This is a genomic window from Bradyrhizobium sp. 159, from assembly GCF_023073795.1.
In the GTDB taxonomy this organism is placed as follows: domain Bacteria; phylum Pseudomonadota; class Alphaproteobacteria; order Rhizobiales; family Xanthobacteraceae; genus Bradyrhizobium.
In genome coordinates, this window is record NZ_JADPKE010000032.1 from 55,687 (window position 1) to 113,357 (window position 57,671).

Consider the following 57,671-nt stretch of genomic DNA (forward strand, 5'->3'; position numbering starts at 1 on the left):
ACCGTCCTCACTCCGTGCTGGGACGCCCTTTCTTCCCCATCCCAAGACGGGCGCCGGCCTGTATCCGACATCAGTGGCTAATTGGTAGGCCGCAGCCTTCTTCGCGAAGGAAGCGATATGAAGTTCGTCTTCATCGCGACCTGATTGCAGAACTGCGAGTCCGATCGGGCGTGGGAAGAGCAAGTCGTATTCTTTTGACTAGACTGCGGACCTGGTTCTCGATATCTCGACGAATGGCCACGAGCCGAGATCTCGCGATGAGTATCGCGCGGATCCTCTGACTTTCCTCGCTATTGACTTTGACTTCTCGATACCAGCCAACCCGCACCAGTTCGGCCAGACCTCGAGCATCATTCTGATCGCTCTAGTTCATGCGTACAGACAAAGCCGCGGTGGCATGCCGCGCGTCGATCTGCTGACCACCTGAAGATCAACCCAACAAATTTCATGCCACAGCCAAGTTGATATCGCGCCGGTGTTGGCCTTTCCCTCGAACAAGACCTGATCCACTTCGTCGACCACACATACTGACGTTTCTGTTTACGAGGCATCCAGCCCAACATATTGCTTCATAGCCCCCTCCGATTCGCGGGATTGCGAGAAGGCTTGAGGATAACGGACCTTTCGAGCCCCGGGCGCCGACCGCAATTACGTATCGTTCGCAAATTTTGCAGGCCGAATGACATCCTAGCGTTGTCTCAATCGACCAGCTCAGGCTGTTTGAGGCCGAGCGCTCTTGCTACTCCGGCCCCGTAGGCTGGATCGGCGCGCGTGCAGTTGTTGACGTGCCGCTGCTTGATGTGCGCGCTTGCATCGCCCATCGCCCGCGCCGTATTTTCGAACAACAGAATCTGTTGCTGCGGGGTCATCTTCCGGAACAGATTTCCGGGCTGCTTCCAATGGTCGTCGTCGAAGCGGTGGTCCCAATGCGCAGCGTCGCCTTCGATCGGCATAGGCGGCTCGGCGAAATTGGGCTGGTTATCCCACATACCTGCGCTGTTGGGATGGAAGGTAAGGGTCCCCCCTAGATTGCCGTCGGCACGCATCTTGCCGTCGCGATGGTAGCTTTGGAACGGACATTTGGGCGCATTGACCGGGATGTGGTTGAAGTTGATGCCGAGCCGATAACGCTGGGTGTCGCCATAGGAGAACAGGCGGCCCTGAAGCATCTTGTCGGGAGAAAAGCCGATGCCGGGCACGATGTTGGCGGGCGAGAAGGCGGCCTGCTCCACTTCCGCGAAGTAGTTGTCCGGGTAGCGGTTGAGCTCCATCACCCCAACCTCGATCAGTGGATACTCCGCTTTCGGCCAGACCTTGGTCAGATCGAACGGGTTATGGCGATGCGTCTTCGCCTCTGCCTCGGTCATCACCTGAATGAAAAGCGTCCAGCGCGGGAAATCGCCGGCCTCGATCGCGTTCAGCAGGTCGCGGCCGTGGCTTTCACGATCGCCAGCGATCAGGGCCGCAGCCTCAGCGTCGGTTAGATTTGCAATTCCCTGCTGGGTGCGGAAGTGGAACTTGACCCAGATGCGCCCATTGGCAGCATTGATCATCGAGAACGTATGGCTGCCAAAAAGGTGCATGTTGCGAAAACTCTTCGGGATGCCGCGGTCGGACATGACGACGGTGACCTGATGTAGCGCCTCGGGGAGCAGCGTCCAGAAATCCCAATTGTTGTCCGCGCTGCGCAGCCCGGTGCGTGGATCGCGCTTGATCGCATGGTTGAGGTCCGGGAACCGCAGCGGGTCGCGGAAGAAGAAGACTGGTGTATTGTTGCCGACGATGTCCCAATTGCCCTCCTCGGTATAGAACTTGAGCGCGGTGCCGCGGATGTCGCGTTCGGCATCGGCCGCGCCGCGCTCGCCGGCGACGGTGGAGAACCGCGCGAACATGGGTGTCTGCTTGCCGACCTTCGAGAAAATCTTGGCTTTGGTGTAGCAGGTGATGTCGTGCGTCACCGTGAATGTGCCGTGAGCTCCCCAGCCTTTGGCGTGCATGCGCCGCTCGGGGATCACCTCGCGGTCGAAGTGGGCGAGCTTCTCGATCAGCCAGATATCCTGCAGCAAAGCTGGGCCGCGCGGTCCAGCGGTCATGATATTGGTGTTATCGGCGACCGGCGCGCCGGTGGCATTGGTAAATGGTTCTGTTTTAGACATGTTGGGATCCTGAGTGTTGAGCATCTGCTGGACCAATGAAGTACGAGATTTCGAGCGCGCCACTGGCCGGTCGAGCTGCCGATGAGAGGACGGGCGACGCTTACCCGCGCCAGGCGGAGTTGCGGATCACGCTGCAGAAATTGCCGCGGGTAAAATGCGGATCCTTGTCTGCGAGCACGTCAGCCTTCACATTGCCGAAGGTCGTCTCCGGCTTGTTCTTGATGCCGTCGTAAAAGGCCTGGATGATGTCTTCCTTGAAGTGCGCACTGCGCGGGTGCGCATTTACAACCACTTCGCGCTCAGTGGCGCTGTACTCGCCATAGCCTAATCCGAGCACGTCCATCTCGACGCCGGCCGTGACAAGGGCGACGACGGGGTGCATGTGCTGCGGAATGCCAGGCGTCGTGTGCAGGGCGATCGCAGTCCAGACCGTGTCGATATCGTGTTGCGCGATTCCGTAGCTCCGCAGGAAGTCGCGGGCGGCATTCGCGCCGTCAACCTCGAAACGTTCGTCGGCGCTGCTGTGCCGGTGCGTCAAGCCCATGTCGTGGAACATCGCGCCCGCATAAAGCAGTTCGGGATCGAAGCTCAATCCACGGCGCTTGCCTGCCAGAGCGCCCCAGTAGTAGACGCGGCTCGAATGGTGAAACAGCAGCGGCGTCTCGGTATCACGCACGAGTTGCGTTATCTCACGAGCGAGCTTGCTGTCGGGTAAGCCAATTCCCGCCGGACTGGTATGCATAGGAAGGTTGATTGTCATTCTATGTCTCCTGCTCGTTGATCGGAGAGAGGATTGCTCATCACTTGATCCGATAAATCGCCTGAGCTTGTCCGAAAGCGAGACTAGGAGAGGTGAGACATCTCGCTCAATCGTACGGGGGTAAGTGTCCGATATTGAAAAAGGATCGGGAGAGTAATACGGAGGTTTCGGTACTGGCGCATTGCGACTGATGTAATTGCGCACTAGCGAAGGGCCGCGCACCTCAATGGTTTGCCGCGCGGCCAGGATTGCCTACGCAGGATTGGGGCGCCTGGTCCGATCTTGTGCCGATTTGACCAGTGTTTTGAGCGGCCTCGGCTCCGCGGAACGGCGCGCAGAGCCCACCGGGATCAATCGAATTGCCGAATTTGTTCAAAATGCTCTAAACTTGCCGGCCGGAACCTCGGGATGCTCTGCGATAGGGCGCCAGTTCAAAGTATCCGTAAATCCAGCCGCGGATCGTCGGCGGGACGAGCCAGCAGAATGACAAGACTTGGTCTCACGGTACGGCCGTCAACGTCTTCTACAATCTCTCGCTATGCGATGGTCGTCCTGACGGTCGCGGTCGCGATCATTGCTGCTGAGCTGATCACACGCTTACTGAGCGCCGAGGCCATCGCATCTTCGATGCTTTGCGCAGTTATTTTCGCTGCGTGGGTTGGCGGGCTTGGCCCGGGATTATTGGCGGTCACGCTCGCTCTCTTGGCATTTCATTATTACCTCGTGCCCCCGAGCGGTTCATTTACCTGGAAACATGGCCTTTTCGCTGTAGGTATTTCGGAGATACCGCGTCTGATCCTGTTTTCTGTTACATCTCTCGTGGTTGCATTCCTGATCTCGGCGCAGAGGAAGGCAACAGAAGAACTTCGGCGTTCGGCAAATGACCTGCAAGTAGCGATGGGAGATCAGAAGCGAACTGAGGCCGCGCTCCTCCAGAGCGAAATGTACTTAACCGAAGCGCAGAGATTGAGCGGTACCGGGAGCTTTGGATGGAGCGTCGCCAGCGGAGATATTTTCTGGTCAGAGCAAACGTTCCGAATCTTCGGTTACGACTGGACCACCAAGCCGACCTTGGAGCTTGTTGTGCAGCGCACCCACCCCGAAGATCGCGCCGCCATGCAAAACACTATCAATCGCGCAACCCGCGAGGGAAGGGAATTTGACGATGAATATCGACTGCTGATGCCGGATGGAACAGTTAAACATGTTCACGTCTTGGCGCGCGCCGTAAGAAATGCTCAAGGGGGCATCGAGTTTGTGGGCGCGGTAACGGATGTCACGGTAGCAAAGGAGACAGAGCGAAAACTGCGACGCAGCGAGGCTTATTTGGCCGAAGCCCAGCGCTTGAGTCACACAGGCAGTTGGGCCTGGGATGCGCGGCAGCGAGAGTTTGTGTTTCGGTCCCCGGAAGCGCACCGCATGTTGGGACTCGATCCGAGTGAGGACGCTGTGCCACAGCAACCCTTGTGGGATCGCGTCCACCGCGAAGACAGAGACCGCGTTATCGAAATGGTGCAGCAGGCTCTCGGAGAGAAGACGGACTTCGAAGGCGACTATCGCATCGTTCTTCCGGACGGTGCGACAAGATATGTGCATTCCGTGGGACATACCGTTGTCGGTCACGACGGTGAAGTGACCGAGCTCATTGGTACGCATATCGATGTCACCGAGCAGCACCTCGCCAAGGAGGCGCTGCAAAAAGCCTTTGACGAAATCAAGAGATCCGAGGATCGGCTTCGACTGGTGATCGACACGATCCCGACCTTGGTTTGGCGGGCCGGACCGGACGGAGTCCCCGATTTCCTCAATCAACCGGCGCTCGATTATACCGGCCTCTCACCGGATCAAGCCGAAATCGGCTGGCCTCGCGCTTTCCATCCTGACGACAAGAAAGGCATGTTGGTGAAGTGGAGCGCAATACGGGCTTCCGGTATGCCCGGTGAGCTTGAAGCTCGCCTACGGCGTTTCGACGGTGAATACCGCTGGTTTTTGTTCCGGGGCGTGCCGCTGCGCGATGACCATGGCAACATTGTCAAGTGGTATGGGTCGTCTACCGACATTGAGGACCGCAAGCGGGCCGAGGAAAGATTGCGGCGAAGCGAAGCCAAGTTAATCGAAGCACAGCGAGTGAGCCAAACCGGCAGCTTCGTCTGGAATCTCTTCACTGGCGAACGCGTCGGCTCCAAGGAATTCTTCCGGATCCTCGGATACGATGAGCCGCGTTCTGTCACTTTTGAAATGGTTCTTGACCGCGCTCATCCGGAGGATCGTGCTCGCGTGGAGAAGGCGATCGAACGCGCAGCCCGCAACGGAGAGGATCTCGACTACGAGCATCGATTGCTGATGCCGGATGGTTCTGTCAAACATGTCCATGTTGTCGCCCACTCTGTCAGAGACCAAGCGGGCCAATTGGAGTTCATTGGGGCGGTGGTGGATGTCACCGCGACCAAACAGGCCGAGGACAAGCTGCATAAGGCACAGGTGCAGCTCGCGCATGTTATGCGCGTGACTACGCTGGGTGAACTAACAGCCTCGATCGCGCACGAGGTGAACCAACCGCTCGCCGCCATCATTACTAACGCTGAGGCCTGTTTGCGCTGGCTCGATCGCGAAGCTCCCGACCTGCCCGCTGCGCGCCGTTCGGTGGAAAGGGTCGTCAATGCTGGCAACCGGGCAAGTGAGGTAATCCGGCGTGTCCGGTCGCTCGCGAAAAACTCCGACATTGAGAAAGTGTCGCTCGACCTAAATGACGTCGTCAAGGAGGTTATCGTGCTAGTACAGCGCGAGTTGAGCAGTCACCTAGTCTCGTTGCGAACCGAGTTGGCGCCTGCTCTCCCTATGATACTCGGTGATCGGGTTCAGTTGCAGCAGGTGATCATCAACCTGGTGATGAACGGTATCGAAGCGATGCTGCCGATCACGGATCGGCCGCGCGAACTGGTAATCCGATCTGGCCGAGACGAGGCACACCGCGTATTCCTGAGTGTGACGGATTGCGGCGTCGGTATATCCGCCGAGAATGCAAATCGGCTATTCGACGCCTTCTTCACCACCAAGTCCAGCGGCATGGGAATGGGGCTCTCGATCTGTCGTTCGATCGTGGAGGCCCACGAGGGGCGCCTATCGGCGTCGCCCAATGAGGGGCGGGGGGCGACGTTTCAATTCGTCTTGCCCTCTGAAATTCAGAGGGAGGCGTCGTGACCGAGCGCCCCAAAACACCGCGTGAGCCTATCAGCGCGAGAGAGCCGCTCGTCTTTATTGTCGAAGACGACGAATTGATGCGTGAAGCGCTCAGCAATCTCTTTGCATCGATCGGACTGGAGGTTGAGGTGTTCGGCTCGGCATCCGAAATGCTGCAAAGCAAGCTTCCAGATGTTGCCAGCTGCCTGGTCCTGGACATCAGATTGCCGGGAATGAGCGGCCTAGACTTCCAAAGTGAACTAGCCAAGGCGAACATTCATATTCCCGTTATCTTCATGACCGGCCATGGCGATATTCCGATGAGCGTCAGGGCCATGAAGGGCGGGGCGGTTGATTTCCTGACCAAACCGTTTCGCGATCAAGACATGCTTGACGCCGTGATGGTGGCGATTGAACGGGATCGCAAGCGGCGCGAGGCCGACAAGATCGTCGCGAATCTGCAAGCCCTTTTTGAGAAATTAACTCCTCGTGAGCGTGAGATTCTGGCCTTGGTATCGTCTGGCCTCATGAACAAGCAGATAGCTGCTGAACTTGGAGTTGCCGAGATTACCGTCAAGATTCACCGCGGCCACATCATGAAGAAGATGGATGCGAAATCGTTGGCCGATCTGTTGCGAAAAGCAGAAACGCTCGGAATTCGTCCCGCCAAGCCCTAGCGCTTTGTCCCGCAAGTATCGAGCGAAGCAAGCCTCCGGCTTCAGGGTTTCAGAAGGACAAATGCGCCTGATTGCACACCCAGTGCGCGCACGGACAAACCTAAGTATGATATCGGAATCCGGATTGACGGCTCATTTTTCTGAACTGGAGCGGTGCTAAGGAGAGCGTCTTGCTCCCGCGCCTGGAAGGTCATCTTGTAAATGCCTCCGATGATTTCAGTTATTGACGACGATGAACTCGTCCGTGAAGCAGCCGACAATCTTCTCAGCTCAGAAGGATATCTAGTCCGCACATTTGCGTCGGCCGAAGAGTTCCTGCAGTCACCCCAGTTGCTCGGCTGCGGATGTGTCGTTGCGGATGTGCAAATGCCCGGTATGAGCGGGGTGGACCTCCTCACCCATATGCGCGCGCAAGGACACAATACGCCGTTCATTTTCATTACGGCCTTCCCCGAAGACAGCGTGCGGAACAGGGCGCGGAAGGCCGGAGGCATTGGCTTCCTGGCCAAGCCCTTTGCGGCAGCCGACTTGATCAGATACGTCGAGATCGCCATCCGTCGCGGGGATACCAGCTAAGATCGCAAGAGCCGGTTCATGACCCTTACTCCGCCTGCGCTACCTCGTCACAGTCCTCAGATGCACGAGGGACGCATAAACCAAAGGTATGGGGTTTCTCAAACCAAGACGACAGTCGGAACAACATCCGTACGATCGTGCCGCTCGTGCTGTCCGGGTTAAGCTGGCACCCGTAGCTGGAATCAAGGATGCCAGGCGGTGCGGGCAGGCGAGCGAAATGCGAAGGATGCATCATGTCGACGAAGTCGTGCGAGCTTTTTTCGACGCTTCGCGACCATTCACCAGGTCCGGCGGAAGAGTGGAGCAATTCTGCGATCTTTCGGCGAGACAACGTGATGCACTGGCCTGAGTTCATCCGATCTAGCAGGCTGCGGTGGACCGTATTGGTGACCTGCATCTTTGCGGCATTTACCGTTGCTCTGCTTGGTTTCGTCTACTTGAAGACGAAACGTGACATGACGTTGCGATCCGACCGCGCGATCGCTTCGGAGATGGAAACTCTTGTTGCCTTGCCGTCCGGTCAGAGGCTCGACACGATCAACGAGGGCCTGCGCTACGATCCCGGGCGTCGTCGGATGGTGGGATTGTTTAATGCGCAGGGCGACAGGATCGCAGGCGATATGGAAAGGCAGCCAACGGATCTCCAGATCGATGGCACGGCACAAAACGCGGTGGCCGACAGATTAGACGGAGTTGGCCGGGAGCAACAGTCCGTGCGGCTGATTGCGCGAACTTTGCCCGATGGCAATGTATTACTGGTCGGACGCGATGCGGATGAAATCGAGGAGATTGCACGGGTAGTTGGGGGAGCGCTCGCGCTGGGACTATTTCCCGCTGTGTTCCTTTGCATTGCAGTCGGCGTCGCGCTGAGCGCGCGCGCCCGAAACCGTATCGTGGAGGTCAACGAGCGCGTGCAGCGCATCGTCGCCGGCAACCTCCGTGAACGGCTCCCGCTTGGGAACAGCGACGATCCCTTCTCGCAGCTTGCGATGATCGTCAATGGCATGCTCGACGAGATGGAGGCTCTCATCGGGTCACTTGCGGGCGTCGGTCGGGACATCGCACACGACTTGCGTACACCCCTTACCCGCGCGCGTCTGATGCTCGAGCGCGGTCGCCGCAACGCGACGACACTGAAGCAATTGCAGTCAGTTGCGGACAAGACGACCGATGCGCTCGATCAATCGCTATCGATCATCACCGCCATCCTGCGTCTTGCGGAAATCGAAATAGATCAGAGATCGGCCGGCTTCGGGCACGTCGCACTTGCAGATATCATACGGGAAGTAGGCGACATGTATGAGCCGATAGCGGAAGACAAGGGAATCAGCCTGATAATTCAATCGCCAGACGAACTGAAAGTTCATGGTGACCGCGATCTCTTGATCGAGGCGGTCGCCAATCTGGTCGACAACGCCGTCAAGTATACGCCCGCGGGCGGGCGGGTCGAGATCGGTTTGGCACGCAGTCAAGACGAAACCATCGTCCGCGTCAAGGATACCGGGGCAGGCATAAGCGAACACGAGCGCGATGCCGTCTTGAGGCGTTTCTATCGGTCGGACAGGATAAGGCACACGCCGGGCCTGGGTCTTGGCCTGAGCCTGGTCGCGGCAATCGTGAAGCTGCACGGATTCCGATTTACCGTTCATCCAGGGTCTGGGTGCATCGTCGAAATAACTTGCCCTTATGCCACGACGGTAAAGTAATTTCGCTCGGATCGAGCTTAGTAGCTTGCCGTTGTCTCTTCGGGCAGTGCGCTATCTCCGAATCAATAAAGGCAGTTCCAATAACAACGACGTCAATTAAGTCGTTGCGCATCGTTCTCACAACTAATCGGCATTGAAGTTGGTCCCACTCGAGCCCGCCGCCGCGTTTCGCGCGGCGCACCGAGTTTGAAGATGCGTAGTCGCCAGCTGTTGCCTGACGTCTGTTTGACCCCAACCGACCGATGAAAGAGGCGGATCGCAGCAGCCGAACCGCGCAGAGTCGCCGGAACCCGCGCCTTAAGAGGCCCTTTGGCTCATGTTTTAGGTTCAGTGATGCGCCATCTTTGGCTTAGGCAGCTCGGGCGAGTAGCTTGTGCGGATCGATGACGAATTTGCTTGCGACGCCGGCGTCGAATGATTTGTAACCTTCCGGGGCCTGCTCAAGATCAATCACCTTAACGTTGACGATCTTGGCGATCGGCAGCCTGTCCCAAAGTATCGCCTGCATGAGCTGGCGATTGTATTTCAGCACCGGCGTCTGGCCGGTGTGGAGTGCATGCGACTTTGCCCAGCCGAGACCAAGGCGGAGGCTCAGGTTGCCCTGTTTCGCCGCCCCCTCCTTCGAGCCAGGATCGTCGGTCACATAGAGGCCGGGAATACCGATCGCGCCGGCTGCGCGGGTGATCTCCATCAGGCTGTTTAATACGACGGCAGGCGCTTCAACGACCTTGCCGTCGGTTCCCTGCGCCTTTGCTTCGAAGCCAACGCAGTCGATCGCGCAGTCAACTTCCGGAACACCGAGGACGTCGGCGACTAGTTCGCCCAATCGATCGTGCCTAGTGAGATCGATTGGCTCGAAGCCGACGCTCTTGGCGTGGGTGAGTCGTTCCCTGTTCATATCTCCGATCAAGACAACTGCGGCGCCAAGGATGCGCGCGGACGCTGCGGCAGCGAGGCCGACCGGCCCCGCGCCGGCGACGTAGACGGTCGATCCGACTCCGACCTTGGCGGTGACGGCTCCGTGAAATCCCGTCGGCAGAATATCGGACAGGCAGGTCAGATCACGGATCTTTTCCATCGCGTGCGCTTTGTCCGGAAACTTCAATAGGTGAAATCGGCGTAGGGCACCATCACGTAGTCGGCCTGCCCGCCTATCCATCCGCCCATATCGACATAGCCATAGGCGCCGCCGGCGCGGTCGGAATTGACGTGAAGGCAGACGCCGGTGTCGCCTTCTCGACAGGTCCGACAGCGGCCACAGGCGACGTTGAAGGGCACCGAGACTAGGTCGCCGACCTTGAGATACTCGACGTCACGGCCTTTCTCAATGACCTCGCCGGTGATCTCGTGTCCAAGCACCATGCCAGCCGGCGCCGTCGTGCGGCCCCGGACCATGTGCTGGTCGGAGCCGCAGATATTTGTCGTTACGACCTTGAGGATGACGCCGTGGTCGATCGTCTTTCCCGCCGGATTGCGGAAGGTCGGAAAGTCGATCTTCTGAACTTCGACGTTGCCGGGTTTGAGGTAGACAACGCCGCGGTTGGAGTGAGAGGTCATCGGCGAGCTCCTTACCAGTAGGTTCCGTTTTCTGGTCGCTTCAGAAATCCCGTCGTCGGGAATCGAGATCGGGCAATCGCCGATTGTGTGAAGTCGATGTGGGTTTGCAGCTCCGCCGACACCATTAAATTTATCTTTAGAAAAGCGGTGCGTGCGTTCGAGCGGCTTGCGGTCGCTTGGCGGCTGTTTTTGGGTTGACGGACTGAGCGCAAACGTATCCTAACCAATGCTAAAGCAGCCCACCTGCCGGGAGGCTCACGTGAAGGCTCTCGCAAGGAGGCACGAGACGAGCAATCTTGATCAGATCGGGAAGGGAGTAGTCGCGTAACTTCTGGAGAGTTCTCCGCACGCGAGATCGACTTCGGCTTCGCGGCGGACGAGCCGGTTTCGTTGACCGAAGATCTGCTCGTCGTCCCCTCTCTCGTCCGCAACTTCGTCGAAAAGGCCGTGAAGTATACGCCGAACGGCGGTCGGATGGACCTGCGCCTCTATCGCGAAGCGCGATGCGGCCGTTCTGATGACCAGAGTCAAGGAACCGCCGGAACAACCGGCGAATATTCGAGCCGCCTTGTCGGGAACGCCGGCCGACCACCGTGGGCAGGTACGGCGGCTTGATCGAATTCGGATGCATCACTGAGGCCGACAGATTGAGTCTTAGTGCCATTGTACGATTGCTGGCGTCCGATTGATGGGCTGCGCATCGACGCCATTCTTGCGCCGCCGTTCTTCAAAAAGGGATCACGAAAGGCTAACTCGGTCCTAAGGCAATTATACTAAGCTGTTCGAGCCGGGTAAGGGGCCGACAAAACGAAGCGCCTCAAACTAAGGAGACGATCATGAACAATCCCATCCAATCGCATAAGTTTTCGTCTGATCGGTTCGAGGGCACAGCCGTAGTAGGCCAGGGCGGCGATCGAATCGGATCGATCGAAAGTGCTGCCATCGACCGGACAAGTGGCTCGCTCTCGCATGTGGTGATTGCCGTCACATGGTTCGGATTCGTCGCGACACGGTACATGCTTCCTTGGCATCGCCTCGACTACGACCACCAGATTGCAGCCTATCGGGTGGGTCTGACGCCTGGGCAGTTGCAAGCTGCTTCGCTTCCCCAGAATCCCTTCGGTTGCGGGCTTTGACCAACATCGATAATCGGCGTGCCGACCGTGCATGCTGATCGTTCTCCCGCTTCCGACGAAGCCAACGGTACCTCGCGAAAGCGACCGCTACGGTCAGGCCGCTGGGTCGTTTCGGTTTCGATGCGACGCATGATCTGCTCGCGTTGGTGGTCGACTTGGCGATCGCCAGGCCGGGGCCATTACTACGATATGAGTATCGAGTACGATGACGACGAGCAGTGTCCATTCCATCGCTTCGATGCCCGTCGATCGCCCTGGCGACCTCGGGATTGTCGGAGGCCGGTGTCGGTGGCTCAGGCAAATCGAGGAGCGACACCGGCCAGCCGCGAAGGAGGCGAGCAGCCAGCCGGTCAGGGTGATCTTCAGCACCAATGCGTGAAGCAGCCAATGGATTGCTTGAACACGCGCTGCCGTGGCAGTAGTGAACTCTCCGGCGATACCGGATGGGTCCGTTGCTATGCAAACCGCAGCACGATGGGAACTCGTCCCGATCAAGATGCCGAGCCCGAGCCGGGGGGCACGCTGACCACGATCTGGAAGGCCTGCAGGACTGGCGTATTCATGTAGCGGGCGCGGATTTGGCCGATCGCCCACAGTTCAAGAATACCACAGGGCAGGCGATCACGTTCGCGATCCAGAATGCGCCGGGCCACGCATCCGGAATGAGATGGGGCATGGTGTGGCCGAGTAGGTCAAGCCGCAAAGCCGAGGCGAACCGCTCCCGCTCGGCGAGCCGTCATTGGAGAGGCGCTCAGCGGAGAGGGCTCAGCGCCGCCGCCGGAGTGTTCGCGATCTTGGCGTCGATCTCCTTGCTCAGGTCGGCAACACTTATTGTACCTACAAGCAGTCAGCAGCTGCCCCATCAAGACTCAATTAGTTCATAAACCCATCCGTCAGCATAAAGCGAACGAGCGCGTCCTCTTCTGCGTCGGACAGGCCCAGATGACCAACTTTGCTCGTGTTCATGTTGGCAGTCGACTCCGGCGCCGGCCAACATGTCGTACCTTCACCCGGATCATGGGGCTGGCAGCGCGGCAACACATCGCGCGTGTTGTAGAAATGCACGATCTGTTTCAGGCTGGTAAAATATCCATTATGCCCGTAGGCCTTCACGAAGGCCGGATCAGGCCGCTTGTCCACGTTGCGCAGTGTCGGCACCTGTATTCGCGCCCGGTTGTCCGGCGCCAGCGTGAGCCATCGCGCGTCGACCGCCGAGGGCTGGCTGAGCAGATGTCCGTTGCTGAGAAAAGTACCGACACCACCATCGACGAAGGACGATCCCAGCGGATTGGCCACATAGCCCAACGGGTCGGGCCGATCTTCGCCATAGTAGGGAAGCCTCGGGTTGGCGGGAGTGCCGATATTGCTGGCGGTGAAATCCGTGAATAGCGGATCCTCTCCGGGCCCGCCGTCGCGGTGACATTCATTGCATCGCCCCTTGCCGCGGAACAGACCATAGCCCTGCTGCTCCTGCGGCGTAAACTGCGCCTTGTTGGCGCGCACTGCGTCGAACTTCGAAGTGAACGACGTTACCTCGGCCGAGGCTTCATAGCCGGCGATCGACTGCGCCATCTGATCGAAGGTCGCACCGACGCGGCCGCGATCGATCGTGCTCAGATGGACCGGCAACGGAGCGGCCGCGGCCGCCGGTCCAGGCCTATTGCAGACCTGCTCGATGTCACCCGGCCATGTAATTGCAAAATTCTGCGGCCCCCATACGCCCTCAAACAGCGCGCGATAGGGCCGCTGCGAGATGCGATAGACCGCACAGGCGATATCGGGCAGTCCCATTTCCACCGGATTGGTCGGCGGCCCTTGCGCCTGCTCGGCGGCCGGATTGCCGAGCCGCCGTCCCGTCGCGCGCATGTCCCAGAAATTGCCGCCGACGAGGTCGCCCTGCGCGGGATTGTAATGCAGCACTGGCGAGAGCGGCGCGTAGGCATGCGACTGAGGCTTGCGATCGCTGTATCGCGTGCGCACCGAGCCCGGATAAGCACCCGTGGTCCGATTTAGCTCCGACACCGGACCGGTAAAGCCGGTCTCGGGCATGTGGCAGAAGGCGCAAGCCTCGTTGTGGTTTACCGACAATTCTTTGTCATACAGCATCAGCTTGCCGAGCAACTCGATCTGCTGGATCTGATTGTCCGGCGGCGCCGCAAGCCGTTCGATCGCTTGCGCCTCGGTACGGTCAATCTCGGCCTCGACCTTCGCAATTTCCTGCAGCGCCTGAGGCGACAGATTTGAGCTTCTCTCCTCCTCGCCCTGAGCGTCAACGCCCATAGTGATTGCGAGTGCCGCCGCCGCAATTGACACAATCGTGCGCTGTATCTCCATCTCGGATCTTCCTCAAGTCCACGCCGAATAGCCTGTGCGCCGACATTTTAGGAGTTTGCAACACTACGTGCCAATGACACGCATATCGCCACGGGCATCAGCATACCGGCCGTCACTTCATGCCGCCGCTCGAACAAAGCGCGCTGCTCTGATCTCCTCGAGGAGGTCGTCGACACCTGCCAGCGCAAAGCGCAACGTAGCTTCGTCGACCAGGCGCCCGTCGCTGACCTTCTCATGCACGCCTCCGATCACGATCTGGGGCCGAAGCACAGGACGCGCCGGGATCGATGCGAGCGTTTCGTTCATTTGCTGCTGCGCACGCACGCCACCAGTGAAGGCGGGCGAGGCCGTCATCGTCAGTACCGGCTTGCCCCTCAGCACCGAACGACCATAGGGCCGTGAGGCCCAGTCGAGTCCGTTCTTCAAGACGCCGGACATGCCGTGATTATACTCGGGCGAGACAATGAGCACGCCATCCGCGGTGTCGATGGCCGAGCGCAGGGCGCGCACCGATTCCGGCGCGTGCTCGCCATCTTCATCCTCGTTGTAGAGCGGGAGCCCGTGCAAGGAGAAAACGTCGAGCAGAGCCTTGGGCGCAAGCGCGTCCTCGAGACTTCGAAGCACGGCGGTGCTATTGGAAGCCCGGCGCAGGCTGCCGGAGAGGCCGAGAAGGCGGAGTTGGGTCATCGGACGCAGTTCCAGATGGTTGGATTTCGCGCCACGACGAACATCACCCAATCTCAGTCAGCTCAAGTAAATTCAAGTTTAATATTCGAGTTATGGGCTCTCAGCTGCGTCGCGCGAAATCGACGATTTTCCCAATTTACGATTGCCCAATCTTAACGGTCTTTGTGGCGCGCAGCTCTTGAGATGTCGAAAGTGCCAAATAGCTTCCAAGGGGCGGGCGCAGTCGGATTGGACTGAAATGCAATTGCGAAATAACGGCAGCCGGTATGGGGCATTGGCCCTTGCGGCACATTGGACGACGGCCTTGCTCGTGCTTGCCTCGTGGCTTCTGGAAACCTGCGGCGATTTGTTGCCGCGAGGTAGGCCTAGAGAAGTTGGCCTCATAGTTCACATGTGCATGGGTCTGACCGTTCTCATGATTTTGTTTCCGCGTCTGGCGTGGCGGCTAATCGACCAACAATCTATTCCTGAGCGGACGGATCTCGGGGTATGGGGTGAGCGGGCATCTGCAATCGTGCATTACGCGCTCTATGCCTTGCTTTTAGCGGTGCCCATCTTCGGAATTCTGACGCAATTTATGCGCGGGCACCCACTGCCGATCTTTGGCGTGTTCGAAATTGCTTCCCCTTTATCGGCCGATCGAAGCCTTGCCCGATCCCTGAAAGACGTCCACGGATGGCTCGCAGACGGCGTTCTGATTTTGGCAGCACTGCATGCGGCCGCTGCGATTCTACATCATTGGGTTCTTCGAGATAATACGCTGCGTCGAATGCTTCCTATTCTGCGCTAAACATTATTCCTCGGCTGACAGCGGCTTTTGGCTCCAACAGGGACATTGGCCCTTTCCATGCGACGCAGTTGCTGAACGAGCTTGCACTTTCCCCTTCGCAACAAAGTTATAATAGTGGCGGCTTGGTCGTCCCTTATCTGAGAAATGTTAGCATAACAACGGAAGCGACCGTGAACCCATCGCGCTCTGCGTTCGCCGTCGATCACCGTGAATGGATCATCTCTTCGCACTGGGGCATGTTTGCGGCGCGACGAAAATCCTCGAACTCGCGCAGCGAGGCATGAGCCCAGGTTGGTTTCCCGCGGAAAAGCGCGCTGAATTTGCGGTCAGACACTTTCTCCAGCCGCGATAACGGTTCCGACGGGAAGCCGACCGCAAAGCCCGCTTGCAAACGGCCGAAAGTGATCTCGCCTTCCGATCCATCGTCGGCATGGACGGCGAAAGCCAACAAGGTGTGCAGGGCAGGCCCGGCACCGGCTGCATGCAACGTTGAAAGGAACCGATACCACGTCGCCCATCTCGAGATATTCGACGTCACGGCCTTTCTCGATCACCTCGCTGGTGATCTCGTGTCCGAGCACCATGCGGGCCTGCGCTGTCGTGCGGCCGCGGACCATATGCTGATCGGAGCCGCAGATATTCGTCGTTACGACCTTGAGAATGACGTCGTGATCGATCGTCTTTCCTGCTGGATTGCGGAAGGTCGGAAAGTCGATGTTCTGGACTTCGCGCGGCCGGGCTTGAGGTAAACCACGCCGCGATTGGAGTTGGAAGGCCTGTGCAATCTCCATTAGGTCGCACGCTGCGCGTCATGTCGACGCGATCGGTCTCTTTGCTGGGAGCAAGCGCTATCGGATTGCGCAGATAGTCCCAAGTATGGACGATCTTGAAGACAACTTAGGCCGTCTTGCTGCGATTGCCCCAACTTGCGCTAATTCTGTGCGGCATCGCGCTTCGGTCTTGCGTTAATTCTCCATCTCATCACGCCAAGGTCTCGAGCCTTGTCTTGTGGCAATTCGCGCTCGGCGACATTTCCGCGCTTCGTTCGAAAATTGTGGGCGAAACACGCGAAACTCAATCGATCGTGACGATCGAGTCTCAACTCGGCGTGAGCGGGGTCGACTCCACATCTTGTTCATCGTCGCGACCGGCCTACTAATAACGTCTGGGGTTGGACGGGTACCAAAGCGAGTGAGATCGAATAATGGCCAGCTCCACCGAATCGACTTTGAATCAACCCGCTGCCCCTCCATCTCTCCGGATCGCCGAGCACCCGCTGGGATGGCCGCAACCGAACTTGGAATCTCGTCCGCTCGTCAACATCTCCCCGCCTGAGATCGCCAAGCGCCATTCCACGACCTGGTCGGGCTTTCGCGGGGAGACGGTCGAGATCGTGCGGCACACGCCGTTTGAGTATGGATTCCGGGCTCCGTGGCACCTGCTCATTGCGGCAGAGGTCGCCGAGCTCTATGGGGCGTCCTTTGTTGAAGGCCTGCCGCGGTCGACCTTGCGCGATTTCACGCACAAGCTGACTTTCGTTCCCGCCGGGCACGCTTCTATATCGATCCGCGCGGGCCTCTCGCCGATCCCGCGCTGCGGTTTGAGGAGATCGAATTCAAGCCGCGCCTGTTCTTTTACGATCGCGGTCTCTGGCAAACCGCTCTTAAGCTCAAGTCGGTAATCGAGAACGCGAACACGGTGCATCGGCAATACGCCGAAGCGCTCGGCATTGTGCTGACGCATGAGCTGGTTCGCATCAACGGTGACACGGAACTCCAAGAGCAGGTCAGTCGTGGCGGCCTTCCTTCCTGGCAACAGAAGCGGGTGGTCGCCTATGTCGAGGAGCATGTCGCCGACGATATTCCGCTCGCGACGCTTGCGGAGCTGGCGCGGCTCAGTCCATATCATTTCTCCCGCTCGTTCAAACGTTCTTTCGGCCTGCCGCCGCACCGATATCATGCGAGTCGCCGAATCGAACGGGCCAAGCAGCTATTGGCGAATCGCGAACTGTCGGTCACGGCAATTGCACTTGAGGTCGGCTTCAGCGATACCAGCACATTTACCAGCGCATTTCACAGGCTGGCCGGCGAAACTCCGAGCTATTACCGTCGCCGTCTCGATTAAAGCGGTCGGACGGCGCCGCATGGCTCGGCCGAGGAGCGGCTATTCTGGAGCCTCCAGGACGGACTGCACGTGGTGTCGAGCATCGGTCAGTCGGCGCGGGTGCTATTGCGAACTCGGCCTGACGGAAGCCGGTTTGCCGTGACACAGCTGACGGACGTCAGAGATGACATAGCGAGCAGCATGGCGATCCGCTCGCTGCTCCCGATCGCCGCGCTGTTGCCCAGATCGAGGCGATAAAACTAGCGCGCTCGTTGTACACTTCGCGGCCCCATCTTGTTGGGCGTACTGTTCGATATCTGTTGTTGATGAGATGGGAAAGAGAGTCTGTCGCATTCCGATCGACGACATCTCAGCCTGCCCTTGCGGCGCCGAGGCCGGCCGAGGCACGCACGTGTGATGACCTTGGGAAAGACCCTCTGAAGCAGTTCACAAGCGGCAGGTACTGCCAAGCCTATTTTCCGCGCTTCAACCGGAGGTAAGCGCCATGAAGTTGAATTGGACGACCTCTCGAATGCTCGCACTGGCAACCGTTGTTCTGGCGGCGGCTGGTACCACTATGGCAATCGGCAATTCTCGCCAAGTGTTTGAACCAATGCTGGGATCCAATTGGCAATGTAGCCGAACCATGCTGCTCGTGACGACTTGTTCTCACTTGAGCGCGAGATCGGAATAACGGGTGACTTGATGACAGCCTAGGCTGCGTAATCACCGGATGGTTTTTGAGATGCGGCGTCGCCTGATGGCGGTGCTGCGGAACCCCCTCAGAATGAGATATCGGCCTTGCCGCGACAGCGAGCGCGGCGGACCGTCTCGACTTCGACGTGATTAGCTCAATGGTAAATCTGGTCAGCCGCATCGAAACCAACGCCAAGTCGCTCGATCTGGCGCTGATCTTCAGCGCCGATTTCGCAAGCGCGTATGGCGGCCGTTTGACTACGAACCAGGACACGTCCACGCGTCCATTGCGTCGGAAGCATGTTGCACAGCACCAACATTCTCGGAAAATGTTAACTGCGTTTGAGACGGACGGGACTGTCCTTTTCGAACGGTCGCGTTGCGACTCCCGCTCGAAGTACAGCGCGCAGACCGTCGTAGATTGGGATACTCAAGGGCGCAAATCAGACAAATCGCGACCGGATTGCTGCGAATCTGACGCATCGGCTGGTCGAACCACGTGATGTGCGCCGTGCCGTGCGTGGCGAAGACCGCCAGAAACATGTCAAAACCCTCGGCACGATTCCCAAGAAGGGGGCGCACTCGCTCATTCGGCGGGCGCCGGATGGGTATCGCGCGACATCGTTTGATGCCGTCGCGCACCGAATAGCCAATTCTGCAGCCGATCGAGGTAGAGGTAAACGACAGGCGTCGTGTAGAGCGTGAGGATCTGCGACAGAGCAAGGCCGCCGACGATCGCGTAGCCCAAGGGTTGACGGATCTCTGATCCCACGCCGGTGCCGACCATCATCGGCACGGCGCCAAGGAGCGCTGCCATCGTCGTCATGAGGATGGGACGAAAACGCTTGATGCACGCCTGGTAGATCGATTGCTCCGGTGTAAGGCCGTCGGTCTGTTCGGCCTGAATGGCGAAGTCGACCAGCATGATGCCGTTCTTCTTGACGATGCCGATGAGCAGAATGATTCCAACCACTGCGATCACGCTCAAGTCGTAGTGAGCGGCCATCAGCAGCAGCAGCGCACCGACGCCTGCCGAAGGCAGTGTGGAAATGATAGTGATCGGATGAATGATGCTTTCATAGAGCACGCCGAGGATGAGGTAGATCACGAACAGCGACGCTGCGATCAGGATCGGCGTGCTGTTCAGGGAGGCACCGAAAGCCTGAGCATTGCCCTGGAAGCTGGTTTGCAGCGACAGCGGCGGATGCAGCTCCTTCTCGATGGATTGAATGCCGCTCACCGCGTCACCGATTGCGGCTCCGGGCGCCAGATTGAACGAGATCGTCACGGAGGGGAATTGCCCCTGATGGTTCACAACGAGCGGCGAGACCTTCACCACCGAATCGACCAGCGTCGATAGCGGCACCTGCTGGCCGCTAGATGATTTGACGTAGATGTTGTTGAGCGCCTCGGGCCCATATTGGTATTTCGGGTTGACCTCCATGATCACGTGATACTGTTGCAGGGGGGTGTACATCGTCGAGACGATCCGCTGTCCGAATGCGTCGTCGAGCGTGTTGTCGATCGTGTACGGCAGGATGCCATAGGATGAGGCGACTTCGCGCTTGATCGTGATGTCGAGCAGCGGCCCGGCATTGAGCTGGTCGGTGGTCACGTCAGCGACCGTGGGCAGCGTCTTGATCTTGTCGAGAAACAGACCGGCCCAGTGGCTCAGTTCGCCTGGATCGGCGTCGTTCATGGTGTATTGGAACTGGGTCTTGTTCAGCCGCGCGCCGACGGTGATGTCCTGTGCGGGCTGCATGTAAAGAGTGATGCCCTGGATCTTGGCCAGATTTGTGCGAAGTCGTGCGATCACTCTCTCGATTGGATCGCGCTGGTCGGCCGGCTTGAGCTGGATGAACATGCGGCCATCATTGACCGTGTAGGTGCCGCCGCCGGCGCCGACTGCCGAGCCCACCGATGCCACGGCGGGGTCTCGCACGACGGCGTCGAGCATGGCTTGCTGGCGTTCGGCCATTGCCTGGAACGAGATGTCCTGGGCGGCTTCCGATTGACCCAGGATCAGGCCGGTGTCCTGCTGAGGAAAGAATCCCTTGGGAATGATGACATAGAGATATCCGGTCACCACGATCGTGCCGATCATAACCATCAAGGTGATGAAGCGATGCCGCAGCACGACCTTCAGACCCGCTTCATAGGCCTTGAGCAGTAGGTCGAAGCCGCGCTCGGACCAGCGATAGAGGCGGCCGTGCTCCCGGCTCTCGGGTTTGAGCAGGTAGGCGCACATCATCGGCGTCAGGGTGCGGGAGATCACGAGGGAAAGTACCAGTGCGACACTCACCGTGACTGCAAACTCGCGGAACAACAGCCCGACATAGCCGCTCATCAGGAACAGCGGAATGAAGACGGCGATCAGCGAGAACGTGATCGCCATGACGGTGAAGCCGATCTCGCCGGATCCCCTCATCGCGGCGTCGTACGGGGACAAGCCTTCCTCGATGTGCCGCGTGATGTTCTCGATCTCGACGACGGCGTCGTCGACCACGAATCCGACCGCGATCGAAAGCGCCATCAGCGACAGATTGTCGAGGCTATAGCCCATTTCGTAGAGGACCGCGAAAGTGCCGATCAGCGAGAGCGGCACGGTGACGGCTGGAATTATGGTTGCCCAGAAGCTGCGAAGAAAGATGAAGATCACCATCACGACGAGGGCGATGGTCAGGAGCAATGTGAACTGCACGTCCGCAACCGAAGCCCGGATCGTCTGGGTGCGGTCCGAAATGACGTTGATCCTCATATCGGCAGGGATCGACGCCTGGAGCGTCGGCATCATCGCCTTGATGCGCTGCACCGTTTCGATGACGTTGGCCCCGGGCTGACGCTGCACGGCAAGAATGATGGCACGGTTGTTGTTGTACCAGCCCGCGATCAGATCGTTTTCGCCCGCGCTGACCGCGCGGCCGATGTCGCGAACGCGGACCGGCGATCCGTTGCGGTAGGCGATCACCAGATCCGCGTATTGCTCAGGGTGAAACAGCTGGTCATTGGTATTGAGAGTATAGGTCTGACGCGGGCTGTTCAGGGTTCCTTTGGCCAGATCCACATTCGCCTGGCCAAGGACGGTTCGTACATCCTCCAGATTGATTCCGCGCGCGGCCAGCGCCTGTGGATCGACCTGTACACGAACCGAGGCCTTCTGTTGGCCGCCGATTCCGACGAGACCCACGCCTTGAATCTGTGAGATCTTCTGCAGCAGGATGTTCTCGGCATATGCGTCGACTGTGGTGAGCGGCAGGCTGCCCGAGGTGAGGCCAAGCACGAGGATGGGCGTGTCGGCCGGGTTGACTTTCCGGATCGTCGGCGGATAGGGCATGCCAGTAGGCAGATACGGGCTTGCCGCGTTGATGGCCGAAAGCGTATCGCTGACGGCGCCGTCAATCTGGCGGTTCAGGTCGAATTGCAGCGTGACCTGGGTGTAGCCGAGCGCGCTTGCCGACGTCATTTGCGTGAGACCGGGTATCTCCCCGAACTGGAGCTCGAGCGGGGAGGCGACCGATGAGGCCATCGTCTGCGGGTCCGCGCCGGGCATCTGGGCGGTGATCGTCAGTGTCGGATAGTTGACGTTCGGCAGGGCGGCCACCGGCAGCAGCGGATACGCGACAAGGCCGGCAGCCAACAATCCGATCATCAGCAGCGCGGTCGCGATCGGTCGCCGAATGAAGGGCGCGGAGATATTCATGGGATGGGTGCCTGTAACGCGTCTTGAGCGGCGGCTTCCTCGGCGGCCTTGCCGTGCAATGGGACGACGAGCGTTCCCGGCCGCAGCTTGTATTGTCCGTCGACTACGACCTGCTCATCGGCCTTCAGACCGGAATCAATCAGCGCCTGACCTTCGCTGACCTCGGCAACCTTGATCCGGCGGAGAGAGACCGTGTCGTCCGAATTGACAACGTAGGCATATGGTCCGTTTGGCCCCCGCTGGACGACAGATGCGGGAACCGTCAGACCATTGTGCCGCGTATCGAGAAGCAATCGTGCATTTACGAGTTCGCCGGGCCAGAGGCTCCTGTCCTTGTTGGCGAAGTTTGCCTTGAGCTGGATCGAGCCGGTGGTCTGCAGGATCTCGTTATTGACCAGCCCAAGCTGTCCCTCGCCAAGCCGGATCGTGTTGTCCTGATTGTAGGCCAGGACCGAAAGGGGCGCCTTCGTCTTCCGCTGTTGTTGCTGGATCTGCGGAAGAACGGTCTCGGGCAGGGTAAAGATTAGCGAAATCGGGTCCAGCTGCGTCACGACGCAGAGGCCGTTTGTATTTGACGGGCTGATGATGTTGCCAACATCGATCTGGCGAATACCCACCACGCCGTCTATCGGGGATGTAAGTCGCGTAAAACTGAGCTGCACTTTCGCAGCATCGATTAGCGCCTGATCCGCCTTGATCGCCGCCTGTAGCTGGCTGACCTGCGCATTCTGCGTTTCAATCAATTGAGGTGTGGCCCAGCCTTTGTCGCCGAGCTGGTTGTAGCGGGCCTGATTGGCCCGCGCATTTACGAGTTGTGCCTGATCGCGCTCCAGATTGGCGACGTATTGATCGATCAGGGCCTGGTAGGGCCGCGGATCGATTTGTGCGAGCAGATCGCCGGCATGGATCTGCTGACCCTCGGTAAAGTTGATGCTAGTGATCTGCCCTTGGATCTGTGCTCGTACAATATCCGTGTTGTAGGCAATCACCGTACCGACGCCGGTCAGATAGATCGGAACGTCATGCTGGACGACAGTCGCGGCAACTATCGGAACGGGCGGCGCCGGAGCCGGTGCAGCGGCTGCCTTCCGCACGGGATCGAGATGGGTAAAGTGCAGCAGGCCTGCACTCGCGGCGACCGCGGCCAATACGACGGCGGAGATGACGATCTTCGTCTTCATGGACGTGCTCCCAAGAAAGCAGGGTCGCTCAGCAGCCGCCGGGCAGGCCCGTGGATGTCGACGTACCGAAGGAAGAGCATACGGCCGTTGATGTAGGGGCGGTGGACGGAACGGTGACGGCGGGCACGGGGGGAATCGTCAGTGCGACACTGCCTGTGACGAGCGGCACGGCCGGCGTTGGAAGAAGCGCAGCAGAGCTGACGCCAAGATTGCCGATTTCGGTCGAGCCCAAGGGCACTCCTGTTCGAGCGTAGCCGCCTGGCACAGTCGGCGATGTCGCGGTGGGGCTGGAGGACGCAGTGATGCTGCTCGAGCCTGAGCCGCACATGCCCGACATGCCGGCGGTATCCAGCATGCCCGACGAGGTCGACATTCCGGTGCTTTGAGTCATTCCTGACGTCGCCGACATTCCGGAAGTTGCCGGTATCGAGGACGACATCTCTATTGATCCTGCGGTCGCCCCAGCCGCGGCCGCCGGGGTTGAGCCTGCTATCGCCATTCCTCCTCCGTCATAGGTCGAGGTCGAGCCATACATGCCAGTTGGCGAGAGTCCCAGGCTAGAACAGGCCGCGCCAGTTGCCGGCACGGCGATGCTGCCGGTGACGGTGGGGGCAGGGCTGATTCCCGCTGAAGGAAGCTCGGTGGCGCCCAAACCAATGCCCATCGGTGAAATCGGCGAACCAGTCGTGCTGCCGAGCGGGGAGGTTGCACCGACCGTAGGCGTCGGAACCGCCATTCCTGTCACCTGAGCAAATGCGGCACCGCTCGTGAACAGCGCAAAACCGGCGGCGATCAACCAACACCTCATGTGCATCCTCCATTCGAACCAATTGGGCGCAGGTAAGTAGTGGCTATGCGCCGGTGCGCGACTTTGCGGCTTCGCACGAAAAGGGTGGGCTGAGCCGATTGCCAATCATGCTCGCATAGGCATCGAGACGGCAAAAGAAGACCCGCCGAAGCGGGTCTGTCTGCATGTCGCGCTGGCACGCCTAGCGCATTACCGCAGGGCGGCATGCCGATGGCTTGGCGATGTCAATCGTTGACCTTCGGACCGCCGCGATAAACGTGCTCATTGAGTCCTGTTGCGAATATCGGCGCTTGCCGGTCGAATACACCGAAGGTGTTGTCGGCGCGGGCGATGGCGGTCTCAGATACGCGCGGCGGGTATGTTGCGATACCCGCAACAGCCGGCAGGGCGAATGCAACGAGCATCGCGATGGTCGCGATCATGGTCGAGAGTTTTCTCATGGTATATCTCCTCTGGTGAACCCCCGATAGACAAGTTGGCTGCGCGGAAAGGAAGGACAAGCTTTCCTCGAAGAGTTGAAACTGCTCGCACGCGCTTATGCCTGATCGGGCAAACTAGCGAGTACCTTGTCGAGCGTGATCGGAAAGTTTCTGACCCGAGCGCCGCACGCGTTATAGATTGCGTTGGCGATCGCAGCTCCTGCACCGCAGATTCCGAGCTCGCCGATTCCCTTGCTCTTCAGCGGATTGGATCGCTCGTCTAGCTCGGGAAGGAACACCGCCTCCACGCTGGCAGGGATATCCGCGTGTACCGGTACGTGGTACTCGGCCAGGTCGTGGTTGACGAAATAGCCGAAGCGAGGGTCGAGGATGAGGTCTTCGTGGAGCGCCGCGCCAACACCGAACACCATTCCGCCGATGGCCTGAGAACGTGCCGTCTTTGCGTTCAGGACGCGTCCGGCCGCGAACACGCCGAGCATGCGCCGCACGCGCACCTCTCCGGTATCCTGGTCAACGCCAACCTCGGCAAAATGGGCACCGTAGGACTGCTGAGAGAAGTCCTGATTGTTGAGGCCCGGCTTGATCTCGCCATCGGCTTCAACTCCCGAGCCGACAAGTTCTGTGAGGCTCACAGAGCGCTCTGCCGTTGCAATGTGGCCGTCGCTAAAACGCGCCGTATTCGGATTCATGCTGGCACGTACTGCCAGTTTCTCGCGCAAGGCCTGACACGCCTCGAACAGTGCCGATCCAGAGCTCGCCGCGCCGAACGAACCGCCTGAACCGGCCGCTTCGGGAAAGTTCGTATCTCCCAGATCGACCCGCACTCTTTCAATCGGCAATCCCAGCATCTCGGCGACGATCTGTGCCAGGATCGTGTAGGTCCCCGTGCCGATATCGGTCATTGCCATTTTCACGGTGGCCACGCCATCGGAACCCAGCCGCACATTGGCTCTTGAAAACCGGAGGGGATTGCCTCGGGTTCCGGCAGACATGCCGATTCCGACCAGCCAATGTCCGTCCCTGACCTGACCCGGGAGCGAATTGCGTTTGTCCCAGCCGAACCGTCGTGCGCCCTCCTGCATGCAGGCAACCAGATTACGACTGGAGTAGGGGATGTGCTTTTCAGGATCTTCGGCAGGCTCATTCCGGATTCGCAGCTCGATAGGATCGAGCTTCAGCTTTTCGGCAAGCTCGTCCATGGCGCACTCCAGCGCGAGCAGGCCGACAGCCTCACCGGGGGCGCGCATGGACGATGCAACGGGAATGTCGAGCGGCACCAGGCGATGCCGCGTCAGCCGATTGGGGCCGGCGTAGAGCGAACGGGTCTGAAGCGCGGCAGCCTCGTAGACCTGTTCGGACGGCAAGTTGCCGGAAACAACGTCGTGGCCGATCGCGACAATCCGACCGTCGCGGTCGGTACCCAGGCGGACGCGCTGGATAGTGTCCGAGCGATGCGTCGTCACATGGAAGATCTGCTGCCTGGTGAGCGCGACCTTGACGGATCGCTTGAAGTATCGTGCTGCGATTGCGGCAAGAATGGCATCGGCATTTACCCATAGCTTGCCGCCGAAGCCGCCGCCGATGAATGGGCTGACCAGCCGCACGTTTCCGACGGGGATGTTCAACGTCCTGGCGATGACTTGCTGGCCCTGATTCAGCATCTGGTTCGCCGTATGCAAGATCAACTTGTTGTCGTCCCACATTGCGAGCGTCGCATGCGGCTCCATCATCGCATGACTTTGCAGGGGGGTGCTGTATGACATATCGATCTGCACGGGAGCGCTCGCATACGCATCCGAGAAATGTCCGACTTCGCTGTCGGCCGGCGCTCCGTCCGTTTGGTGCGGGACGCGGGCCAGGTCGAGATGTTGGGGCAGAGCGAAGTGTCCTCTGTTCGGATCATACTTCACGTTGACCAGAAAGGCGGCGGCCCTGGCCTGCTCGAATGTTTCGGCGACGACGAACGCGACCGGTTCGCCATAGCGGGACACGACAGGGCCTGTGAGCACAGGATGGGCTTCGCGATGATTGCCGCTGCCCTGTTTGGGAGCGTTGCGGTAGGTTAGGACGAGTCTGACGCCGGGCGATCGTTCGGCCTCGAGCGTTTTAATCGAGGTGATCCGCCCCTTTGCGATCGCAGCCTCAACGACAAACCCGTAGAGCGCATTCTGTTGCATTTCATAGGCGTAGTGCGCGCCGCCAGTGACCTTCAGTCGTCCATCGATGCGATCGAGCGGTTTTCCGACAATCGTCTCGGGATCCAGGGCGTTCACCCCCACCGGTATATCCATTTTCATCTTAATGTTCTCTCAGGTGCGGGTGATTTCGCCGAGCACGGCATGCAGGGTGCGGCGGGTCAGCGGGATCTTGAAATCATTGGAGCCATATCCTCGCGCACCTTCCAGAACCGCGTCCGCGGCTGCTCCGAAAGCCCTGGCGTCGGCAGCCGCATTGGTGAGACCTTTTTCGGCAGCGGCGATGCGCCACGGCCGGGGCGCGAGACCACCGAAGGCAAGACGGGCCGACCGGATGCGACCGCCCACGCTGTCGACGATAGCGGCCACTGAAACCAGCGCAAAAGCATAGGAGGCGCGGTCGCGCACCTTCCGGTAGACCTGAACGCCCGGAAGCGGCGGAGGCAACGTGACGGCCGTGACGATCTCGCCGGAAGCCAATTCCGATTCGATATCCGGCGTATGGCCCGGGAGCCGGTGGAAGTCCGCGATCGGGATCGTGCGGATTCTGCCTTCGTGGTCGATCGTCTCGACCTTTGCATCGAGTGCGCGCATGGCAACGGCCATATCCGACGGATGGGTCGCGATGCACGCCTCGCTCCCGCCCAGGATCGCATGGATGCGGTTGAAGCCGGCGAGCGCTGAACAGCCCGAGCCGGGGACACGCTTGTTGCAGGGCTTTGTGACGTCGTAGAAGTAGTAGCAGCGCGTCCGCTGCAGCAGATTGCCGGCGGTCGTCGCCTTGTTGCGCAATTGCGCGCTCGCGCCGGCGAGCAGGGCACGGCTTAGCACGCCGTAGTGCTGCCGCACCCGCACATCTGCCGCAAGGTCGGTGTTGCGGACCAACGCGCCGATACGCAAGCCGCCTTCCGAGGTCTCTTCGATCTTGCCGAGCGGCAGCCGGTTGATGTCGACCAGGGTCGATGGCGTCTCCACCTGCAACTTCATGAGATCGAGCAGGTTGGTGCCGCCGGCAATGAACTTGACGCCGGGCTTGCTCGCCGCGATAGCTGCGTCCATGACCGATTGCGCGCGCCCATAGGAGAAGGCTTTCATGTCTGTTCTCCCATTGCCTGCTTGATCGCCGCGACAATGTTCGGGTAGGCGGCGCAGCGGCAGATATTACCGCTCATCCGCTCACGAATTTCATCGTCGCTGAGCTCCGCCGCCGGATGGGTGAGATCCGCGGTCACATAACTCGGCACACCCTCGCGACTTTCGGCGAGCATGCCGACTGCTGAGCAGATCTGGCCTGAAGTGCAGTAGCCGCACTGAAACCCGTCATGCTCGACTAACGCGGTCTGCATGGGATGCAGAGCTTCGCCGAAAGCAAGTCCTTCAACGGTGGCTATCGATTGACCATCGTGCATGACCGCGAGCGTAAGGCATGAATTGATGCGGCGTCCTTCGACCAGAACGGTGCACGCGCCGCACTGGCCGTGATCGCATCCCTTCTTCGAGCCGGTGAGCGCCAGGTGCTCGCGCAAGGCGTCCAGCAAGGTTGTACGGGGGTCGAGCGCAAGATTGTGCAGATGGCCGTTGACCCGAAGTGCGATCGTCGTAGCCGAGGGATCAACCTGATCGGTGCCGGCAAGCGCGCCTCGTGGAAGGCTACTCAACAGGAGCGCGGTGGTGCCGGTCTCGATGACCGTGCGGCGCGTGACCTCCACGGTTGGAAAAGTGGCGTGTGTATCGTCCATGTCTGTTCCGCGTTTGCAGGGTAAATCAAAGATGTGGGGGTTAGGTCGCCTCAGCTCATGGCCAGGTCGCGTCCGGCAGATTGACGACGATAGGCACAGGCGTGCTGCGCACCACGACCCACCGGAAAGGAAGAAGCTGGGAGGGATTGATCTCCATATGGGGAAGAAACGCAGGAACGTGGATGAAGTCGCCAGCCTTCGCGCGTGCAGAGAACTCACCCCTGTCGCCCCAGCGGACTTCGCAACGGCCTGACAGGACGAATGCGATCGTGTCCTGTTCGCCGTGATGGTGGACTCCGGTTCGTGCACCCGGCTCCACTTCGAAAAGGCCACCCCAGATGGTCGACGTGATGCCCAGCGATGGTCCGATCGCGGCGAAGCGATGGGAGCCCGATGTCTGCGCCGTCGCCGCGTCGAATCGCTCGCGGCTTACGATTTGGATTGTTGATCGTGTGTCCATCATGCCGCCTCCCGATCCGGAGGCGCCATGAACTCGGGACCGACGGGATCCTTGATCATCTCCTGAAGAATTCGGTCGATTTCGGCCATGGCGGCATCATCGATTCGCCAGCCGAGCACGTCCGTGATCGGAGAGATTTGCTCCGCGCGTCGAGCACCCCACAACGCAATGTTCAACTCGCCGCGATCGAGTACCCAGCGTACCGCCAGATGGATCACTCCTCTGTTGAAGCGTTCCCGTGCGAACTGGTCGAGCCGCACAACGGCGTCGAGATATTGCTGGAAGCGTGGTGATTGAAATTTCGGATCGCTCTTTCGCAGGTCGTCGCCGGTGAAACGGCTCGATGTGGACATGCTGCCGGACAAGAGGCCTCGGCACAGCGAGCCGTAAGCGAGCAGCGCGATCTTCTTCTCCTGGCAATAGGGGAGCACCTCCTGCTCGATCGCGCGTTCGAACAGATTGTAGGGCGGCTGAGCCGTATGAAGTGGCGCGACCTTGCGGAATTCATTCATTTGCGCCGGGCTGAAATTGCTGACGCCGACCGCCCGAATTTTGCCGTCGCGGTGCAGCGCGCTGACCGCCTCGGCAGTCTCGGCGATCGGTGTCAGGGGATCGGGCCAGTGCACCTGATAAAGATCGATGACATCTGTCCGAAGCCGGCGCAAAGAGCTCTCGGCTTCCTCGATGATGCGGGCCTTGCGCGCGTTGCGGAACGGTTGGCCGTTCCTCCAGTCGAGCCCGACCTTTGTGGCGATGATGGCGTTCCGGCGGCGACCGTCGGCGAGGGCCTTTCCGACAATTTCTTCCGAGCGGCCGAATCCGTAGACGGGCGCTGTATCGATGAGATTGATTCCGCGATCGAGCGCTTCCTGGATTGTCCTGATCGCATCGCGTTCGTCGGTTCCGCCCCACATCCAGCCACCGATCGCCCACGTCCCGAGTGCAATGCGAGATGCGCGGATGGATGTACCGGGAATGTCGATGAATTCCATGTTCTTGTTCGGGGCGAACTTCATGCTTACTCCTGTTTTGTCTGCGCCCATCCGATTGCATGAGACGACGCGGGGGATGGTCGCGCGAACCAATCTGCTCTGATCGGACGCCTGCCCGTCTCTGGACATCGTGGCTGCTACTGCGCACCGGCGGCGTTGAGTGGGCGAACTTGATGGGTCTGAGGTATTGCCGCTGGCGATGCGTCGCTATTAAATTGGACTTCAGATTCGTCACTTTGAATTGACGCCCCGATTGGGGCTGCCATCGGTCGGACGACGCAAGCGGATCCGGACCGATAGCAGGGAGCTCCAGGTCTCTAGCTGCAGCTTAGCGGTAACGGCTGATCGGGATGCAAGGCGTACCAATCGTAGCAGTCCGGGTCGCCATAATAGTAACCGTAACCCGGCCGGTATCTGCCGTAGTGATTCATGGCGTGGTCATGGATACCCGCGCCATACGGATGGGGATGATCGCCAAGGCCGAGATGATCGCCACCGATCCGACCCATGTCGCCATGCATTGCCATGCCGCCGACATGAACGCCTCCGCCGAAGCCGCCCACGTGCGCACCTCCTCCGAAACCGCCCATGTGTCCGCCACCGCCGAAACCTCCGCCGTGACCGCCACCACCACCTCCTCCGCCGCCGCCGCGTGCATCCGCCGCGCCGACAGCCAGTGCGGAGGCAAGCGCAGCCGAAGCCAGGATCATCATCACTCGTTTCATCAGAATACTCCTTGTATTTGAATGTTCACTGGTCAGCGCGGCATCCGTACGTGGTTGCGTGGCCAGGCTTTCGCGATGCTTGAAAGAGTAGGGACGCCCGACAGCTGCGCCATTCAAATCGCCTTCACAAAGACTGGAGTACTGTCCACTCGCGGCAAGTTGAGAAATTCAGAGAACCAAGGCGATACGTCGCTTGACGCTCCGAGCCGGAGAGAACGAGCAATAAAAAACGGGCTGGAACGGAATCCAGCCCGTTTTCGTCTGTGCGCTGATCGACAAAGGGCCACAAGCGCCAAGGCGCAAGAAGAGCAGTCGATTCAGCCGAAACCCGCAGTACGCAGATTAGAACGCGCCTGTGCCCGGTTCGCAGGGGACGTTATTGCCGGTCCACGGTGCCGTCGCAAATGCGCCGACGCGTGGCGGCTGAACGCAGGCACGGTTACCGGAATAGAACGGCGCTTCTGGTGCGGCGGCATTCGCTTCCATGGCGGCCCGCCGGGAGGCGACGCCGCTTTCGCGAGCCATGGCCGGCGTTGCGAGCATTGCCACCGCGATGAGTCCAGTCGAGAGCAGTTTGAGATACGTCATCGAGCTTCTCCGTTGAAAAACAGCAGGGCCGAGGTCAAGGGGGTGGCCCGTCTCAGCAGATGCGGTGCTCACGGATCGGCCAAACGCACGAAATGTTCACGGGGCTTCAATGGAGCGTGAGTCAGGAGTGTAAGGAACGGGACGGCAGCCGTACGCGCCATTGCGAAACCGTTCTATCGCGCCGCGCGCAATCGCGCGTGCGAACGTTAGCTTCAACGCTCACCAGGTTCATTTTGTGAAGGCGGCAAGTGAGTGCGCAAAGCACTTCATGATCGCAGTTCGCAAAGGGGAGGAGAGAGGTGTCCGTGCTGCGCTTCGTTAATGCCCCGCGTTAGCGTTAAGGCGGTCGTACCTTGTTGCACGACCGACGGGTCTAAAGTCCCGCTTCCTCCGAAGCCACCATTCCGAGCGCCGTCCAGTCGAGCCCACCGTGGCCACGCGCGATTCCCGTGATCAGGCGGTCGCGAACGACACTCACCGATGGCATTGGAGCGCCGGCCAACTCCGCCTCGGCCAACGCCAAGCGGACGTCCTTGAGGGCCAAAGGCATCGTCAATCCCGGCTTATAGCTGCCGGCAATGAGCCGGCTGCCATAGTTTTTATGGACGCGACTGTCGAACATCGTGCCAGTCATGATATCCACAAATTGCTGAGGGTCCTGTCCGCGCTTGCGCAGAACAGTGACGATTTCTCCGAGGACCTCGAGAGCCGTCGCCGTCATCATGTTGCCCAGCAGCTTGACCAAATTGGCCTGTGCAGGTTCCGTCCCGATGACCAAAGTCTGCCCTAGTGAATCCGTCACGGACCGGCAATTTTCACAGGACCCCGGCTTGCCCGCCATGATGATGGCCAGCTGTCGGGCTCTGGCGGCGTCGGGATTGCCAAACACGGGGGCTGCAACGTAGCCTTGACCGCGACGTTCATGCTCGAGCAGAAATGCGGCCGAGGCCTCGGTGCTGATGGTGCTCATCGACAGATGGATCGCGCCCGGCCGTAGGGACTCCGATATCCCGAATGGTCCAAAGAAGACATTCCGCACGGCGGCGTCATCCGGCAGCATGGTGATGATGATGTCGCTATCCAACAAGTCCGAGCGACACGTTGTTGCCGTCAATCCGAGCGCGTGGAGGTCGTTGATGCGCTCCGGTCGGCGCACATAGGCGCACAAGTTGTGACCGTCGGCCGCAAGATTGGATGCCATTGCTGTACCCATCAGGCCCAGCCCGATAAATCCAATTTTGGGGGGCATCTGCCTGTCAACCTGCGGATTGCCATTCACGCGCCGTTCGTGGGTATTGTCCAGCATGGCAGCTCTTTCTCTTAGTCGCGTACTCTGGAACGTAAGCATCTGGTCGAGGATGTCGTCTAAAATCGATTTCAGTGTTGGCGGAGGCAAAAGTAGAAGGTGGGGCCGTCCGGCTCCTGGCGATGACGACCAATGGGGTCCGCGCCCGATCCCTTAAGCTCTTTAAATTGCTATTTAATGGCACGACCCGGAAAGGGCGATTATGTCTGTTGTCGACAGTCGTGCCGCGCTTGCCGAGGCCACCTGATAAGCCGGAGCGGGCGGCGCTGCGCCAAGTCAGTGGGATAGCGCGGTCGGGCTCCCTCCAAGTCGGCCATTTGAGCGGAGGCCTATGACTTTGCCAATGAGCGAGCATATGATTTCCAGCCAACCGGCTGAGCAGTTTGGACTACCTGAGATCGAGCTGATGATGAAGGTTCTTCTGATCGAGGACGACGCCGGAACGGCCGAGGAGATCGTGGGCGAGCTGAGCGAGCTTGGGTTTGAGGTCGAGTGGGCGTCAAACGGAATTGAAGGCCTCGACAAAGCCCGGGCGCTGCATCCCGATGTCCTGATCGTCGATCGCATGCTGCCCGGTATGGACGGGCTTACAATCATCGCGGCGTTGCGCAAGGAGCAGGTTAGCACTCCGGTCCTGGTGCTGAGCGCGCTCGGCGCCGTCGACGATCGGGTGCGAGGCTTGCGAAGCGGTGGAGACGATTACCTGACGAAGCCCTTCGCAGTCGTGGAGCTCATAGCAAGAATAGAAGCCCTGCTTCGTCGTCCCACGGACAGCCGCGGGACGACGTTGCGGGTCGGTCCTCTTGAACTCGATCTGATCGAGCGTACCGCGTGGCGCGGCGAGCGAAAGATCGATTTGTTGCCACGCGAATTCCGCCTGCTCGAATACATGATGCGGCGAAGTGATCAGTTGCTGACGCGTGCAATGTTGCTCGAAGAGGTCTGGAATTACAAGTTCGTCCCGGCCACGACCAATCTGGTCGATGTGCATATGGGCCGGCTGCGGCACAAGGTCGACGGCGCTGGGGAACCCCAGTTGATCCACAACGTCCGGGGCTCCGGGTTTATTCTGCGACCGCAGCAATAGGCGCTGCCAGCGCCGTTGCCCGGCGATCGAATGAGGTACGAACACCAACCGGCGGGATCGATGCGCCAGCTCCAATTCATACGCTCGAACACCTTCCGCTGGGCCTCGGCGGTGGCCGCTGTCTTCGCCCTGTTCATGATCGTGCTGTTCGGCTTCATCTACTGGAAGATCGACGGCTACTTGATTGCGCGATCCGATCGCATGATCGCTCAACAGCTCAATTTCATGGCAGCGCTGCCGCGGGATCGCCGCGCCGCTGCAATCTCGGACCACCTTGGCCAGGATTCCCGAGGCGTTCAGTTTGCGGGATTGTTCGATCCTGCCGGCAATCGGCTTGCCGGCAACCTCAGAGAGCTGCCGCGGGACTTCACGGTCGATGGAGCGGCACAGGCCGCGAGGGTAGCGCCGGTTGGTCAACCTCCAAGCGGCGATCCGCTGATTCGGGCGATAGGTCGGCGTCTGGAAAACGGCGATGTCCTCGTGTTGGGGCGGAACGTCGACGAGACAAGCGAGATATCGAGCGTCGTGGGGCAAGCCCTCGCGCTCGGGCTCTTGCCAGCGCTCTGCCTTTGCTTGTTGGCCGGAGCCTGGCTGAGCGTGCGCGCGCAACGGCGGGTGGAGGAGGTCAATCAGCGGGTTCAGCGCATCATCGCCGGCGACCTCCGCGAGCGCCTCCCGCATCGTAACGTCAGCGATCCGTTCTCCCGATTGGCCGTGATTGTGAACAGCATGCTCGATGAAATGGAAGCAATGATCAACGCGCTCGCTGGCGTCGGCAACGATATTGCGCACGATTTACGAACCCCGTTGACCCGCGCCCGATTGTCCCTGGAGCGCGGGCGTACACATGCAACCACCTTGGAGCAGCTTCAGAGCGTCACGGACAAGGCGATCGGAGGCATTGATCAGTCGCTCGCGATTATCACCGCTCTCCTGCGACTGACGGAGATTGAGAACAGTCGGCGTTCGGCCAGGTTCGGCAATGTTGCGCTTCATGAAATCTTACGAGAGGTATGTGACATCTACGAGCCGATCGCCGAGGACAAGACCATCGAGCTTGGCGTGGACATCGACCGCAAGCTGCACGTTTGGGGTGATCGCGATCTGCTCTTCGAGGCCGTGGCGAACCTCGTCGACAACGCCATCAAGTTCACACCGGCGGGTGGGAAGGTCGGCCTGGACCTACTGCGTGGGGACAAGGAAACCATCGTGCGCGTGACCGATACCGGTTCGGGTATCAGTGAACAGGAACGCGAAGCCGTGCTACGGCGGTTCTACCGCTCCGACAAGATGCGCAACACGCCGGGCGTCGGGCTGGGACTTAGCCTGGTGGCGGCCATCATCAAGCTGCACGGCTTCCGGCTGGTCATTCATCCCGGCTCGGGAGGGCGGATCGAGATCGTCTGCCTTGACAAGGCAAACGGACCAACTCGTTGCAGAGATGATTGATGCAACGGGCAGATGCGGCGCTATCGTCCAGCTTTGTCGAAAATCAGGTCTGATTGGGCTGCGCCGCTCGGTCGGCCAATCACGATCGTGCCGTGGTTCAGCGCCTGGTGACAGGAGTTGCAGGCGTCGCTGAGCTCGTCATAGGCCTTGCCAAAATCGGCGTCGTCCCTCCGACCGATCGCAACCTTAAGGTCCTCGATCGGCTTTTGGATAACTGACTCGATCATGTCGGAAAACGGGGTGCCCTCTTCGATTGGATGCGCGCGTCCGAGTCGGCCGAAGGCACCGCGGAGATTGCCTAGCTCGTAGGTGGCAAAATTCCAGTCGCCAGCCTGTTCGGCACGCCATATCCGCTCGTGTCTGGGTTGAATCGTGCCGATCATCATGTCGCTGATGCTCGGCAGATACGTCGCCGGTTGAGTGGAGGAGACGCTTCCTGAGCCGGCATGAGCTCCGGGCAGGCGCACAATTACGGTTGTCAGCGGGATCAAAATGGCGGCCGACAGTAGGACAAGCGCCAGCGAGCTCTTCGATATCGCAGGCAACGGAACAAGGTTCATGGTGGTTGTTCCGAACGTGAGTTAGGGCCGGTGTCATCAACGGACGGGAAATCCGCTCCGTCAGGCGGGCATTGCGCGCGCATTGCAGTCGTCATGCTTACCGCGCGTCTCCCGCAGCGTGCGCGCGACAGTTCTGTCGCGCGCACGGTAGCGAAATGGCGCAATCCGCGGGTCCGCTTGCCAAAGCCGCTATCGAGCTTCTCGTGAGCCACGCGCATGGCGTGATTTCAAAGCCAGTGCCGGCAGCGGCGAGGCTGTCAATATTTGGAACCACATCCAGGCGGTCATGAGGGGCAGCAGGATCATCGTCTCAACTCGCGGATTGCCATTGCTCGAGCTAGAACTGGGCTCTCAAAGAGCCGAAGCCTTTCGCAATTGCACGATGCTGTCGCCAGCTTGGGGTCTTTTCGCAAGTTCGGTGGCGTCCCTCGGAGGCGGCTCAAATCACTACGGCGCTACGAGAGCGACCCCTTCACGGGCAACGAAGAGTTGTCTGACGGCAAGATTGTCGAGGATGTGCGCGGTGGTGCGGCGAATCTGTCGACAGATGAGTTAATCAGCGTGCTTGCCCAGACGCGCGGCTCGAGGCCATTGTCTCCGCCGGCCGAATCGTGAGTTGGGCCGCGGCGGAAAACGCGCGTGAGCGCATGAGAACCGTTGCAACGAGACCGGTGATGCCGGAGGCGGCGAGGATCATCGCCACGATAATGAATTGGTAGATGCCAGCATAGACCGGGCTGGCGCCGGAAACCACCATCCCGGCCATCACTCCCGGGATCCACACCAGCCCCAGCGATTTCATCATGTCGAGGCGGGGCAGAAGGCTTGCGTAGACGGCACTCTGAAGGTAGGGCGCAACGATGACGGCGGGCTCGGCGCCGAGCGACAGGCCTGCCTCGATCTGGCCGACATGGGCAAGGAGCTCGGCTCGGAGACGCTCGATTGCCTGTGCGCACGCATTCATCGCGTTGGCGATGATCATGCTGCCGACCGGGACGAGCATTGAAATGTCCGGCTTAAGACTGCGGATCGCCAGCATCACGGCGATAACGGTGCCTGCACCTGCGGCAATCGACCAGAAACAGAGCGGAAGTGCACCAGCCACACCCTTGAGACGTTGGGCGGCCGTGATCGCTGCGGCGATCGCCATCATGAACAGGATGAGGCAGCCGATCAGCAGGCGGCCATGCAACAGCAGGGCCAGTACCAGGCCGACCAGAATCATCTGCACGAGGCCGCGCGCCATCGATACGATCGCCTCACGCTCTATATGCACGGATTGCCAGCGACACAGTGCGACGACCGCCGCGCACAGCGCGATCGCCCCGCCGGCCTGCGCGAGGCCGGTCAGCACGTCGTTGCCAATACTGTTCTGGAGTTCAGCCAGCATGCAGAACCTCGTCGGTGGGGCCGATCGCGGCCAGCCGGCCCGCTTGCATGACCATCGTTCGCCTCGCAAGCCGCTCCGCCTGGGCGAGATTGTGCGTGACGATGAGGCACGTCATTCGCCGTTCCCTGACGATGCCGAGAACGAGTTCCTCGATGCCGCGCACCGACGCCTCGTCCAGGGCGGAGGTCGGCTCGTCCAGCAACAGCACCTCGGGCTGGTTCGCAAGGGTCCGCGCCAGCGCGACGCGCTGGGCTTCGCCGCCGGAGAGGTTGCTGACGTCGCGATCGCCAAATCCGGACAAGCCGACACGCTCCAGAAGACCCTCGATGTGAGTGGACGTCAGCATCGTGCCGCGTTGACGCGGCCCAAACGCAATGTTGGCGGCGATGGTGCCTGGGAAAAGATACGCCGTCTGCATCAACACGCCCACCCGGCGCCGCAATTCCCGTGGCGTGATGGAACGGTAATCCTGCGACTTGAGCAGGACGGTGCCGGACGTCGGCTCGTCCAGACGATTGAGTAGCCGGAGGAACGACGATTTACCGGCTCCGCTTGGTCCGACGATGGCGAGTATCTCGCCGGCCAATACCTGTACACTGACGTCCTGGACGAGCACGCGCCCAGCCAGCTCCCGTGACAGATGTCTGGTTTCGACGTCGGCGATTGCCGCAGCCCGCTCGGGCTCGATTGCGGCCTGCGGAGCGGGGTCTGCTCCTGCTCTCATGTCATTCGCGACACCGGTCGGCCTTGTTGCCACGGGACGTTCCTCTCGACAGGCCACCGCGAAAAGCGGCGAAGGTCCAACAATCACGAGACGGTGGATAGCTAATGATTGGCATACACGCGACGTCTAGGCCGCACGTTTGGGAGTATACGGTCCAATCACGCACTTGTAGCCCTGTAACGTCCACTGGCTGTAAGGGCCATGCGAGAGCCAATCGGCGATTCCTGTCTGGGCATTGGTCCCGCATGCACTCATGGTGATGCCCGACTGCTCGCTATTGGTGACCACCTTTTCCAGACAGAGCGCTCCGTTGCAGAGGATTGCCACCAGAGTGATCAACATTTTCGCCTCCCGGAGGATTCCAAAACAGATCGATTAGAACTTCTGCAGCACGTCGGCCGGGAAGGTGGCATCGTCGGGTTGGCCGCTATCGTCCGTCCAAATGCATTTGACTTGGTCGTCATTGACCGCGGATACGGTCATCATGGGTCCTCCAGATCGCAACCTGACAAGCTCGCCACGCTCGAATTGGCGGGCCGTTGCATCGGGCTGGACGGAAGCCCGCGGGGATATCGATGCTGGGGCGGCGAGTGCCGGACACGATGCGCCAATCGCCAGAAATAGCGTCGCAACTGCGATGCGTCGTTTGTTTCGCGGAGACATGTCAACCTCTATCCTTCGTGAGTACACGATCGGTGCTCGATGCGCCGATCCCATTCGATTCGATGACAGGATCGCTACGAGGCCGGCTTGGGCGTCGCCGACGTGCCAGCCGATGAGACGCGCCACACCGCATTGCCGACGTCGTCGGCGACCAGCAGTGCGCCACTACGATCCATGGCGAGGCCGACGGGCCGGCCATGGGTGTGGTTGTTCGCATCGAGGAAGCCAGTGACGACGTCCTGCGCTGGGCCGGAAGGCTTGCCATCCTTGAAGGGTACGAAGACCACCTTGTAGCCATTAAGCGGCGTTCGATCCCAGCTGCCGTGCTCCCCGACGAAGGCGCCGCTCTGATAGTTGGCAGGAAGATTGTGGCCGGAGGACATGGCAAACCCCAGGGGAGCCACGTGGGAGCTGAGCGCGTAGTCCGGCACGATCGCTTTGGCGACTAGATCCGGCCGTTGCGGCTGAACGCGCGGGTCGAGATGTTGACCGTAATAGCTGTACGGCCAGCCGTAGAACCCGCCATCCTGCACGGAGGTGAGATAGTCCGGCACCAGGTCGGGTCCGATCTCGTCACGTTCGTTGGCAATCGCCCACAGCTTGCCGGTGGTCGGCTCCCACTGTAACCCCGTCGGGTTGCGCGTCCCGCTGGCAAAGATGCGGTGAGCGCCGGTGGTGCGATCGACTTCCCAGATGGCTGCGCGTTCGTACTCGGCTTGTATGCCGTTTTCCGCAATATTGCTGTTCGATCCGACGCCGATATAAAGCTTGGATCCGTCCGGGCTCGCCAGCAGGCTCTTCGTCCAATGGTGATCGATCGGTCCACCCGGCAGATCGGTCAGCTTGGTACCTTTGGCGGTGATGCTGGTCTGCCCGTCCTGATACGGATAGCGCATGATCGCATCCGTATTTGCAACGTAGAGATCGTGACCAACCAGCGCGACGCCGAACGGAGAATTGAGGTGATCCAGAAACACTGACCGTACGTCGGGAATGCCATCACCATTGGTGTCGCGGAGCAATGTGATCCGGTTGGCGTCCTTCGCCTTGGCGCCGGCGAGCGTCTCTACCACGCCGGTGACCAGATCCTTGGGACGGAAGATCGGCGCCTTCGGGCCGTTGCTCTCGACGACCAGCACGTCCCCGTTCGGCAGGACGTAAACCGAGCGCGGATGCTGCAGCCCTGTGGCAAGCGCTTGGACCTTTAGCCCCTGCGGGACCTTGGGTGTCTCGGATCCCCAGCCCACAGGTGTCGCAATGCGGATCGGCGGCAGCAGGTATTGATGCAGTTGCGGCAGCACGGCATTGGCGCCGATCTGCAGTTTCGGATCACCTCCGGCATCGTTGCAGCCGGCCAGACCCAAACCGGCGACAGCGGCCATGATGGCAGCAACCTGGGGCAAGCTCGTCCTGACTGCGGTCATGCCTTTGCTCCGCTACGATAGCGACGGGTCAACGTCCAGCCGGGGGAGATCGCGAAAAGCAGAACAACGAGCACGATACCCGAGAGGGTCAGCCCCGTGGGAACGACCGCGGTATAGCCGTCCCGGCTATGGATGAGGACATTGAAAATGGACAGCACGACCGCGGCCGCGAAGGCAGATGCGCGGATCCATGCCGGTCTTTGGTTTCGAAAGAGATCGACCATCGCGGCCAGCGCGACGAGCGCGGCCATGACGAGTCCCCCCGCGATCAGCCAGACCGAAAACCGGTACCACATCACCTCGGCCGTCCTCCAATAGGCCAGGTCGGTCGCGAACGCCGCCGCAAAGTAGGCAATCGGGAATGGCACCAGGATCTGATGGATCGGTCGACTGAGTGAGCCGGCCGCTGGTCGGCTGCCGAGACCGGCAATATCCAGCTTAGTCATGCTTGTACCCTCCGTGCATTGAGTTGGCCATCATCAGATCGTGCATCGCGATTCACGCGGCGCTACCGGCCTGTGTTGGGCTTGCCTCTGATATCGTCGTCGACCATCGAGTGATCTTTCGAATTCGCACGCGGCGGCCCGAATCGATTGTCCGGAAGCATCGTCGTGCGTTCAAGAAAATGCGATCGCGGCACGGAACATATGTCGGGGGGCGTGGCTATCTGAACGGGCACGGTAACTGAAAAGGCGCAGCAATGATCGGCGATGGTCCGCTTCAGCAGCGTGCGAAGCTTTTCTGGCGCGGCGGAAATCCCACGCTTTCATCGAGATATGTGGCGGAGGAGAGGGCGATAGCGCTCACCTTTGGCGGATCCACCAACGCCGTGATGATGGCCACGCCGGCCGATCTCGAGGATTTCGGAGTCGGCTTTGCCTTGACGGAAGGGATCATCGACCAGGCCAACGAGATCGCCAGCATCGAGATCGTGGAGAGCAGCCTCGGGATCGAGGTTCAAATGTGGTTGGACCGATACCGGGCGGACGAACTCTTGACGCGTCGACGGGCCATGGTCGGTCCGGTCGGCTGCGGATTATGTGGCATCGAAAGCCTGGAGCAGGCCTGTCCCGCGCCACGGCAGGTATCAAGCACGGCGACCTTTCGTGCACGCGACCTGTTGAACGCCATGAGCGCGCTCGCGCCGCTGCAAGGGCTCAATCAGAAGACGCGGAGCATGCATGCCGCAGCCTTTTGGCAACCGCACAAGGGCATCGGTCTGGTGCGGGAGGATGTCGGCCGTCACAATGCCCTCGACAAGCTTGCCGGTGCGCTGATGCGGGAAAACACGGCTCGTGCGGGCGGCGCGATCCTTCTGACGAGCCGCGTGTCGGTTGAGATGGTGCAGAAGACCGCGCGGATCGGTGCGCCTGTCCTCGTCGCGGTCTCGGCACCGACCTCGCTCGCAGTCGAAACCGCCGACCAGGCCGGCATCACGCTGATCGCGGTCGCCCGTGCGGACGGATATGAGATCTTTACCCATCCCGGTCGCCTCATCTTTTCCGACTGCCCGACGATCGCAGCGTGCAGTCCGCTCGCCATACGGGATTCATGCGGCAGCTACGGCCGGATCCCGCGTGCAAATGCGCAAAATCCCTTCGCGCCGGAAAAGGCCGTGGTGATGCGACCACTACCTGCACCAGGGCGGGATCAACGCGAGGCCCGTGAGGAGAAGGATAGCTCACATGGATGCAACGGCGCTTCTGTTGTCGCGGATACAGTTCGGCTTCACGATCTCGTTTCATATCATATTCCCGGCCTTCACCATCGGTCTTGCGGCCTGGCTGACCGTCCTCGAAGCCATGCACATGCGAACGGGTCGTCCCGTCTATCAGGCACTGTTCGAATTCTGGCTCAAGATCTTCGGCATCGCCTTCGGTATGGGAGTCGTCTCAGGAGTCGTGATGGGATTCCAGTTCGGAACAAACTGGAGCGTTCTGGCGAAGATGTCGGGACCTATCCAAGGTCCGCTTCTCTCCTACGAGACCTTCACGGCGTTCATGCTGGAGGCCAGCTTCTTCGGAGTCCTCGTGTTCGGACGCAAGCGAGTGCCGCCATGGTTCTATTTATTCTCGATCGCGATGGTGTCGCTCGGGACCACGTTGTCCGCCTTCTGGATCATGGTCAACAACAGCTGGATGCAGGTGCCGGTCGGCTACGTCCTCCAGAACGGCTACTTCGTGCCGGACGATTGGACGAAGATCATCTTCAATTCGGTCGTATGGTCGCGCTTTCCGCACATGCTGCTGGCGGCCTATCTCACGGGGACATTTTGCGTTGCCGCGACCGGTGCATGGTACGTGCTGCGTGGCGACAACTACGCCGAGTCCAGGGTGATGTTGCGGATGGGACTGTTCCTCGCAGCGCTCCTGATTCCCATTCAGCTCGTGTTCGGCCATCTGGTCGGCGACTACGTTCACGACCACCAGCCGGTCAAGTTCGCGGCCATCGAGGGCCGCTGGCACGACGAGGAGCCTGCGAGCGAAGTGGTGCTCGGGCTGCCCGATCCGGCGACTGAAAGCAACAAATACGAGATCAAGGTGCCGATTCTCGGAAGCATCATCGCCAGCTCGAGCCTGAACTCGAAAGAAGTGGGCTTGGCCGATTTCGCGCCGCAGGATCGCCCGCCAGTGCTGATACCGTTCGTGACGTTCCGCATCATGGTCGGCTGCGGGCTGATCATGCTCGCGATCGCGTGGTTCGGATCCTATCTGAGCATCAAGCGGCGCCTGCGCCGGAACCGCCTCATGCTCTGGGCAATCTTTCTCACCTTTCCGCTTCCGTTCATCGCCATTCTGACCGGCTGGTATGTTGCCGAGGTCGGACGACAGCCCTGGGCGATCTACGGATTGCTGCGGACGGCGGACGCCGTGACGCCGTTCCTGACGGCGCCGGCGGCGATGACCTCGCTCCTGCTGTTCGGCGCGGTTTATCTCTTTATCTTCTCGTTCGGCACATTCTACATCTATCGGCTCTTGCGGACCGGTCCGGCGCGCCTCGTCTTCAACCCGTCGCACGGCGCCTCTCCAAATCGCCCGATGTCGCTCGCCGACGCGAAACTCATTCAGAGCGCAGGAGAATAGAGATGGTTTTGTTCTGGGTCGCTCTTCTGGCCATTAGCATATTGATCTATCTGCTGCTCGATGGATTCGATCTCGGGGTCGGCATGTTGTTCGCACTCGCCGGCAGCGAGGCGGATCGCGACACGATGCTCGACACTGTCGCGCCGGTCTGGGATGGCAATGAGACTTGGCTTGTCGTTGCCGGCGTGATCCTGTGGGGCGCGTTTCCACTCGTCTATGCCACGCTGTTGTCGGCCTTCTATCTGCCGGTCATCATCATGCTGCTTGGGCTGATCCTGCGCGGCGTCGCCTTCGAGTTCCGCCACAGGGCGGCGCGGCAGTTTCGCTGGATCTGGGATGTGAGCTTCGTGGGCGGATCGTTCGCTGCGAGCTTCATGCAAGGCGTGACAGTTGGAGCCCTGGTGCAAGGCCTGAAGTTCACCGACGGGAAGTATGTCGGCGGCGTTTTAGGCTGGCTGAGCTCGTTCTCCGTGTTGTGCGGCATCGGGCTGTGTCTGGGCTACGCTCTTCTGGGCGCCAGCTGGCTGGTGCAAAAGTGCGAGTTAGGCGTCCGTGCAACGGCTCGTCGCCAGATTCCCGGGCTGGCGCTCGCCGTCCTGGCGTTTCTGATCATCGTCTTCGCGCACGCTCTGATCGAGAACCTTCCGATCATGCATCGCTGGCTCGATCGGCCCTATCTGTTCGTGTTTCCAGCCGTCGGTGCCATCGCTGCGGTCGTGCTGGCCAGCAGCATCCTCTATCACAACGATCGCTGGCCGTTCGCCGCCGTCGCCGTCATCTTCGTTGCGGCGTTTGGAACGCTGGCACTGTCCTTCTGGCCTTACATGATCCCGTTTGCCATCACGATCGACGAGGCTGCGGCGCCTCATGCCAGTCTGGCATTCATGTTCTGGGGCGAGGGCCTCTTCGTTTTTCCCCTGATGGTGCTGTATGTCGCGATCGGGTATCGGGTGTTCAGAGGCAAGGTGGGGACGACGCCCGGTCACTAGGACCCTTTGGCCTTATCCGCGGAAGCGCTCGCGATACTCGCTGGGACCGGTGCGCTGCACGCGCAGCGGAGTTTTTGGCTCTCTCGGAATGGCTGAATCAGATCGCCAAATCGATCAAGGACGTGAGGGTGATTTGACGACATCGCGTCGTCGGCATCTTGGCATATGCTCCGGAAGCGAAAGGCCGGCCACGAGAAGGCCATCGATCAGATTCTGCTGATCGATGGCATCTAGCAGGTTCAGGCGAGCGAGGCGTTCGGTCTATCGCTTCGCCATCACGCCGGGCGCATTGTCGGGCCAACCCGCGATCGTGCGTTCGTCGACATTGAGATGCTGGGCCACGAGTTTCGGCGGCGTGTGCGTGAGCCAGTTGAAGAGCGAGACTTCTTCATAGCGGGAGGCGCGAAACACGCCGATGAATTGCAGATCGGTGTCGCCGACGTTCTCGACATAGTGGCCGAGGTTGCGCTTGACATAGCCGATGTCGCCGGCATTGAAGTCCATCGTCAGCGCGTTCGGCCCGGTGTCAAACACCGTCATGCGCGCCTTGCCCTTGATGTAGTATTGCCACTCATCGGCATTGGGGTGCCAGTGCATGTCCCTGATGCCGCCGGGACGAACCGTGACCAGCGCGGCCGCCACAGCGGTCGAAACCTTGAAGTTGCTGCTGTCGGCAACCCGGATGCTTCCCGTATCGGACGATTTGAACGGCTGGGATGATCCGAGCGGGAAGATGAAGGGATGGGTGGGGACGGGGGCATCCTTCTGAATCGCGGCGCGGTCGCCGGTGAGATCACCGGGCACGGTGCCCTGGAATATCCAAAGATTGTGCAGCGGGATTTTCGAAAAAGTATCTGCCCGGACGCTGAAGTTCTTGGCCAGGATCTCGGGCGGTGTGTGTGCGAACCAGTCCGTGACGAGCAGGGTATTGAATTCATCGGCATGGCCGTCATCGAAGCAGATCACGAATTCGCATCCGTCCGGGCCCAAGCCCTGCAGTGAATGCGGCGCTCCCGGCGGGAAATACCAGAGATCACCCTCCTTGACGTCCGCAACATAGGGGCGACCCTGCGCATCGAGAACCGTCACACGGCATGTGCCATAGGTCATGATGGCCCACTCGGCAGCCTGGTGCCAGTGCAACTCGCGGATGCCGCCGGCCGTCAGGCGCATGTTGACGCCAGAGATCTCCTTGGAAATGGCAAAATCGGCAACTGTGACCTCCCGTGCCCATCCGCCATTCTGGATTCGCTTCGGCGCGTTGTTGAAGGAGGCCCACGTTGTCGGCATGCCGCCGACATCCGTCGCCGGAGGAGATTGCGCGGAGGGAAATTGATTGCCCAGAACCTCACTCTGCGGGCCCGGATCAAGGAGATTTCCCGGACCCTTCGCGTTGATGGCGCCCTGGGCCGGCTCGTCCGGATTGCCGAAGGATCCGGCCTTCGCTGCGGACACTGTCATCGCCGCACCCATTGCAGAGGCCGCCAGCAGGTTTCGTCTCGAAATCATGGTCGTATCTCCAAGCGGATTGCACTGCAGAGCCGTCAATGGCGGTCTCTCCCCGTGGAGTTAGGAAGGACCCGCTGCGAGCCAATCCAGAGAGGACGTCAGCCTTTCAAAAATGCACTACGGCATTTCTCTGATCGGACCCTTTGGTCTGTCGCGCTGGCACGATCCGGCAATCTCGAAAGAAAATCCGCGGCTGGAATCACAACTGTTTCGTATCGGTAGGCCCAGAGGTTTTCGCGATGTCGGAACGAAAGGAAATTCACCCCTATCATCATCCGGCCGGCGGGTGGGGTGCGCTCAAGGCCCTCAGCGAACACCTGATCGAACAGCGAATTCCGATCAAGGGCGCGAATACGCTCCGATGCATGAACCAGCCTGAAGGGTTCGACTGTCCCGGCTGCGCCTGGCCCGATCCGAAGCACACCTCGTCATTCGAGTTCTGTGAGAACGGTGCGAAGGCCGTGGCGTGGGAAGCGACCGCGAGGCGTTGCACGCCAGAGTTCTTCGCAGAGCCTTCGGTGGCTGAACTCGCCACCTGGAGTGACTATGATCTTGAGATGGCGGGTCGTCTCACGCATCCGATGGCCTATGATGGAGCAACGGACCGCTACCTTCCGGTGAGCTGGAACAAGGCGTTCTCGATCATCGGCCGCCATCTGAAGGCGCTGCCCGACCCGAACATGGCGGAGTTCTACACCTCCGGCCGCACCTCGAACGAAGCCGCCTTTCTGTATCAACTCTTCGTGCGGGAGTACGGCACCAACAATTTTCCCGACTGCTCGAACATGTGTCACGAGGCGACGAGCGTGGGCTTGCCGCAGTCCATCGGCGTGGGCAAGGGCACGGTCCTGCTGGAGGATTTCGACAAGGCGGACTGCATCTTCATCTTTGGCCAGAACCCCGGCACCAACAGCCCGCGCATGATGACCAATTTGCGCGATGCGGCGCGGCGCGGCGCTTCGATCATCTCGTTCAATCCGTTCCGTGAACGTGCCCTGGTACGGTTCCAGGCCCCGCAGAGCCCGATCGAGATGGCAACGTTCAGCTCGACCGAGATCAGCTCGCGGCTCTACCAGGTGCGGGTCGGCGGTGACGTCGCCGTGATCAAGGGCCTCATGAAGACTCTGGTTGACGAAGACGCCGCGGCGCTGGCGAGGGGTGAAGCGGCCGTTCTAGACTGGGATTTCATCCATGACCACACCCACGGCCTTGATGATCTGGTAAGTGACCTGAGAGCGACGCAATGGGCCGATATCGAGCGTTGCTCGGGGCTCAGCCGCGAGGACATCGAATATGCCGCGCGGGCCTACATGAAGGCCGAGCGCGCGATCATCGTCTATGGCATGGGCATCACCCAGCATCGGCGCGGCGCCCAGAACGTTCAGCAATTGGCGAATCTTGCTCTCCTTCGCGGCCACATCGGCCGTGAAGGCGCAGGCATCTGCCCAGTTCGTGGCCATTCCAACGTGCAGGGAGATCGTACGGTCGGAATCACCGAAGCACCGTCCGGAGAATTTCTCGACCGGCTCGAATCCCGCTTTGGCTTCAAGGCGCCTCGTGCGCACGGTCACAACGTCGTCACGGCGCTCGAAGCGATGATCCGCGGGGATGCCAAGGTGTTCATCGCGATGGGCGGCAACTTTGCAGCAGCCATTCCCGATTGGCAGCTGACGCAAGATGCGCTCAGGCGACTCCATCTCACGGTCCACATCTCGACCAAACTCAACCGCAGTCACCTGGTCCACGGGCGCGATGCCCTGATCCTGCCCTGCCTCGGCCGCACGGAGATAGACATCCAGGCGACCGGGCCGCAGTCCATCACCGTGGAGGACTCCATGTCGATGGTTCATGCGTCGGCCGGTCGCAATCAGCCCGCGTCCGAGCACCTCTTGAGCGAGCCCGCAATCGTTGCCGGCATGGCCCGGGCGACTCTAGGGCAGTCCTCCGTCGTCGATTGGGACGGCTTCGTGGCCGACTATGATCGCATTCGCGAGGCGATCGAGGTCGTGCTTCCGATATTCCAGGCCTACAACGAGCGAATTCGCGTGCCCGGCGGCTTCCATCTCGTCTCGACCGCGCGCGAGCGCAACTGGGCGACCCCGAGCGGCAAGGCTAATTTTCTGGTGTTCGACGGCCTTGGCGAAGATCCGAACGACGATCATCCCGAGACGCTCTGGCTGAGCACAATCCGCAGCCATGATCAGTACAATACCACGCTCTATTCGCTGTCCGATCGCTATCGGGGCGTTTATGGCCAGCGCGACATCGTGTTTCTCAATCAGCTCGAGATGGACAAGCGCGGGCTCACGGACGGCGACCGCGTCGATCTGGTGACCGTCTCGATGGACGGGCGAGAGCGGCGGGTGCGCAACTTCCGCGTGGTCGGATACTCGTTTCCGAACGGCTGCTGCGCGGCCTATTATCCCGAGACCAACCCGCTGGTGCCGCTCTATGCGCACGATCCTCTCAGCTTCACGCCGTCTTCCAAGGGCATCCCGGTCCGGATCGCGCGCACCGGCGCCAAGGTCGCCGACGATTCCTCGCATCAGGATTAGAGTACAATGCAAAATGGGCTGCACAAGGCGTCGGTCTGGATCATCAGAAAATGGCTCGGTGGGATCATACGCTGCGTCGATCGCGTGGATTTGCCAACCGATCTTGAGGAGTTTGGTGCGTTCGAGGCCAATCTCGCGGAAGTCACTGTGGTCGACCATGGTGCCGATTTCGTCGTCTCCAGATGGGGCGCAGAGATTGGCATGCTTTGCGGAGGCAATCAGCGAAACCGGCGCCTATCAGAGCTGCCACAGCCGAGCCGCGCTCAGCTGCGGCGGATCTGCGTGAGGGCAATGACGTCGAGGGCACCAGCCGCTGAAAACGCGATCTGGGCCGTTCGCGGCGGCATTTGGGAGTGTGTGATGCTGGCGTTGCCGACCGCCAGCAGCGAAGACGGCGTTTCGCGCCTGCTGGTCGCGTTGCTCTTCGCGCCTCATCCGCTGTTCGCTGGTCCGTTCCAGCCCGAAGACGCGGCGTGCGCGATTGCAATTGACAGCTGAAGGGAGTTGGCGAAATGCGATCAGAGGAGTTTGGATCGATGGAGCCGAGCACAAACCTTGCCATCGGCATGGCTGCTGCCGTGTCGATTGTCGTCACCGCCGATATGACGGTTGGGCATTTCGTTCCGGGTATGCCACAGGTCTATGCGACCCCGATGATGATCCTGCACATGGAAATGGCTGCTGGCCTCGCGGTCGCAGCCGCTTTGCCCCCGGGCTACGTCAGTGTCGGCATGTCGGTCGATATCCGGCATCTGGCGGCCACCCCGATCGGCCGTCGAGTACGCGCGCTTGCGCGTGTCAAAAGCGTCGACTCGAAGAGCGTATTCTTCGAGATCGAGGCGTGGAATGATCTTAGAAAGATCGGTGCCGGAACCCACCGCCGAGGGATCGTGAATGTCCCTGAGTTCGAGAGGCGGTCCGGCGTTCACCAGGCCCTGAGCTGACGCCCCGCCCATTTGCCGGGCAGCAAAGCGGTCAGCTCGCAGGGCGCGCAGTCGAAGTCGACGGCGCCCTTTCAGCTGCCGTCGACCGGTTCATCTCTGCAGATCGGGCCCTGCCGTCACGGAAGCTCTGCGGCGGCCTCCTCGAGTTCGGATCGTGGGAGCATGTGATTTCCGACGCGCCAGTTCCGGGGAGTGCATCCCGTGAACTGCTTGAACACGGTGGTAAAGTGCGCTTGGGTCTGGAAGCCGACCGAGAGCGCGATCTCAATGATCGGCATTGTGGTGTCCCTCATTAACTCCGCGGCTCGCCGAATACGCCGCTGCAGCAGGAATTCGTGAGGGCGCAGGCCTGTGGCCACACGGAATTGAGAGGCGAAGTGCATGCGGCTAAGTCCGGCGACCGCAGCCAGATCGCGCGAGTTGATCTTCGAGGACATGTCGGCATCGATGTAGTCAATGACGCGTTTGAGCCGCCATTTCTGCAGCCCCTCGATATGGCGGCCTCGAACGGAGACTCGATCGGTCCTCTCCACGTCAGTCCGTAGACCAAACTTCCTGACTGCAATCGCGAGCCGAAGCGATTCCATGCATTGACGATCATTGTTGTGCGTCGCGACCTTTAGGGCCTCGAACAGCGACTGAACGACTTCATCTCCGAACCCCATCTCAGGGTGCATCGACGGCGGAGTCGACAGGTGACCACTTGAAATGGAAGCTGAACGTTCGGCTTCGTTCCCGCTTGGGGCTGAATGCGCGAACAACGGCCGAAGGGGATCCTGGGTCTGGACGGACATCTTGAGTCGCTCCGGGCTAAGGTATGCTGTCAGGTCTTCACGTGTGGCGAGATGCCGTCATTTTGGTGCGTGCGAGGCGATCTCGGCGCCCGTCGACGGCGCTAAACTGACGACGGCCGGCAGCGCGTGGCTCAGAGAGGAGATTTCCTCCTCCTGCTCGCTCACCATTCGCTTTGCGAGCTGCCGAAGTGCGTCGTTGCGGCCGTACTTGATCTCCGCACGCGCCAAGTCGATCGCGCCCTGATGGTGAGGGACCATCACATTGACGAAATCGCGGTCGATGTCGTCGGTCGGCGTCGTCAGCATGCTGCGGTTCATGTTGCTCATCGCAAGATCGATCTCGAACAGAAACTGCTGCTCGTCCGCGCCGGTCGTCCTACGGGCCTCAGAACCGTGCTTCGGATCCTGCGCGAGGGCGAAGGATGTCGCCATGACCGATAGGCTGGTTGCCAGCGAGATAGCGCGTCTGCGTACGAAACCTCGGGAAAACAAGGGCACATCGAACTCCATGGCAAGCTAATGTGATCGGTGTCACGCGGACCAGTGCGTGTTGCTCGCCTGAAGATGCCAAGGGGAATCGATCAGCTCAATTAAAACTGGATTTAAGGTTCGGCGAAGGAGACGCGCGCCGGCCGGTTAAACCCAAATTCAGATTTCTTAAGCCCAATTTAGTGGCCGCGCCAGCCGCGGTCTTCCTACAGTCGAGGTGCCGGACCCAACGTAGGAGCAGGAAATGCAGGCTCAAAATGCCACCGCCAATGTCACCGGAGTGCCAGCTCTGCAATCGGCTGGAATTCTCGCCTATTCGGCAGCCATCAAGCGCTTCGATCTGCTCGAGCGTAGCCAGGAGCAGCAGCTCGCGCGGCGTTGGCAGGAGCGGCGCGACAAAAGCGCGACTGACGAGCTGGTCACGAGCCATCTTCGCCTCGCCGCCAAGGTCGCACGCGGCTACAAGGGGTATGGCCTTCCGATCGCCGACCTGATCGCGGAAGCCAATTTGGGGCTGGTGATTGCCGCCACCCGCTTCGAACCGGGACACGGTGCGCGATTTTCGAGTTATGCGATCTGGTGGATCAAAGCGACTGTCCACGAATACATCTTGCGCTCATGGTCTCTGGTCAAGATCGGCACGACGGCCGCGCAGAAGAAGCTGTTTTTCCGGCTGCGCGGTGAAATTAGGAAGCTCGCGGGCGAGACGGCTGCCCTGACGCCCGACATGGCGCAGGTCATTGCGGAAAAGCTCGAGGTGACCGTTCGCGACGTGACCGAGATGGACAGCCGGCTTTGTGGCGATCTCTCCCTGCATACCCGGATTGGTGACGGCGATGGATCGGCTGAATGGGAAGCGACGCTCGTCGATGAGTCTCCGGACGCAGAGGAGATCGTTGTGGAGCACGACGAAGCGACACGCAGGTCAAGGGCCTTGCGCGCTGCGCTGGATGTCTTGACGGGTCGCGAGCGGCGCGTGTTCGAAGCGAGACGGCTTGCAGAGCAACCGCTGACGCTTGAGCAGCTGAGCTGCGAGCTATCGATCTCGAGCGAACGGGTGCGGCAGATCGAGGCAAGCGCGTTCGCCAAGGTCAAGCGCGCGACGATACTAGCGGCCAGGGCAGGCAGCGAAGCAATCGCTGCGTGAGGCGCACGGACATCGCGTACCCAGCTCCAGTTGCGCGTGCTCATGTCGAAGTGAATAGGAACCGCGAGTCGACCACGGCTGCTCGAAACCTGACTAAAAGGTGACGTCGCGCGATAGCTTCGTCATTTCCTGTTATTGCGCTCAAATCCCAACTTGGTTGAGCGGGGCTGCCTGGCGACTTCGTGTCTCGCCGCGTTTTCTCAGCCGACAGCGACGCAGGGATCAAGAATGGGAATTGTTCGATTTGCACTGCGGTTCCCGCACACCTTCTACGTGGTGGCGGCACTGATCCTGTTTCTAGGCGGTGCGGCGCTGTGGTCGATGCCGACGGACATCTTCCCGGAGATCCGGATCCCTGTGGTGACGGTCATATGGCAGTACACCGGTCTATCCACCCCGGAGATGGAGCAGCGCGTCAGTACCTATAGCCAGTATTCCATCAGCGCCAACGTCAACGGCATCAAGAACATGGAGTCTCAGACCCTCAACGGTCTGTCGGTGCAGAAGATCTATTTCCAGCCCGATGTCAATCTCGACCTGGCTATCGCGCAGATCGTCTCCGCAACCAACTCCATTCGTGCGTTGATGCCGCCGGGCATCCAGCCGCCGATCGTCGTGCAGTTCAATGCGTCGAGCGTTCCCGTGCTGCAGCTCAGCCTGAATTCAGACAGTCTCAACGAGCAGCAACTCTATGACTTCGGCATCTACCGTGTCCGGCAGCAGCTTGCGCCAGTTCCCGGTGTCACCCTGCCCACGCCTGCCGGCGGAAAGTACCGACAGATCATGGTGGACATCGATCCCGACAAGCTCCTGTCCCGAGGTCTGACGCCACTCGACATCGTCAACGCGGTCAATACTCAGAATCTCACGCTGCCCTCGGGCACCGCGAAGATGGGAGACATACAGTACACCGTGCGCACCAACGCGACGCCGGCGACCATCGACGATCTCAACAAGATCCCGGTCAAGTTCACAAACGGCGCCACCATCCTACTGAAGGACGTTGCCCAGGTGCGCGATGGTTCGATGGTGCAACAGAACATCGTCCGCGAGGATGGTCGCCGCTCGGTCCTTCTCAGCATCATCAAGAACGGTAACGCCTCCACACTGGCCGTCGTCAACGGTGTGAAGAAGGCGCTGACCGCCGTTCGCGCTGCCGCGCCTCCCGGACTCAAGATCACCGAGCTATTCGACCAGTCGGTCTTCGTCACGAATTCGGTGAATGGCGTGCTTCGGGAGGGGGCCATCGCGGCGGGCTTGACCGCCATGATGATTCTCCTGTTCCTGGGGTCGTGGCGCTCGACCCTGGTAGTGATGATTTCGATCCCGTTGGCGATCCTCTCGTCGCTTGTCGTGCTCTACTTCCTCGGGGAAACGCTGAACACGATGACGCTGGGCGGCCTCGCCCTGGCGGTCGGCATCCTCGTCGACGATTCGACTGTCACCATCGAGAACACCCATCGGCTGTGGACAGAGGAGGGCATGTCGCTCGCGGACGCGACCTTGCATGGGGCGGCCGAGATCGCGGTGCCCACGCTGGTGTCCACCCTTGCCATCAGCTGCGTGTTCACGTCGGTGGTGTTCCTCGAGGGGCCAGCCAAATACCTGTTTACGCCGCTGGGACTCGCCGTCGTGTTTGCGATGCTTGCGTCCTACGGATTGTCGCGAACGCTGACACCGATCACGATTGGGCTGCTGTTGAAGGGCGAGCGCCGGCATGTCCAGGGCGAGGTCCCCACCGGGCTGTTTTCGCGCCTGTCCGCCGCCTTCGAGCGCAGCTTCGAGCGGCTGCGCGACGGCTATTCCCGGCTTCTCGGGATGCTGCTTCGGCGCTGCGCCGTGGTGCCGATCGTTGCGGTCCTGATGCTCGGCCTGGGCGCGGCGATGTTGAGCCTCGTCGGACGGGATTTCTTCCCGTTGATCGATGGAGGCCAGATCCAGCTCCATGTTCGTGCGCCGGCAGGTACCCGGATCGAGAGCACGGAAGCCATCTTCCAGAAGGTCGAGGACAAGATCCGCGAAGTCATTCCCGAGAAGGATCGCTCGCTCATCGTGGACAATATCGGGCTGCCCGCGCGGGCATATAATTTGGCCTTCGCCGACGGCTCGACCATCGGCATCAACGACGGTGTCATCCTGGTCTCGCTCCGGGACGGCCACAAGCCGACCGCGGAGTACATCAAGAAGCTGCGTCAGGTCTTGCCGGTGGCGTTCCCGGAGGACACGTTCTATTTTCAGGCCGCCGACATCGTCACACAGATCTTGAATTTCGGACTGCCGGCGCAGATCGACGTTCGAACCGTCGGCTATGGCACCGACAATCTGGCAATCGTCAAGAAGCTTCAGAAACGGCTGGCCGCCATCCCGGGTGTCGTCGATGCCCATCTCCAGCAGGAGATCGACGGCCCGGCGTTCTATGCGGATATCGACAGGACTCGTGCCGCCCAGCTCGGGCTGAACGCCAGCACGGTCGCGACCAACATCAATGTCAGCCTCAGTTCGTCGGTGCAGGTCTCGCCGAATTTTTGGACCGATCTGAGCTCCGGTATTCCCTACTACCTCGCCGTGCAGACTCCGGAATACAAGATCAATTCTCTGAATGCGCTGGCCAATACGCCCGTGTCCACATCGATGGCCGCGAGTGGCCAGTCGGTACCCGGCATGCTCAGCAACGTCGCGACCTTTAAGCGCGACACGGTGCCGACCAATGCCAACCAGAGCAACGTCCAGCCGGTCTACGAGGTCTATGCGAGCGTGCAGGGCCGCGATCTTGGTGGCGTGGCAGCCGATATCGGCAAGGTCACCGCCGATCTTCAAAAGCAACTCAAGCCCGGCAATTCCATCCAGGTCCTGGGCCAGATCCAGAGCATGAACGACTCGTTCCGGGATCTCGGTATCGGCCTCGTGTTCGCGGCCGTGTTCGTCTACCTGCTGATGGTCGTCAACTACCAGAGCTTTGGCGAGCCCTTCGTGGTCATCCTGGCGTTGCCGGCGACGTTGTGCGGCATCGTGACCATGCTGTTCATCACTGGGACCACGCTCAATGTCCCTTCGCTGATGGGCGCGATCATGTCAGTCGGCGTCGCATCGGCGAACTCCATCCTGCTGGTGACGTTTGCGCGCGAGCAGCAGCTCAAGGGCCATTCCGCCTTGGAGGCGGCACTGAGCGCCGGACGCACCCGTATCCGGCCGGTGCTGATGACAGCCGCCGCGATGGTGGTCGGCATGATCCCGATGGCCATCGGCGGTGCCGGCGAGGAGCAGAACGCGGCACTCGCTCGCGCCGTGATCGGCGGACTGCTGTTTGCAACGCCGACGACCCTGCTCATCGTCCCCTATCTGTTTGCCATGCTGCGCAAGGGTAATGACGGAAAGCCGCAGCATGGCGTGTTCGAGGAAACGCAGGCATGACTGAGATAGATGTACGGCCCGATCGGCCGCTCCACGACCTCGATCTTCAGGACGATGCGGATGAGCCTTTGCTGCGGGTCGAGGGCCGGCAGAGGCGACGGTCTGGAGCGGCCGTGTTCGGGTCAGCGGCGCTGCTCTTGCTTGCCGGAGGGCTCGCTGTGGGTGGCTGGCGCCACTATGAGGCCGAGCGCGCGCTGGTCGCGACGTCCGAACAAGCGCATACGTTTGTGCCCGAGGTCCGTGTCGCGACCGTCCGCGCCAGTGACAGCAAAATAAACGTCACCTTGCCGGCGACGACGGCAGCCTTCGAAGCTGCCAACATATTTGCCAGGACCAGCGGCTACATCGAAAAGCGCTACGTCGATATCGGCGATCGGGTGAAAGCGGGAGCGCTGCTGGCCGAGATCGTCGCGCCCGAGCTGGACCACCAGATCGCGCAGGCCCAGGCCACATTGGCGCAGACCCAGGGAACCCTTCAGCAGACGCAGGCGAGCCGTGAACTCGCCGAGGTCACTAACGCGCGCGACAGCGGCCTCGTCAAGCAGGGATGGCTGACCGCCCAGCAGGGCGACAATGACCGTCTGACACTGCGCGCACAGCAGGCGGCCGAGGCCGTGGCGAAGTCGAACATCGCCGCTCAGCAAGCTCAGATCAAGGTTCTGGAGCAGGACAAGGCCTATCAGCGCGTGGTGGCTCCGTTCGACGGCGTGGTCACCCAGCGCAGTATCGACAATGGCAGCCTCGTGCAGGCCGGTTCGACATTCATGTTCACGTTGATGCATGCGAATGTCATCCGCACGCAGGTGTTTGTGCCGCAGGACGAGGCGATCGGAGTTGAGCCGGGTGTCGATGCGGTCATCCGCGTCCCAGAGCTGCCGGGCCAGCCGTTTCCGGGAAAGGTCACGCGGATTACCACCGCGCTCCAGCCCGGCAGCCGTACGTTGCTGACGGAGATCGACGTCCAAAATCCGGATGGCGCGCTTCAGCCGGGCATCTATTGTACCGTCGAGCTGTACATTCCGCGCAAAACGCCGTCGTTGATCGTACCGGCGGACGCCGTTGTCTTCGATGAGAACGGCCTGCATGTCGCGGTCGTGAAAAATGGCGTTGTTCACATGCAGAAGATCTCGATCGCACGCGATTTCGGCACGCAGGTCGAGGTGCACGATGGCGTCAAGCCGGGCGATCAGGTAATCCTCAACCCAATTCTGAGCCTGGCGGAGGGTAGCCGGGTTTCTGCTCACGCGCTGCAGACGAGCTAACTGCCAAACCCCGACGAGGCGACGATCGACAGCATGGCGTGCTGGATCGCAGCCTCATACTCCGCGAGCATGTTTCCGCGAATTGTCGATGGTGACCGCCAGGTGATCTGGCGAGAGCGCCTCAGTATCCAATGTCAGCGAGGCATTGCGCGCCTCGTCCGGCCCCGGTTCGCGGGATTAAGGAATCGTAAGCGACTCACAGCTCATTGAGCGCCTGTGAGCAAGTCTTGCATTCGCCTCCGCTACATCGATCCGCACCTCCTTCATAGGGCAACAAGTTCGTTGCATTTGAATGGAGAAGGTTGATGACGATGTTGAAGAGTCTATCGGCGGGGCTGATCGCGACCGCGATGTTCACGACGGCCGCCAGTGCACGCGAGATTTACACGAAACAACGGCACGTCACGGAGCACGTTGATCATGCGAGCGTTGTTCCGTTTGCACGACCTTTCGGCGCCTACTCCGCAGCGCCGTCGGAGCAGGAGCCGGGCGGCATCTGCGATCACGGTGACAATCCGCAGATCTGCTGAGGGGCAGACCAAGGAGGCGCGCCGGCATCAACGGGCTTCGCAGTCGCGGTCTCCCATGTGAATGCGGCGCTCGGGGACGAGGTACTGTCCACCAAGCCGTACAGATGCTTGAGCGCTACCGGCCCGGTGCGGCGTCGGCGCGCCTGACCGCCGGGTTCAGTCGACCGAGTTGTCGAGGATTGCAGGACTTCCGCTTAGCAGCCCGCGGGCGGGGATGCGCTCGCCGTCGCGGCAGGGCCGCCGGTGATGGCGCTGGCCGGGGCCGGATTGGCCAGGTCCATCGAAATGCTTTCGGGACACGCGCTCGTGTTCGGGGTGGGCATGACGCTCCGCGCGGGGCTGATGCTGGGGTCGGCGGTGTCGGAGTCGATCGCCGGCGGTTGAATGGTGCCGGGGGCAAGGGCTGGCGGGATATCAGGCGTTGACGCCGGCAAGGCCGCAGCATTGGTGAGCGTACTTCCGGGTGCCGACGTGCAGGAACTCCCGGGAGTGGAGCTGCCGAGTGCGCTCGCCGGCGCCACCGTGCCTGTCGTGCTGCCGGTGATCGTGCCGACGATGGTCACTGGCATGGCCGCCGGCAAGGTCGGCGGCAGGGTTGTAACGGTCACCGGCGTGGCCAGCCCGGACATGCCGGTGATGGTCCCCATTGCGCCCATCGTGCTGATTGTGCCCATCGCCGCGGCAGGGGTCGCGGAAACACTGCTGCTCGTGGCGGTGACGCTCTCCACCGATGGCGAAAGCTCCACCGCGGTCGGCGCGCAATTCACGCTCGTTCCTGGAAGTGTCGGGTCCAGCGCCAACGGGGGAGAAGCCAGCGTAGTCGCCGGCGCACCGGGAATGGTCGCGGCGGAGAACAGGCTCGTGAATGGGCTTGGCCCTGCCAGCGGGGACGACACGATCGCGCCCGGTGTTGTCGGAATCGCCATGGCGGTCGTTCCCATGGTCGAGACTTGCGCCAGGCAGCCGTTGCCGCTCAGCAGAAGGACGGCTGTCGCGCAGATGAGCGTACGCATTCAAGATCCCACGCGTTCGGTTGTAGAGATCAAAGGTAAGTACTCGGTGCGACAGATCCAATTCACGTTCGAGAGCGGAGATTGATGGTTCGAGCTGCGGACGAACTCTGGACCAGGGATTTTCAATTCGCCGGAGTGGTCCTTGCCGGAGCGCGT

50 protein-coding genes and 4 pseudogenes are annotated in these 57,671 nt (G+C 60.5%); 24 read left to right on the top strand and 30 right to left on the bottom strand.

Translation table 11 applies throughout. The features are described from left to right. Positions 1-698 precede the first annotated feature (698 nt). Positions 699-2,156: a catalase gene (locus tag IVA96_RS07340; RefSeq protein ID WP_247416597.1), complete on the bottom strand. Its 1,458-nt coding sequence runs from the start codon at positions 2,154-2,156 to the stop codon at positions 699-701. Between the two features lie 100 nt (positions 2,157-2,256). Further along, on the bottom strand, positions 2,257-2,916 hold the full coding sequence (locus tag IVA96_RS07345; RefSeq protein ID WP_247416461.1) for an HD domain-containing protein: 660 nt from the start codon (positions 2,914-2,916) through the stop codon (positions 2,257-2,259). Between the two features lie 543 nt (positions 2,917-3,459). Between IVA96_RS07345 and IVA96_RS07350 the strand changes: the two genes are divergently transcribed. From IVA96_RS07350 to IVA96_RS07365, 4 genes are all read left to right on the top strand, one after another. Next, positions 3,460-6,117, top strand: coding sequence for a PAS domain-containing protein (locus IVA96_RS07350; RefSeq protein ID WP_247416463.1), 2,658 nt, complete (start codon positions 3,460-3,462; stop codon positions 6,115-6,117). Continuing rightward, on the top strand, positions 6,114-6,773 hold the full coding sequence (locus IVA96_RS07355; RefSeq protein ID WP_247416466.1) for a response regulator transcription factor: 660 nt from the start codon (positions 6,114-6,116) through the stop codon (positions 6,771-6,773). Before IVA96_RS07350 ends, IVA96_RS07355 begins: the two co-directional genes overlap by 4 nt. 210 nt (positions 6,774-6,983) lie before the next feature. Beyond that, positions 6,984-7,349 carry a response regulator gene (locus IVA96_RS07360; protein WP_346347889.1) on the top strand — a complete coding sequence of 122 codons (366 nt, stop codon included), beginning with the start codon at positions 6,984-6,986 and terminating at the stop codon, positions 7,347-7,349. Positions 7,350-7,582: 233 nt separating this feature from the next. Then, positions 7,583-9,055, top strand: coding sequence for a HAMP domain-containing sensor histidine kinase (locus tag IVA96_RS07365; protein ID WP_247416471.1), 1,473 nt, complete (start codon positions 7,583-7,585; stop codon positions 9,053-9,055). Positions 9,056-9,404: 349 nt separating this feature from the next. On the opposite strand, the pseudogene fdhA reads toward IVA96_RS07365, so the two are convergent. Next, a pseudogene (fdhA, locus tag IVA96_RS07370) lies at positions 9,405-10,612 on the bottom strand (formaldehyde dehydrogenase, glutathione-independent). Positions 10,613-11,002: 390 nt separating this feature from the next. Here fdhA and IVA96_RS07375 point away from each other — a divergent pair. Continuing rightward, positions 11,003-11,227, top strand: a complete 225-nt coding sequence (locus tag IVA96_RS07375; protein WP_247416475.1) for a hypothetical protein — start codon at positions 11,003-11,005, stop codon at positions 11,225-11,227. A 221-nt stretch (positions 11,228-11,448) separates the two neighbouring features. Next, positions 11,449-11,748 carry a PRC-barrel domain-containing protein gene (locus tag IVA96_RS07380; RefSeq protein WP_247416476.1) on the top strand — a complete coding sequence of 100 codons (300 nt, stop codon included), beginning with the start codon at positions 11,449-11,451 and terminating at the stop codon, positions 11,746-11,748. A 480-nt stretch (positions 11,749-12,228) separates the two neighbouring features. Here the strand turns inward: IVA96_RS07380 and IVA96_RS07385 are convergent. From IVA96_RS07385 to IVA96_RS07395, 3 genes and pseudogenes are all read right to left on the bottom strand, one after another. Next, a pseudogene (locus IVA96_RS07385) lies at positions 12,229-12,504 on the bottom strand (rubrerythrin); the annotation flags it as partial. A 117-nt stretch (positions 12,505-12,621) separates the two neighbouring features. Further along, positions 12,622-14,082, bottom strand: coding sequence for a cytochrome c peroxidase (locus IVA96_RS07390; protein WP_247416478.1), 1,461 nt, complete (start codon positions 14,080-14,082; stop codon positions 12,622-12,624). Positions 14,083-14,199: 117 nt separating this feature from the next. Then, positions 14,200-14,820: an NAD(P)H-dependent oxidoreductase gene (locus tag IVA96_RS07395; protein WP_247416480.1), complete on the bottom strand. Its 621-nt coding sequence runs from the start codon at positions 14,818-14,820 to the stop codon at positions 14,200-14,202. Between the two features lie 187 nt (positions 14,821-15,007). On the opposite strand from IVA96_RS07395, the gene IVA96_RS07400 reads away from it, so the two are divergent. Next, on the top strand, positions 15,008-15,559 hold the full coding sequence (locus IVA96_RS07400) for a cytochrome b/b6 domain-containing protein (protein WP_247416482.1): 552 nt from the start codon (positions 15,008-15,010) through the stop codon (positions 15,557-15,559). 202 nt (positions 15,560-15,761) lie between these two features. On the opposite strand, the gene IVA96_RS07405 is transcribed toward IVA96_RS07400, so the two are convergent. Next, positions 15,762-16,097, bottom strand: a complete 336-nt coding sequence (locus tag IVA96_RS07405; RefSeq protein WP_247416610.1) for a hypothetical protein — start codon at positions 16,095-16,097, stop codon at positions 15,762-15,764. Next, a pseudogene (locus tag IVA96_RS07410) lies at positions 16,015-16,343 on the bottom strand (alcohol dehydrogenase catalytic domain-containing protein); the annotation flags it as partial. The gene IVA96_RS07405 and the pseudogene IVA96_RS07410, both read right to left, overlap by 83 nt. Positions 16,344-16,763: 420 nt before the next feature. Here IVA96_RS07410 and IVA96_RS07415 point away from each other — a divergent pair. Together IVA96_RS07415 and IVA96_RS35745 are read left to right on the top strand one after the other, a co-directional pair. Beyond that, positions 16,764-17,240, top strand: coding sequence for a hypothetical protein (locus tag IVA96_RS07415; protein ID WP_247416484.1), 477 nt, complete (start codon positions 16,764-16,766; stop codon positions 17,238-17,240). Positions 17,241-17,257: 17 nt separating this feature from the next. After that, entirely contained in the window at positions 17,258-17,683 is a 426-nt protein-coding gene (locus IVA96_RS35745) for an AraC family transcriptional regulator (RefSeq protein ID WP_247416485.1), read from the top strand. A 1,261-nt stretch (positions 17,684-18,944) separates the two neighbouring features. Here the strand turns inward: IVA96_RS35745 and IVA96_RS07425 are convergent. The 8 genes from IVA96_RS07425 to IVA96_RS07460 form a co-directional block, all read right to left on the bottom strand. Next, the gene (locus tag IVA96_RS07425; protein ID WP_247416487.1) at positions 18,945-22,058 is read right to left on the bottom strand and encodes an efflux RND transporter permease subunit; all 3,114 of its coding nucleotides are present in this window, start codon (positions 22,056-22,058) and stop codon (positions 18,945-18,947) included. Further along, entirely contained in the window at positions 22,055-23,239 is a 1,185-nt protein-coding gene (locus tag IVA96_RS07430; RefSeq protein WP_247416489.1) for an efflux RND transporter periplasmic adaptor subunit, read from the bottom strand. Before IVA96_RS07430 ends, IVA96_RS07425 begins: the two co-directional genes overlap by 4 nt. 1,032 nt (positions 23,240-24,271) lie before the next feature. Further along, positions 24,272-24,487, bottom strand: coding sequence for a hypothetical protein (locus IVA96_RS07435; protein WP_247416491.1), 216 nt, complete (start codon positions 24,485-24,487; stop codon positions 24,272-24,274). Positions 24,488-24,582: 95 nt separating this feature from the next. Next, a complete protein-coding gene (locus IVA96_RS07440; protein ID WP_247416493.1) occupies positions 24,583-26,784 on the bottom strand; it encodes a xanthine dehydrogenase family protein molybdopterin-binding subunit in 2,202 nt (733 codons plus the stop codon). Between the two features lie 12 nt (positions 26,785-26,796). Then, positions 26,797-27,777: a xanthine dehydrogenase family protein subunit M gene (locus tag IVA96_RS07445; protein ID WP_247416496.1), complete on the bottom strand. Its 981-nt coding sequence runs from the start codon at positions 27,775-27,777 to the stop codon at positions 26,797-26,799. Further along, positions 27,774-28,421, bottom strand: coding sequence for a 2Fe-2S iron-sulfur cluster-binding protein (locus IVA96_RS07450; RefSeq protein WP_247416498.1), 648 nt, complete (start codon positions 28,419-28,421; stop codon positions 27,774-27,776). Before IVA96_RS07450 ends, IVA96_RS07445 begins: the two co-directional genes overlap by 4 nt. Positions 28,422-28,476: 55 nt before the next feature. Next, positions 28,477-28,884, bottom strand: a complete 408-nt coding sequence (locus tag IVA96_RS07455) for a cupin domain-containing protein (protein WP_247416501.1) — start codon at positions 28,882-28,884, stop codon at positions 28,477-28,479. Continuing rightward, positions 28,881-29,897: an aldo/keto reductase gene (locus IVA96_RS07460; RefSeq protein ID WP_275975192.1), complete on the bottom strand. Its 1,017-nt coding sequence runs from the start codon at positions 29,895-29,897 to the stop codon at positions 28,881-28,883. Before IVA96_RS07460 ends, IVA96_RS07455 begins: the two co-directional genes overlap by 4 nt. 416 nt (positions 29,898-30,313) lie before the next feature. Between IVA96_RS07460 and IVA96_RS07465 the strand changes: the two genes are divergently transcribed. Beyond that, positions 30,314-30,619 (top strand): hypothetical protein, encoded by a 306-nt coding sequence (locus IVA96_RS07465; RefSeq protein ID WP_247416504.1) that lies wholly within the window; start codon positions 30,314-30,316, stop codon positions 30,617-30,619. Between the two features lie 321 nt (positions 30,620-30,940). On the opposite strand, the gene IVA96_RS07470 is transcribed toward IVA96_RS07465, so the two are convergent. After that, the gene (locus tag IVA96_RS07470; RefSeq protein WP_247416507.1) at positions 30,941-31,186 is read right to left on the bottom strand and encodes a hypothetical protein; all 246 of its coding nucleotides are present in this window, start codon (positions 31,184-31,186) and stop codon (positions 30,941-30,943) included. Positions 31,187-31,559: 373 nt separating this feature from the next. Beyond that, entirely contained in the window at positions 31,560-32,492 is a 933-nt protein-coding gene (locus IVA96_RS07475; RefSeq protein WP_247416510.1) for an NAD(P)-dependent oxidoreductase, read from the bottom strand. Between the two features lie 406 nt (positions 32,493-32,898). Here IVA96_RS07475 and IVA96_RS07480 point away from each other — a divergent pair, with 406 nt between their 5' ends. Beyond that, positions 32,899-33,579 (top strand): response regulator transcription factor, encoded by a 681-nt coding sequence (locus IVA96_RS07480; RefSeq protein WP_275975194.1) that lies wholly within the window; start codon positions 32,899-32,901, stop codon positions 33,577-33,579. A gap of 60 nt (positions 33,580-33,639) precedes the next feature. Next, a complete protein-coding gene (locus IVA96_RS07485; RefSeq protein WP_247416512.1) occupies positions 33,640-35,028 on the top strand; it encodes an ATP-binding protein in 1,389 nt (462 codons plus the stop codon). A gap of 20 nt (positions 35,029-35,048) precedes the next feature. On the opposite strand, the gene IVA96_RS07490 is transcribed toward IVA96_RS07485, so the two are convergent. The 8 genes from IVA96_RS07490 to IVA96_RS35750 form a co-directional block, all read right to left on the bottom strand. Next, on the bottom strand, positions 35,049-35,588 hold the full coding sequence (locus IVA96_RS07490) for a cytochrome family protein (RefSeq protein ID WP_247416515.1): 540 nt from the start codon (positions 35,586-35,588) through the stop codon (positions 35,049-35,051). A gap of 556 nt (positions 35,589-36,144) precedes the next feature. Next, entirely contained in the window at positions 36,145-36,978 is an 834-nt protein-coding gene (locus tag IVA96_RS07495; protein ID WP_247416516.1) for an ABC transporter permease, read from the bottom strand. After that, the gene (locus IVA96_RS07500; RefSeq protein WP_247416518.1) at positions 36,968-37,594 is read right to left on the bottom strand and encodes a phosphate ABC transporter ATP-binding protein; all 627 of its coding nucleotides are present in this window, start codon (positions 37,592-37,594) and stop codon (positions 36,968-36,970) included. Before IVA96_RS07500 ends, IVA96_RS07495 begins: the two co-directional genes overlap by 11 nt. Before the next feature lie 234 nt (positions 37,595-37,828). Beyond that, positions 37,829-38,044: a hypothetical protein gene (locus IVA96_RS07505; RefSeq protein WP_247416520.1), complete on the bottom strand. Its 216-nt coding sequence runs from the start codon at positions 38,042-38,044 to the stop codon at positions 37,829-37,831. A gap of 33 nt (positions 38,045-38,077) precedes the next feature. After that, positions 38,078-38,419, bottom strand: coding sequence for a DUF2158 domain-containing protein (locus IVA96_RS35565; protein ID WP_346347893.1), 342 nt, complete (start codon positions 38,417-38,419; stop codon positions 38,078-38,080). A 20-nt stretch (positions 38,420-38,439) separates the two neighbouring features. Next, on the bottom strand, positions 38,440-39,789 hold the full coding sequence (locus IVA96_RS07515) for a sorbosone dehydrogenase family protein (protein WP_247416525.1): 1,350 nt from the start codon (positions 39,787-39,789) through the stop codon (positions 38,440-38,442). Further along, complete coding sequence (locus IVA96_RS07520) at positions 39,786-40,235, bottom strand: DUF2231 domain-containing protein (RefSeq protein WP_247416526.1); 450 nt, start codon at positions 40,233-40,235, stop codon at positions 39,786-39,788. Before IVA96_RS07520 ends, IVA96_RS07515 begins: the two co-directional genes overlap by 4 nt. Before the next feature lie 274 nt (positions 40,236-40,509). Beyond that, the gene (locus IVA96_RS35750; protein ID WP_346347890.1) at positions 40,510-40,713 is read right to left on the bottom strand and encodes a hypothetical protein; all 204 of its coding nucleotides are present in this window, start codon (positions 40,711-40,713) and stop codon (positions 40,510-40,512) included. On the opposite strand from IVA96_RS35750, the pseudogene fdhD reads away from it, so the two are divergent. From fdhD to cydB, 3 genes and pseudogenes are all read left to right on the top strand, one after another. Further along, a pseudogene (gene fdhD, locus IVA96_RS07525) lies at positions 40,625-41,224 on the top strand (formate dehydrogenase accessory sulfurtransferase FdhD); the annotation flags it as partial. The gene IVA96_RS35750 and the pseudogene fdhD overlap by 89 nt on opposite strands. Before the next feature lie 250 nt (positions 41,225-41,474). Next, positions 41,475-42,872, top strand: a complete 1,398-nt coding sequence (locus IVA96_RS07530; RefSeq protein WP_247416528.1) for a cytochrome ubiquinol oxidase subunit I — start codon at positions 41,475-41,477, stop codon at positions 42,870-42,872. Positions 42,873-42,874: 2 nt separating this feature from the next. Continuing rightward, positions 42,875-43,861: a cytochrome d ubiquinol oxidase subunit II gene (gene cydB, locus IVA96_RS07535; protein ID WP_247416531.1), complete on the top strand. Its 987-nt coding sequence runs from the start codon at positions 42,875-42,877 to the stop codon at positions 43,859-43,861. A 261-nt stretch (positions 43,862-44,122) separates the two neighbouring features. Here cydB and IVA96_RS07540 read toward each other — a convergent pair whose 3' ends face one another. Next, the gene (locus IVA96_RS07540) at positions 44,123-45,370 is read right to left on the bottom strand and encodes a cupin domain-containing protein (protein WP_247416533.1); all 1,248 of its coding nucleotides are present in this window, start codon (positions 45,368-45,370) and stop codon (positions 44,123-44,125) included. Between the two features lie 239 nt (positions 45,371-45,609). Between IVA96_RS07540 and IVA96_RS07545 the strand changes: the two genes are divergently transcribed. The 3 genes from IVA96_RS07545 to IVA96_RS07555 are packed head-to-tail and all read left to right on the top strand — an operon-like array spanning position 45,610 to position 48,869. Continuing rightward, on the top strand, positions 45,610-47,925 hold the full coding sequence (locus IVA96_RS07545) for an FdhF/YdeP family oxidoreductase (protein ID WP_247416535.1): 2,316 nt from the start codon (positions 45,610-45,612) through the stop codon (positions 47,923-47,925). A 6-nt stretch (positions 47,926-47,931) separates the two neighbouring features. Further along, positions 47,932-48,423 (top strand): hypothetical protein, encoded by a 492-nt coding sequence (locus IVA96_RS07550; protein ID WP_247416537.1) that lies wholly within the window; start codon positions 47,932-47,934, stop codon positions 48,421-48,423. 38 nt (positions 48,424-48,461) lie between these two features. Continuing rightward, the gene (locus IVA96_RS07555) at positions 48,462-48,869 is read left to right on the top strand and encodes a hotdog domain-containing protein (RefSeq protein ID WP_247416540.1); all 408 of its coding nucleotides are present in this window, start codon (positions 48,462-48,464) and stop codon (positions 48,867-48,869) included. A 116-nt stretch (positions 48,870-48,985) separates the two neighbouring features. Here the strand turns inward: IVA96_RS07555 and IVA96_RS07560 are convergent, their stop codons facing one another. The 3 genes from IVA96_RS07560 to IVA96_RS35755 form a co-directional block, all read right to left on the bottom strand. Continuing rightward, on the bottom strand, positions 48,986-49,663 hold the full coding sequence (locus tag IVA96_RS07560; RefSeq protein WP_247416543.1) for an AraC family transcriptional regulator: 678 nt from the start codon (positions 49,661-49,663) through the stop codon (positions 48,986-48,988). Positions 49,664-49,720: 57 nt separating this feature from the next. Next, positions 49,721-50,173 carry a DUF305 domain-containing protein gene (locus tag IVA96_RS07565; RefSeq protein WP_247416545.1) on the bottom strand — a complete coding sequence of 151 codons (453 nt, stop codon included), beginning with the start codon at positions 50,171-50,173 and terminating at the stop codon, positions 49,721-49,723. Positions 50,174-50,249: 76 nt separating this feature from the next. Next, complete coding sequence (locus IVA96_RS35755) at positions 50,250-50,582, bottom strand: hypothetical protein (protein ID WP_247416611.1); 333 nt, start codon at positions 50,580-50,582, stop codon at positions 50,250-50,252. On the opposite strand from IVA96_RS35755, the gene IVA96_RS07575 reads away from it, so the two are divergent. From IVA96_RS07575 to IVA96_RS07600, 6 genes are all read left to right on the top strand, one after another. After that, positions 50,478-51,299, top strand: a complete 822-nt coding sequence (locus tag IVA96_RS07575) for an RNA polymerase factor sigma-32 (RefSeq protein WP_247416602.1) — start codon at positions 50,478-50,480, stop codon at positions 51,297-51,299. The two genes, IVA96_RS35755 and IVA96_RS07575, sit on opposite strands and share 105 nt — an antisense overlap. Before the next feature lie 228 nt (positions 51,300-51,527). After that, entirely contained in the window at positions 51,528-54,710 is a 3,183-nt protein-coding gene (locus tag IVA96_RS07580) for an efflux RND transporter permease subunit (RefSeq protein ID WP_247416547.1), read from the top strand. A 71-nt stretch (positions 54,711-54,781) separates the two neighbouring features. Next, complete coding sequence (locus IVA96_RS07585; RefSeq protein WP_247416604.1) at positions 54,782-55,972, top strand: efflux RND transporter periplasmic adaptor subunit; 1,191 nt, start codon at positions 54,782-54,784, stop codon at positions 55,970-55,972. Between the two features lie 305 nt (positions 55,973-56,277). Then, positions 56,278-56,502 carry a hypothetical protein gene (locus IVA96_RS07590; RefSeq protein WP_247416549.1) on the top strand — a complete coding sequence of 75 codons (225 nt, stop codon included), beginning with the start codon at positions 56,278-56,280 and terminating at the stop codon, positions 56,500-56,502. A gap of 243 nt (positions 56,503-56,745) precedes the next feature. After that, on the top strand, positions 56,746-56,886 hold the full coding sequence (locus tag IVA96_RS07595) for a hypothetical protein (protein WP_247416551.1): 141 nt from the start codon (positions 56,746-56,748) through the stop codon (positions 56,884-56,886). A 105-nt stretch (positions 56,887-56,991) separates the two neighbouring features. Next, complete coding sequence (locus IVA96_RS07600; protein WP_247416552.1) at positions 56,992-57,600, top strand: hypothetical protein; 609 nt, start codon at positions 56,992-56,994, stop codon at positions 57,598-57,600. Positions 57,601-57,671 lie beyond the last annotated feature (71 nt).

What these genes read in the sequence shown, in the direction of transcription:
- IVA96_RS07340 (WP_247416597.1), bottom strand. Translation starts at nt 2,156, where the DNA reads ATGTCTAAAACAGAACCATTTACCAATGCCACCGGCGCGCCGGTCGCC.
- IVA96_RS07345 (WP_247416461.1), bottom strand. Translation starts at nt 2,916, where the DNA reads ATGACAATCAACCTTCCTATGCATACCAGTCCGGCGGGAATTGGCTTA.
- IVA96_RS07350 (WP_247416463.1), top strand. Translation starts at nt 3,460, where the DNA reads ATGGTCGTCCTGACGGTCGCGGTCGCGATCATTGCTGCTGAGCTGATC.
- IVA96_RS07360 (WP_346347889.1), top strand. Translation starts at nt 6,984, where the DNA reads ATGATTTCAGTTATTGACGACGATGAACTCGTCCGTGAAGCAGCCGAC.
- IVA96_RS07365 (WP_247416471.1), top strand. Translation starts at nt 7,583, where the DNA reads ATGTCGACGAAGTCGTGCGAGCTTTTTTCGACGCTTCGCGACCATTCA.
- IVA96_RS07380 (WP_247416476.1), top strand. Translation starts at nt 11,449, where the DNA reads ATGAACAATCCCATCCAATCGCATAAGTTTTCGTCTGATCGGTTCGAG.
- IVA96_RS07390 (WP_247416478.1), bottom strand. Translation starts at nt 14,082, where the DNA reads ATGGAGATACAGCGCACGATTGTGTCAATTGCGGCGGCGGCACTCGCA.
- IVA96_RS07400 (WP_247416482.1), top strand. Translation starts at nt 15,008, where the DNA reads ATGCAATTGCGAAATAACGGCAGCCGGTATGGGGCATTGGCCCTTGCG.
- IVA96_RS07415 (WP_247416484.1), top strand. Translation starts at nt 16,764, where the DNA reads ATGGCCAGCTCCACCGAATCGACTTTGAATCAACCCGCTGCCCCTCCA.
- IVA96_RS07425 (WP_247416487.1), bottom strand. Translation starts at nt 22,058, where the DNA reads ATGAATATCTCCGCGCCCTTCATTCGGCGACCGATCGCGACCGCGCTG.
- IVA96_RS07430 (WP_247416489.1), bottom strand. Translation starts at nt 23,239, where the DNA reads ATGAAGACGAAGATCGTCATCTCCGCCGTCGTATTGGCCGCGGTCGCC.
- IVA96_RS07435 (WP_247416491.1), bottom strand. Translation starts at nt 24,487, where the DNA reads ATGAGAAAACTCTCGACCATGATCGCGACCATCGCGATGCTCGTTGCA.
- IVA96_RS07440 (WP_247416493.1), bottom strand. Translation starts at nt 26,784, where the DNA reads ATGAAAATGGATATACCGGTGGGGGTGAACGCCCTGGATCCCGAGACG.
- IVA96_RS07445 (WP_247416496.1), bottom strand. Translation starts at nt 27,777, where the DNA reads ATGAAAGCCTTCTCCTATGGGCGCGCGCAATCGGTCATGGACGCAGCT.
- IVA96_RS07450 (WP_247416498.1), bottom strand. Translation starts at nt 28,421, where the DNA reads ATGGACGATACACACGCCACTTTTCCAACCGTGGAGGTCACGCGCCGC.
- IVA96_RS07455 (WP_247416501.1), bottom strand. Translation starts at nt 28,884, where the DNA reads ATGATGGACACACGATCAACAATCCAAATCGTAAGCCGCGAGCGATTC.
- IVA96_RS07460 (WP_275975192.1), bottom strand. Translation starts at nt 29,897, where the DNA reads ATGAAGTTCGCCCCGAACAAGAACATGGAATTCATCGACATTCCCGGT.
- IVA96_RS07465 (WP_247416504.1), top strand. Translation starts at nt 30,314, where the DNA reads ATGGATACCCGCGCCATACGGATGGGGATGATCGCCAAGGCCGAGATG.
- IVA96_RS07470 (WP_247416507.1), bottom strand. Translation starts at nt 31,186, where the DNA reads ATGACGTATCTCAAACTGCTCTCGACTGGACTCATCGCGGTGGCAATG.
- IVA96_RS07475 (WP_247416510.1), bottom strand. Translation starts at nt 32,492, where the DNA reads ATGCTGGACAATACCCACGAACGGCGCGTGAATGGCAATCCGCAGGTT.
- IVA96_RS07480 (WP_275975194.1), top strand. Translation starts at nt 32,899, where the DNA reads ATGATGAAGGTTCTTCTGATCGAGGACGACGCCGGAACGGCCGAGGAG.
- IVA96_RS07485 (WP_247416512.1), top strand. Translation starts at nt 33,640, where the DNA reads ATGCGCCAGCTCCAATTCATACGCTCGAACACCTTCCGCTGGGCCTCG.
- IVA96_RS07490 (WP_247416515.1), bottom strand. Translation starts at nt 35,588, where the DNA reads ATGAACCTTGTTCCGTTGCCTGCGATATCGAAGAGCTCGCTGGCGCTT.
- IVA96_RS07495 (WP_247416516.1), bottom strand. Translation starts at nt 36,978, where the DNA reads ATGCTGGCTGAACTCCAGAACAGTATTGGCAACGACGTGCTGACCGGC.
- IVA96_RS07505 (WP_247416520.1), bottom strand. Translation starts at nt 38,044, where the DNA reads ATGTTGATCACTCTGGTGGCAATCCTCTGCAACGGAGCGCTCTGTCTG.
- IVA96_RS35565 (WP_346347893.1), bottom strand. Translation starts at nt 38,419, where the DNA reads ATGGGATCGGCGCATCGAGCACCGATCGTGTACTCACGAAGGATAGAG.
- IVA96_RS07515 (WP_247416525.1), bottom strand. Translation starts at nt 39,789, where the DNA reads ATGACCGCAGTCAGGACGAGCTTGCCCCAGGTTGCTGCCATCATGGCC.
- IVA96_RS07520 (WP_247416526.1), bottom strand. Translation starts at nt 40,235, where the DNA reads ATGACTAAGCTGGATATTGCCGGTCTCGGCAGCCGACCAGCGGCCGGC.
- IVA96_RS35750 (WP_346347890.1), bottom strand. Translation starts at nt 40,713, where the DNA reads ATGCTGGCGATCTCGTTGGCCTGGTCGATGATCCCTTCCGTCAAGGCA.
- IVA96_RS07530 (WP_247416528.1), top strand. Translation starts at nt 41,475, where the DNA reads ATGGATGCAACGGCGCTTCTGTTGTCGCGGATACAGTTCGGCTTCACG.
- cydB (WP_247416531.1), top strand. Translation starts at nt 42,875, where the DNA reads ATGGTTTTGTTCTGGGTCGCTCTTCTGGCCATTAGCATATTGATCTAT.
- IVA96_RS07540 (WP_247416533.1), bottom strand. Translation starts at nt 45,370, where the DNA reads ATGATTTCGAGACGAAACCTGCTGGCGGCCTCTGCAATGGGTGCGGCG.
- IVA96_RS07545 (WP_247416535.1), top strand. Translation starts at nt 45,610, where the DNA reads ATGTCGGAACGAAAGGAAATTCACCCCTATCATCATCCGGCCGGCGGG.
- IVA96_RS07550 (WP_247416537.1), top strand. Translation starts at nt 47,932, where the DNA reads ATGCAAAATGGGCTGCACAAGGCGTCGGTCTGGATCATCAGAAAATGG.
- IVA96_RS07555 (WP_247416540.1), top strand. Translation starts at nt 48,462, where the DNA reads ATGGAGCCGAGCACAAACCTTGCCATCGGCATGGCTGCTGCCGTGTCG.
- IVA96_RS07560 (WP_247416543.1), bottom strand. Translation starts at nt 49,663, where the DNA reads ATGTCCGTCCAGACCCAGGATCCCCTTCGGCCGTTGTTCGCGCATTCA.
- IVA96_RS07565 (WP_247416545.1), bottom strand. Translation starts at nt 50,173, where the DNA reads ATGGAGTTCGATGTGCCCTTGTTTTCCCGAGGTTTCGTACGCAGACGC.
- IVA96_RS35755 (WP_247416611.1), bottom strand. Translation starts at nt 50,582, where the DNA reads ATGGCTCGTGACCAGCTCGTCAGTCGCGCTTTTGTCGCGCCGCTCCTG.
- IVA96_RS07580 (WP_247416547.1), top strand. Translation starts at nt 51,528, where the DNA reads ATGGGAATTGTTCGATTTGCACTGCGGTTCCCGCACACCTTCTACGTG.
- IVA96_RS07590 (WP_247416549.1), top strand. Translation starts at nt 56,278, where the DNA reads ATGACGATGTTGAAGAGTCTATCGGCGGGGCTGATCGCGACCGCGATG.